Source organism: Paenarthrobacter sp. 10N417, from assembly GCF_056394745.1.
Genome location: NZ_JBFTIL010000013.1, coordinates 1 through 56,461, shown reverse-complemented (window position 1 = coordinate 56,461; position 56,461 = coordinate 1). Strand labels below are relative to the sequence as shown.

54 protein-coding genes (1 of these 54 cut by a window edge) are annotated in these 56,461 nt (G+C 62.2%); 20 read left to right on the top strand and 34 right to left on the bottom strand.

Features of this window, described 5'->3' with window-relative positions; all coding sequences use genetic code 11:
- The 3 genes in view from AC1DCM_RS16390 to AC1DCM_RS16380 are tightly spaced (each overlapping or abutting the next) and all read right to left on the bottom strand, a layout consistent with a single transcriptional unit that may run on beyond the window.
- Window positions 1–1,495: the 5' portion of a molybdopterin-dependent oxidoreductase gene (locus AC1DCM_RS16390; protein ID WP_477519031.1), read on the bottom strand. 92 nt of this gene lie to the left of the window's left edge; 1,495 of the gene's 1,587 nt are visible here — the first part of the coding sequence; its start codon is at window positions 1,493–1,495; its stop codon lies off the left edge, out of view.
- Entirely contained in the window at window positions 1,492–2,706 is a 1,215-nt protein-coding gene (locus tag AC1DCM_RS16385) for a sensor histidine kinase (protein ID WP_477519030.1), read from the bottom strand. The genes AC1DCM_RS16390 and AC1DCM_RS16385 overlap by 4 nt, the downstream gene beginning before the upstream one ends.
- The gene (locus AC1DCM_RS16380; RefSeq protein ID WP_477519029.1) at window positions 2,693–3,424 is read right to left on the bottom strand and encodes a response regulator transcription factor; all 732 of its coding nucleotides are present in this window, start codon (window positions 3,422–3,424) and stop codon (window positions 2,693–2,695) included. Before AC1DCM_RS16380 ends, AC1DCM_RS16385 begins: the two co-directional genes overlap by 14 nt.
- A 204-nt stretch (window positions 3,425–3,628) precedes the next feature.
- Here AC1DCM_RS16380 and moaA point away from each other — a divergent pair, with 204 nt between their 5' ends.
- Both moaA and AC1DCM_RS16370 read left to right on the top strand, forming a co-directional pair.
- Entirely contained in the window at window positions 3,629–4,753 is a 1,125-nt protein-coding gene (gene moaA / locus AC1DCM_RS16375) for a GTP 3',8-cyclase MoaA (RefSeq protein ID WP_477519028.1), read from the top strand.
- 4 nt (window positions 4,754–4,757) lie between these two features.
- The gene (locus AC1DCM_RS16370; RefSeq protein ID WP_442005778.1) at window positions 4,758–5,024 is read left to right on the top strand and encodes a MoaD/ThiS family protein; all 267 of its coding nucleotides are present in this window, start codon (window positions 4,758–4,760) and stop codon (window positions 5,022–5,024) included.
- Here the strand turns inward: AC1DCM_RS16370 and AC1DCM_RS16365 are convergent.
- A complete protein-coding gene (locus tag AC1DCM_RS16365) occupies window positions 5,021–6,136 on the bottom strand; it encodes a helix-turn-helix transcriptional regulator (RefSeq protein WP_477519027.1) in 1,116 nt (371 codons plus the stop codon). The genes AC1DCM_RS16370 and AC1DCM_RS16365 overlap by 4 nt on opposite strands.
- Before the next feature lie 92 nt (window positions 6,137–6,228).
- On the opposite strand from AC1DCM_RS16365, the gene AC1DCM_RS16360 reads away from it, so the two are divergent.
- Window positions 6,229–6,546 (top strand): hypothetical protein, encoded by a 318-nt coding sequence (locus AC1DCM_RS16360; protein WP_477519026.1) that lies wholly within the window; start codon window positions 6,229–6,231, stop codon window positions 6,544–6,546.
- Between the two features lie 48 nt (window positions 6,547–6,594).
- Here AC1DCM_RS16360 and AC1DCM_RS16355 read toward each other — a convergent pair whose 3' ends face one another.
- The 8 genes from AC1DCM_RS16355 to truB all read right to left on the bottom strand — a co-directional run bounded on the left by AC1DCM_RS16355 (window position 6,595) and on the right by truB (window position 14,344).
- Window positions 6,595–7,056: a DUF1579 family protein gene (locus tag AC1DCM_RS16355; RefSeq protein WP_477519025.1), complete on the bottom strand. Its 462-nt coding sequence runs from the start codon at window positions 7,054–7,056 to the stop codon at window positions 6,595–6,597.
- 100 nt (window positions 7,057–7,156) lie between these two features.
- Window positions 7,157–8,500 carry a M16 family metallopeptidase gene (locus tag AC1DCM_RS16350; protein ID WP_477519024.1) on the bottom strand — a complete coding sequence of 448 codons (1,344 nt, stop codon included), beginning with the start codon at window positions 8,498–8,500 and terminating at the stop codon, window positions 7,157–7,159.
- Between the two features lie 88 nt (window positions 8,501–8,588).
- Window positions 8,589–10,838, bottom strand: coding sequence for a polyribonucleotide nucleotidyltransferase (locus tag AC1DCM_RS16345; RefSeq protein ID WP_431119461.1), 2,250 nt, complete (start codon window positions 10,836–10,838; stop codon window positions 8,589–8,591).
- Between the two features lie 244 nt (window positions 10,839–11,082).
- Window positions 11,083–11,352, bottom strand: coding sequence for a 30S ribosomal protein S15 (gene rpsO / locus AC1DCM_RS16340; protein ID WP_442005772.1), 270 nt, complete (start codon window positions 11,350–11,352; stop codon window positions 11,083–11,085).
- Window positions 11,353–11,510: 158 nt separating this feature from the next.
- On the bottom strand, window positions 11,511–12,494 hold the full coding sequence (locus AC1DCM_RS16335) for a bifunctional riboflavin kinase/FAD synthetase (protein ID WP_442017041.1): 984 nt from the start codon (window positions 12,492–12,494) through the stop codon (window positions 11,511–11,513).
- Between the two features lie 67 nt (window positions 12,495–12,561).
- Window positions 12,562–13,017, bottom strand: coding sequence for a hypothetical protein (locus tag AC1DCM_RS16330; RefSeq protein ID WP_477519023.1), 456 nt, complete (start codon window positions 13,015–13,017; stop codon window positions 12,562–12,564).
- Between the two features lie 20 nt (window positions 13,018–13,037).
- Complete coding sequence (locus AC1DCM_RS16325) at window positions 13,038–13,391, bottom strand: hypothetical protein (protein ID WP_442005769.1); 354 nt, start codon at window positions 13,389–13,391, stop codon at window positions 13,038–13,040.
- 2 nt (window positions 13,392–13,393) lie between these two features.
- Window positions 13,394–14,344 carry a tRNA pseudouridine(55) synthase TruB gene (truB, locus tag AC1DCM_RS16320; RefSeq protein WP_477519074.1) on the bottom strand — a complete coding sequence of 317 codons (951 nt, stop codon included), beginning with the start codon at window positions 14,342–14,344 and terminating at the stop codon, window positions 13,394–13,396.
- Between the two features lie 34 nt (window positions 14,345–14,378).
- Here truB and AC1DCM_RS16315 point away from each other — a divergent pair, with 34 nt between their 5' ends.
- A complete protein-coding gene (locus AC1DCM_RS16315; RefSeq protein ID WP_477519022.1) occupies window positions 14,379–15,533 on the top strand; it encodes a pyridoxal phosphate-dependent aminotransferase in 1,155 nt (384 codons plus the stop codon).
- A gap of 6 nt (window positions 15,534–15,539) precedes the next feature.
- Here the strand turns inward: AC1DCM_RS16315 and AC1DCM_RS16310 are convergent, their stop codons facing one another.
- From AC1DCM_RS16310 to AC1DCM_RS16285, 6 genes are all read right to left on the bottom strand, one after another.
- Window positions 15,540–16,037 carry a nucleoside deaminase gene (locus AC1DCM_RS16310; protein ID WP_477519021.1) on the bottom strand — a complete coding sequence of 166 codons (498 nt, stop codon included), beginning with the start codon at window positions 16,035–16,037 and terminating at the stop codon, window positions 15,540–15,542.
- An 88-nt stretch (window positions 16,038–16,125) separates the two neighbouring features.
- The gene (gene rbfA, locus AC1DCM_RS16305) at window positions 16,126–16,638 is read right to left on the bottom strand and encodes a 30S ribosome-binding factor RbfA (RefSeq protein WP_477519020.1); all 513 of its coding nucleotides are present in this window, start codon (window positions 16,636–16,638) and stop codon (window positions 16,126–16,128) included.
- 77 nt (window positions 16,639–16,715) lie between these two features.
- Window positions 16,716–19,604, bottom strand: a complete 2,889-nt coding sequence (gene infB / locus AC1DCM_RS16300) for a translation initiation factor IF-2 (protein WP_477519019.1) — start codon at window positions 19,602–19,604, stop codon at window positions 16,716–16,718.
- 152 nt (window positions 19,605–19,756) lie between these two features.
- Window positions 19,757–20,098 carry a YlxR family protein gene (locus AC1DCM_RS16295; RefSeq protein ID WP_442005763.1) on the bottom strand — a complete coding sequence of 114 codons (342 nt, stop codon included), beginning with the start codon at window positions 20,096–20,098 and terminating at the stop codon, window positions 19,757–19,759.
- A 194-nt stretch (window positions 20,099–20,292) separates the two neighbouring features.
- The gene (gene nusA, locus AC1DCM_RS16290; RefSeq protein WP_442005762.1) at window positions 20,293–21,273 is read right to left on the bottom strand and encodes a transcription termination factor NusA; all 981 of its coding nucleotides are present in this window, start codon (window positions 21,271–21,273) and stop codon (window positions 20,293–20,295) included.
- Window positions 21,273–21,884: a ribosome maturation factor RimP gene (locus tag AC1DCM_RS16285; protein WP_224092279.1), complete on the bottom strand. Its 612-nt coding sequence runs from the start codon at window positions 21,882–21,884 to the stop codon at window positions 21,273–21,275. The genes nusA and AC1DCM_RS16285 overlap by 1 nt, the downstream gene beginning before the upstream one ends.
- A gap of 30 nt (window positions 21,885–21,914) precedes the next feature.
- Between AC1DCM_RS16285 and AC1DCM_RS16280 the strand changes: the two genes are divergently transcribed.
- From AC1DCM_RS16280 to AC1DCM_RS16270, 3 genes are all read left to right on the top strand, one after another.
- Window positions 21,915–23,066, top strand: coding sequence for a ferritin-like domain-containing protein (locus AC1DCM_RS16280; RefSeq protein WP_477519018.1), 1,152 nt, complete (start codon window positions 21,915–21,917; stop codon window positions 23,064–23,066).
- Between the two features lie 120 nt (window positions 23,067–23,186).
- Window positions 23,187–23,915 (top strand): VIT1/CCC1 transporter family protein, encoded by a 729-nt coding sequence (locus tag AC1DCM_RS16275; RefSeq protein WP_477519017.1) that lies wholly within the window; start codon window positions 23,187–23,189, stop codon window positions 23,913–23,915.
- 49 nt (window positions 23,916–23,964) lie between these two features.
- Window positions 23,965–24,963 (top strand): aminoglycoside phosphotransferase family protein, encoded by a 999-nt coding sequence (locus AC1DCM_RS16270; protein ID WP_477519073.1) that lies wholly within the window; start codon window positions 23,965–23,967, stop codon window positions 24,961–24,963.
- Here AC1DCM_RS16270 and AC1DCM_RS16265 read toward each other — a convergent pair.
- Both AC1DCM_RS16265 and AC1DCM_RS16260 read right to left on the bottom strand, forming a co-directional pair.
- A complete protein-coding gene (locus tag AC1DCM_RS16265; protein ID WP_477519016.1) occupies window positions 24,956–25,750 on the bottom strand; it encodes a sulfite exporter TauE/SafE family protein in 795 nt (264 codons plus the stop codon). The genes AC1DCM_RS16270 and AC1DCM_RS16265 overlap by 8 nt on opposite strands.
- Window positions 25,747–27,558 carry a proline--tRNA ligase gene (locus tag AC1DCM_RS16260; RefSeq protein ID WP_477519015.1) on the bottom strand — a complete coding sequence of 604 codons (1,812 nt, stop codon included), beginning with the start codon at window positions 27,556–27,558 and terminating at the stop codon, window positions 25,747–25,749. Before AC1DCM_RS16260 ends, AC1DCM_RS16265 begins: the two co-directional genes overlap by 4 nt.
- A 502-nt stretch (window positions 27,559–28,060) precedes the next feature.
- Between AC1DCM_RS16260 and AC1DCM_RS16255 the strand changes: the two genes are divergently transcribed.
- The 3 genes from AC1DCM_RS16255 to AC1DCM_RS16245 are packed head-to-tail and all read left to right on the top strand — an operon-like array spanning window position 28,061 to window position 30,182.
- Entirely contained in the window at window positions 28,061–28,822 is a 762-nt protein-coding gene (locus AC1DCM_RS16255) for an ABC transporter ATP-binding protein (protein ID WP_477519014.1), read from the top strand.
- An 8-nt stretch (window positions 28,823–28,830) separates the two neighbouring features.
- Window positions 28,831–29,574 carry an ABC transporter permease gene (locus tag AC1DCM_RS16250; protein WP_477519013.1) on the top strand — a complete coding sequence of 248 codons (744 nt, stop codon included), beginning with the start codon at window positions 28,831–28,833 and terminating at the stop codon, window positions 29,572–29,574.
- Window positions 29,571–30,182 (top strand): TetR/AcrR family transcriptional regulator, encoded by a 612-nt coding sequence (locus AC1DCM_RS16245; RefSeq protein WP_477519012.1) that lies wholly within the window; start codon window positions 29,571–29,573, stop codon window positions 30,180–30,182. The genes AC1DCM_RS16250 and AC1DCM_RS16245 overlap by 4 nt, the downstream gene beginning before the upstream one ends.
- A gap of 7 nt (window positions 30,183–30,189) precedes the next feature.
- Here the strand turns inward: AC1DCM_RS16245 and AC1DCM_RS16240 are convergent, their stop codons facing one another.
- From AC1DCM_RS16240 to dxr, 6 genes are all read right to left on the bottom strand, one after another.
- The gene (locus AC1DCM_RS16240) at window positions 30,190–30,930 is read right to left on the bottom strand and encodes a hypothetical protein (protein WP_477519011.1); all 741 of its coding nucleotides are present in this window, start codon (window positions 30,928–30,930) and stop codon (window positions 30,190–30,192) included.
- A 122-nt stretch (window positions 30,931–31,052) separates the two neighbouring features.
- Window positions 31,053–31,931, bottom strand: a complete 879-nt coding sequence (locus AC1DCM_RS16235; protein WP_477519072.1) for a GNAT family N-acetyltransferase — start codon at window positions 31,929–31,931, stop codon at window positions 31,053–31,055.
- Window positions 31,894–33,060: a flavodoxin-dependent (E)-4-hydroxy-3-methylbut-2-enyl-diphosphate synthase gene (gene ispG, locus AC1DCM_RS16230; RefSeq protein WP_216925300.1), complete on the bottom strand. Its 1,167-nt coding sequence runs from the start codon at window positions 33,058–33,060 to the stop codon at window positions 31,894–31,896. The genes AC1DCM_RS16235 and ispG overlap by 38 nt, the downstream gene beginning before the upstream one ends.
- 49 nt (window positions 33,061–33,109) lie before the next feature.
- Window positions 33,110–33,403, bottom strand: a complete 294-nt coding sequence (locus tag AC1DCM_RS16225) for a YciI family protein (protein WP_442005755.1) — start codon at window positions 33,401–33,403, stop codon at window positions 33,110–33,112.
- An 83-nt stretch (window positions 33,404–33,486) separates the two neighbouring features.
- On the bottom strand, window positions 33,487–34,818 hold the full coding sequence (locus tag AC1DCM_RS16220; RefSeq protein ID WP_477519010.1) for a M50 family metallopeptidase: 1,332 nt from the start codon (window positions 34,816–34,818) through the stop codon (window positions 33,487–33,489).
- Window positions 34,819–34,852: 34 nt separating this feature from the next.
- The gene (gene dxr, locus AC1DCM_RS16215; RefSeq protein WP_477519009.1) at window positions 34,853–36,037 is read right to left on the bottom strand and encodes a 1-deoxy-D-xylulose-5-phosphate reductoisomerase; all 1,185 of its coding nucleotides are present in this window, start codon (window positions 36,035–36,037) and stop codon (window positions 34,853–34,855) included.
- 100 nt (window positions 36,038–36,137) lie between these two features.
- On the opposite strand from dxr, the gene AC1DCM_RS16210 reads away from it, so the two are divergent.
- Window positions 36,138–37,616: a lipase maturation factor family protein gene (locus AC1DCM_RS16210; protein WP_477519008.1), complete on the top strand. Its 1,479-nt coding sequence runs from the start codon at window positions 36,138–36,140 to the stop codon at window positions 37,614–37,616.
- A gap of 2 nt (window positions 37,617–37,618) precedes the next feature.
- On the opposite strand, the gene AC1DCM_RS16205 is transcribed toward AC1DCM_RS16210, so the two are convergent.
- Window positions 37,619–38,704, bottom strand: coding sequence for a LacI family DNA-binding transcriptional regulator (locus AC1DCM_RS16205; RefSeq protein ID WP_477519007.1), 1,086 nt, complete (start codon window positions 38,702–38,704; stop codon window positions 37,619–37,621).
- A 250-nt stretch (window positions 38,705–38,954) separates the two neighbouring features.
- Here AC1DCM_RS16205 and AC1DCM_RS16200 point away from each other — a divergent pair, with 250 nt between their 5' ends.
- The 7 genes from AC1DCM_RS16200 to AC1DCM_RS16170 are packed head-to-tail and all read left to right on the top strand — an operon-like array spanning window position 38,955 to window position 46,183.
- The gene (locus tag AC1DCM_RS16200; RefSeq protein WP_477519006.1) at window positions 38,955–40,280 is read left to right on the top strand and encodes an extracellular solute-binding protein; all 1,326 of its coding nucleotides are present in this window, start codon (window positions 38,955–38,957) and stop codon (window positions 40,278–40,280) included.
- Window positions 40,277–41,206, top strand: a complete 930-nt coding sequence (locus AC1DCM_RS16195) for a carbohydrate ABC transporter permease (protein ID WP_477519005.1) — start codon at window positions 40,277–40,279, stop codon at window positions 41,204–41,206. Before AC1DCM_RS16200 ends, AC1DCM_RS16195 begins: the two co-directional genes overlap by 4 nt.
- A 1-nt stretch (window position 41,207) precedes the next feature.
- Window positions 41,208–42,113, top strand: coding sequence for a carbohydrate ABC transporter permease (locus AC1DCM_RS16190; RefSeq protein ID WP_477519004.1), 906 nt, complete (start codon window positions 41,208–41,210; stop codon window positions 42,111–42,113).
- A 13-nt stretch (window positions 42,114–42,126) separates the two neighbouring features.
- Window positions 42,127–43,320: a Gfo/Idh/MocA family protein gene (locus AC1DCM_RS16185; RefSeq protein WP_477519003.1), complete on the top strand. Its 1,194-nt coding sequence runs from the start codon at window positions 42,127–42,129 to the stop codon at window positions 43,318–43,320.
- A gap of 11 nt (window positions 43,321–43,331) precedes the next feature.
- Window positions 43,332–44,336, top strand: a complete 1,005-nt coding sequence (locus AC1DCM_RS16180) for a sugar phosphate isomerase/epimerase family protein (protein ID WP_477519002.1) — start codon at window positions 43,332–43,334, stop codon at window positions 44,334–44,336.
- A gap of 57 nt (window positions 44,337–44,393) precedes the next feature.
- Window positions 44,394–45,095: a ThuA domain-containing protein gene (locus AC1DCM_RS16175; protein ID WP_442005745.1), complete on the top strand. Its 702-nt coding sequence runs from the start codon at window positions 44,394–44,396 to the stop codon at window positions 45,093–45,095.
- Window positions 45,080–46,183, top strand: coding sequence for a Gfo/Idh/MocA family protein (locus AC1DCM_RS16170; protein ID WP_477519001.1), 1,104 nt, complete (start codon window positions 45,080–45,082; stop codon window positions 46,181–46,183). Before AC1DCM_RS16175 ends, AC1DCM_RS16170 begins: the two co-directional genes overlap by 16 nt.
- A 63-nt stretch (window positions 46,184–46,246) precedes the next feature.
- Here the strand turns inward: AC1DCM_RS16170 and AC1DCM_RS16165 are convergent, their stop codons facing one another.
- From AC1DCM_RS16165 to AC1DCM_RS16135, 7 genes are read right to left on the bottom strand one after another with little or no spacing between them, the layout of a single operon-like run.
- Window positions 46,247–47,122, bottom strand: a complete 876-nt coding sequence (locus AC1DCM_RS16165) for an HpcH/HpaI aldolase/citrate lyase family protein (protein WP_477519000.1) — start codon at window positions 47,120–47,122, stop codon at window positions 46,247–46,249.
- Between the two features lie 60 nt (window positions 47,123–47,182).
- On the bottom strand, window positions 47,183–47,668 hold the full coding sequence (locus AC1DCM_RS16160; RefSeq protein WP_477518999.1) for a MaoC family dehydratase: 486 nt from the start codon (window positions 47,666–47,668) through the stop codon (window positions 47,183–47,185).
- Window positions 47,665–48,417: a CoA transferase subunit B gene (locus tag AC1DCM_RS16155; protein ID WP_442005742.1), complete on the bottom strand. Its 753-nt coding sequence runs from the start codon at window positions 48,415–48,417 to the stop codon at window positions 47,665–47,667. Before AC1DCM_RS16155 ends, AC1DCM_RS16160 begins: the two co-directional genes overlap by 4 nt.
- The gene (locus tag AC1DCM_RS16150) at window positions 48,414–49,214 is read right to left on the bottom strand and encodes a CoA transferase subunit A (RefSeq protein ID WP_477518998.1); all 801 of its coding nucleotides are present in this window, start codon (window positions 49,212–49,214) and stop codon (window positions 48,414–48,416) included. Before AC1DCM_RS16150 ends, AC1DCM_RS16155 begins: the two co-directional genes overlap by 4 nt.
- A 20-nt stretch (window positions 49,215–49,234) precedes the next feature.
- On the bottom strand, window positions 49,235–50,398 hold the full coding sequence (locus AC1DCM_RS16145) for an acyl-CoA dehydrogenase family protein (protein WP_477518997.1): 1,164 nt from the start codon (window positions 50,396–50,398) through the stop codon (window positions 49,235–49,237).
- Complete coding sequence (locus tag AC1DCM_RS16140; RefSeq protein WP_477518996.1) at window positions 50,395–52,593, bottom strand: acetyl/propionyl/methylcrotonyl-CoA carboxylase subunit alpha; 2,199 nt, start codon at window positions 52,591–52,593, stop codon at window positions 50,395–50,397. Before AC1DCM_RS16140 ends, AC1DCM_RS16145 begins: the two co-directional genes overlap by 4 nt.
- Window positions 52,594–52,595: 2 nt before the next feature.
- Entirely contained in the window at window positions 52,596–54,206 is a 1,611-nt protein-coding gene (locus tag AC1DCM_RS16135) for a carboxyl transferase domain-containing protein (RefSeq protein ID WP_477518995.1), read from the bottom strand.
- 119 nt (window positions 54,207–54,325) lie between these two features.
- On the opposite strand from AC1DCM_RS16135, the gene AC1DCM_RS16130 reads away from it, so the two are divergent.
- Window positions 54,326–54,958, top strand: coding sequence for an SACE_7040 family transcriptional regulator (locus AC1DCM_RS16130; protein WP_477518994.1), 633 nt, complete (start codon window positions 54,326–54,328; stop codon window positions 54,956–54,958).
- A gap of 78 nt (window positions 54,959–55,036) precedes the next feature.
- On the top strand, window positions 55,037–56,461 hold a 1,425-nt coding region (locus AC1DCM_RS16125; RefSeq protein ID WP_477518993.1), incomplete at its 3' end, for a DUF222 domain-containing protein.

The following is a 56,461-nucleotide window of genomic DNA, read 5'->3' as shown; positions in this document are numbered from 1 at the left end:
CAGTGGCACGCACCTGGACTTCATAGTTGCCGGGCGTGAGATCAAGTCCCAGCTGCCACTGGTACCAGGTATCCGTGGATATCCCCGGTGCAAGCATCGTCTGGCGCCAAGGACCACGGTTGACGCGGAGCTCCACATGGTCAACACCGCGGTGCTGGGCCCAAGCGACACCACCAAACTGCACTTTGCCTGCTTTGACCGTGCGGCCGCTGCGCGGAACGTCGATCCGGGACTGCGTCTTGATGGGGCCGTGATCACTCCAGCCGCGGGGAGTCCAGTAAGCCGTATCGTCGGCAAAACGGGTGACCTTGAGTTCGGTGAGCCATTTGGTTGCCGAGACGAAGCCGTAGAGTCCGGGCACGATCATCCGCACTGGGAATCCATGTTCCAGGGGCAGCGGCTCGCCATTCATGCCAACGGCCAGGAGGGCATCGCGGTCATCCGTGAGCGCTTCCAGCGGCGTACTTGCTGTAAAGCCATCGTTGCTGGTGGACAGCACCATGTCCGCTCCTGGTTTGGGACCCGCCATGGCCAGGAGCTCCCGCACAGGCCAGCCGAGCCACAGGGCGTTGCCGATGAGATCGCCGCCTACTTCATTGGACACGCACGCGATAGTGATGTGCCGTTCCGTCATCGGCTTGGTGAGGAGCGTCGCGAAATCGAGTTCGATCTCGCGATCCACCATTCCGGTCACTTTCAATTTCCACGCTGGAGGGTCGATGGCCGGAACGGTCAATGCAGTGTCGATACGGTAAAAATCAGGGTTCGGTGTCACCAAGGGGCTGATCCCTTCCAGCGGCAGTGAAGCCCCGTTAGGGATCGCCTGCTGGGTTGTCGCCGGAGCTGGCAGCGTTAATGAGCCCCTGAAACCGGAAGCCACGGCCGTCGCGCGCGTGAGGACGCTGGTGACAACGCCGCCAACAGCTGCCGCAATCGATGTGACCGCCAGTGCGTTCAGGAAGCTCCGCCTTGCCAGAGGGGCAGGCTCCGGCGAGGGTGAGGCACTGGCTGTGGACCCTTCAGCAGATGACACCACGCCGGATGACGCTTCACGCGGCGGCACCCAGGTGCCCAGCCGGCGAATCAGCATGCGGAGCAGCAGCATGGTGACGACGGCGGCCACGATGGGCGCGATGGCGGCTTGCGGTGTCGTTTGGGCCCGGGTCAGGACTGCGCTTAGGCCCGCCGCGCCGGCCAAGGCCGCCAAAACGAGTCCGAATCCGGTTCGACGGCGCTCCAGAATCCCGGCCAGGGCAGCCAGAACCACGGCCACAATCAGGATGGAAGCGACCAGCACGATCTTGTCCGCCGTCCCGAAGAGCTGCACGGCGAGGTCCTTCACCCCGGGAGGAACGGAATCGATGACGGCACCGCCCAGGGCCGTCACCGGCGAAACGAGGGGGCTGAGGAAGCCGGCGCTCAACTCGCCTGCAGCAATGCCTGCTGCCCCGGCAGCCACCCCGGCAACCGCTGCCCAGAATCCAGGCTTTCTCATGCTGCGCCTCCTTGGCGATCCACGGCAGATCCTGCCGCAAGGGAGCCCTCCGGAAGGGAGCCAGCCGGAAGCGACAGCGCAAACCGACAACCGCCGTCGACGTTTTCCACGTTCACAGCTCCCCCGTGCGCTTTCACGATGCCGGACACCATGCTTAATCCGATTCCTGCCCCTGTGTAGCTTCCCTGCGCTCCCGACGGGCTCCCCCGAGAAGGGTCCTTTTGCCAGCCGGTTTCGAACAGGTGGGGAAGGTCCTCCTCCGGGATGCCCCCGCAGTGGTCTTCCACGGCGACCACAGCGTTTCCGTTGTCACGCCCAACGCTGATGTGTACCTCGGTGTCCGGCCTGCTGTAAATAATCGCGTTGAGCAGCACGTTCCGGACAGCCCGGGCCATGCTGGGTCCGTCGGCTACGGCCATGCATTCGCGGTCTCCGCCGCCGGTGAGCCTAATGCCGCGTTGGGCGGCCAACGGCGCCAGATCGGACAACGCATCGCTGACAAGGTCATAGAGGTCCAGCGATTCGGCGCGCAAGCGAAGGCTTCCGGCCTGGATCTTGGACAACTCCAGGAGGTCGTTGACCATGGCGGTCATTTGTTCGGTCTGGCCGATGATCTTCCGGTAATACTCCGGGACATCGGCGGCCATGCCGTCCTCGAGGGCTTCGGTCATGGCGCGCATGCTGGCAAGTGGGGTGCGGAGGTCGTGCGAAATCCACGAGACGAGTTCGCGCCGCGCGGTTTCGATGGCGGCTTCCCTTGCCCGCGATTCCGCCAGGTTTCGGCTGCTGGCCTCCAGTTCCTGAGCCAGTTCAGCGAGTTCTGAGGTCATGGCAGGCTCGGCCCGCTTTCCATCCATACTGTTGTGGTCCAGGGTTTCGCCCCGGCCGAGTCTCCTGGCCACGGCTACAAGGCGCGCCGCATTCCGGGATACCCCGGCTCCCAATACGAGCGATAGCGCCACTGCAACTGCTGAAGCCATGGCCAGGATGTACCACATGACCTCAAGATCCCGGGCAGAAATGAACATGGCGTTGAAAGCACTGACCATGCCTGCCACAAGGACAGCCACGGTAGCCACCACAACCAAGCAAATCTGGGCCAGCACCGAGGCACGCCGGAGGACGCGTAACAGCACCAGCGTGATGGCACCGATAACCACTGCCCACAGGAGCACCCAGGCAAGGATGGTGGCAAGCTCAGTACCCTCCATGGCCATCCTCCTTGGCGTCGAATCTGTAGCCAACGCCCCAAACCGTCTTGAGGAGCTCAGGTTTGGTGGGGTTGTCCTCGATCTTCTCGCGGAGGCGCCGTACATGGACGGTCACGGTGGAAAGATCGCCAAAGTCCCAGCCCCAGACTGCCTTGATGAGTTCTTCCCGGCTGAAAACCTGGTTGGGCCTGCGCAGCATGAAGGCCAGGAGATCGAATTCACGCACTGTCAACGTCAGCGGCGTTCCACGGTGAGTGACGGTCCGGGATGCGGGATCCAGTTCAAAGCCTGCCAGTTCGACAGGTGGTTCGGGAGAGAATTCCTTGACGCTGCGGCGAAGCACAGACTTAACGCGCAGGACCAGCTCCCGCGGCGAGAACGGCTTGGTGACGTAATCGTCCGCACCCATCTCCAACCCCAGGATGCGGTCATCTTCGGTTCCCAGCGCCGTCACCATAATGACCGGCACGCTCATGCTTTGGCGGAGCCGGCGACACAATTCCACGCCGTCCAGTCCTGGCAACATACGGTCCAGGATCACCAGATCCGGCTGGCGCGTCGCGGCGAGCCTAAGTGCCGTGAACCCGTCCCCGGCCATGTCCACTTGGAATCCGGCCTGCAGGAGATAGTCGCGGACAACATCGGCAATGGTCTGCTCGTCTTCGACGAGGAGGATGCGGCGATTGCCAGGCTCTGCCGCTGATGATGCCGATTGCATGCTCACGCTTTCAGCATAGGTACGCCGGCGCTGCCCGGCACCGGATACAGGTCACTTCCGCGCGAATGTACGCATTCCGTAAGAACTGAGTACGGCAAGGACATGTCCCGGGGAACCTTCGGGGCACCTCAACGAAGCGTCCGATGAGTGAAACGGAATGTAGCTGGTATCACTCTTCACGCCATGGTGGCGTAGCCTGAATTTATGAGTGTTCAGCTAGGCATGCCTGTGCCTCCTTCGGGCAGCGCTGCAGGCGGCCCGGTTCCGCCGCCGCGTCCGGCTGGCACGCCCACGGGCTTATGGGACCGCTACGGCCGCCGGGCGACTGATATGCGCCTGTCCCTGACGGACAAGTGCAACCTCCGCTGTACATACTGCATGCCCGCCGAAGGGTTGGAATGGCTCTCCAAGCAGGCGGTGATGACCAAAGACGAAATCATTCGGATTGTGCGTGTAGGCGTTAACGCCCTGGGCGTGCGGGAACTGCGCCTCACTGGCGGTGAGCCGTTGGTCCGGGCGGACCTGGTGGACGTCATAGCAGGCATCCGGCACGAGCACCCCGAACTTCCCATTTCGATGACCACCAACGGCGTGGGCCTGGACAAGAAGGCCGCTGCCCTCAAGGCCGCGGGTCTCACCCGGATCAACGTCTCCCTTGATTCGCTTCACGAAGAAACCTTCACCAAGCTCACGCGCCGGCCTTTCCTGGACCGTGTCCTCGCCGGCGTGGACGCCGCCTGGGCTGCCGGTCTTGGTCCGGTCAAGTTGAATGCCGTGCTGATGAGGGGCATCAACGATGCCGAATCTCCGGACCTCCTCGCCTGGGCCTTGGACCGTGGATACGAACTCCGCTTCATCGAGCAGATGCCGCTGGACGCGGACCACGGTTGGACCCGGCGCAACATGATCACTGCGGCTGAAATCCGGGAACTGCTGTCCAAGGACTTTGTCCTCAGCCGGGATCCGCGGGAACGCGACGGTGCCCCTGCCGAACGTTTTGAAGTACGACGCCGGGACCAGGCACCCGATGAAGCCACAGGGCCGGTCCTCGGTACAGTCGGTATCATCGCATCGGTCACCGAACCGTTCTGTTCAGACTGCCGCCGGACCCGCATTACCGCTGAAGGCAAGATCATGAGTTGCCTTTTCTCCCGTGAGGAGTTCGACCTCCTCGGACTGCTTCGCCAGGGCGCAACGGATGACGAGCTTGCCCAACGTTGGCAGGACGCCATGTGGGTCAAACCCAAAGCCCACGGCATGGACCACACCGGCCTCGGCGCACCGGACTTCGTGCAGCCGGACCGCAGTATGAGCGCAATCGGAGGCTGAACCCTTGCTTGTACGTTACTTCGCTGCCGCACGCGCCGCTGCAGGTGTAGAAGAGGAGATCCACCCGCTCCCGGAAGGATCCAGCCTCGAGGCGTTGCTGGAAGCTGCCCTCGCCGTCGAACGTCCTCTGCCTCCGGAGGGGACACCAACGCTTGCGCGCATCGTGGCCCGCAGCAGTTTCCTCAGGAACGAAATTGCGGTTCGAGACCCTTCTGCTCCCCTGGGTGCCGAGGACGTTATCGACGTCCTTCCTCCGTTCGCAGGCGGCTAAACGGCGGAGTCAACAAACGTGGATTCACCGGCTGCGGCGCTTCCGAGTGCCAACGCCAGAACGCCGGCACGGCTGTGCATTCCGGTTTTCGCGAAGATGCTCTTGAAATGATCCTGTGCGGTTAGGGGCGAGATCCGCATCCGGCCGGCGAGGACCTCGTTCTCCATGCCTGCCGCCAACAGGGCCAACGCCTGCCTTTCCCGTGCCGTCAATCCGTAGGCCCGAACGAACACGCCAAGCCGGGCTGCGGGCAGGCACTCCTGGATGGTGACGGCGATGGCCGGACCATGTGGCGAGTGAGTGGGACTGTCCATCCGGGCGGCCCGCAACGAGGCCCACTGCCCTCCACCGACATGGATTCTGGCTGCAGACGCACGATTGTCTATATGTGCTTCCTTGGCCAACAGCTGCGCCACCACGTTATATACCTCTGCCGGGATTCCGGCGTGGGGCCGGGGCGCCCGTTGCAGAAGGGATAACCAGTTGCTGGCGCTGCTTGTCTGCCCGAGGACCTGCATGTCTTCGTCCATGACAAGAACCGCTTGGGCGGGCATGGACCCTTTCGACCCAACAGGAGATGCGGCGAACTGCCGGGCCCGGCTGCGGCGCAGTCCGCGGGTCATTGCCGGCGCGAGCGAAACAAGGAAGTCGAGCTCCTCCTCGCTGAACGCAGGATCTGTGTCCTCCCTCCAGAGATCAAGCCATGACCAGATACCGTGCTGGTCCGCCAATGCCAGTGACGCTATGTCTCCCACTCCGTAGCCGCGCAGGATGGTGTCCCAGAGCGGGTGTCGGGTGGGATCTCCATTTGTGGCCGCAAAGAGTGAGGCAGCCGGCCGTTCGGCTTCGGACAGGACGGTCCAGCGGTTTATTCGGCTGGCATATCTGGCTTTGATGACCAGCGGCACTTCGTTGGGGCACGGCACCGCCGCCATGGGCGCAACACCGGTTGCCGACTCGGGATCAGTAAGCGGCCAGACGAAAGCGCTGAAGCCCACCGCGTGCCGGAGCTCCGCCACGGCAGCCTCCCGAAGGGCATGGTCGTCCCCAGCGGCGAGAAACAAGTCCTCAATCCGTTCCCGTGTCCGGTGGGTTGCCCATGTGCTGGCCATGGAGCCAGTATGCGCCGCTGCCGGCGGTTCCGGACCCCCATGAATCTGGGATATCAGCGCCTGTCATCGGCACCTAAGCTGGCAGCACCAACGTGAACTACACAGGAGCGAATGCCATGTACACCCTGTACATCGAACACGGAATCAAGGACTTTACCCAGTGGAAAGCCGCCTTCGACCGTGACCCCCTGGACCGCGCCGCCTCAGGAGTAAAGCAGTTCCGGGTGGGGACGCCCATGGAGGATCCCCGCTACGTGCTGGTTGAAATGGATTTCGAGCGTGCAGAGCAGGCAACGGACATGGTGGAGCGACTGCACGCATCTGTCTGGAGCTCCCCAGCCAACGCCCCGGCCCTCCAAGGCGCACCAAAGACGCGGATAGCCGAAACGGTGTACACAGGATCCTATTGACGCCAGCTCCTGCCTGGCCGGACGCTGGGCAGTTTCCTCGGGCCGCCGTCAGGTTTTCCGGAACACACTCTTGAGCAAGGGACTGAACTCGGCTGTGCCCTCAAGGCGCAGTTCCGCGGTGTGCACCAGGACGCCATCTTCAACACGAAAGGTGTGCCGGGCTACCCCCTCCGGCGTTCGCCGTTCCACCGTCAGCGTCCCGCCATGCCATGTGCCGCGCACCGGGGCAGTTGGTGGCCGGCCCATGCTGTCCACGTAATACCAGAGTGTGTCCCCATGGACGGGATCCACGGTGAACATCCCGTGCCCTTCAAAGTGCGTTCCATCCGGTTCACGGTGCCGGTAGCTCTGCACGACGGCGTAGCCCCCAGCGGCTTCTGTGAAAACGGCTTCGGCCTCAGCAGTGCGCGCCGCACCCCATGGAGACTGTGCTATTTCCGTGATGCCCCGCCAATGTCCGATGAAGTCCTTCAGCAGTCCTGCGGCGTGTCCTTTGGGGGGCAGATCCATCACGACTCCAATGTGAGCAGGGCAGCATGATCGTATGATCATGCTGCCCTGTTTACCGTGCGTGAGTCCAGAGATGGTAGACCAGCTGAACGCGCTTCTCCTAGAGACCGAAGGTTTCGCTTTCTTCAAACGGCCCGACGACGGTGATCGTGCGGGGAGCTGCGGCAAGTTCCTGGGCGAGTTCCTGGACTTCGTCCACAGTGACCGCTTTGATCCGTGCCAATGTCTCGTCAATATCCTGGAACTCCCCGGAAACGAGTTCAGCCCGGCCGAGTCGGGACATACGCGAGCCCGTGTCCTCGAGGGCGAGGACGATGCCGCCGCTGAGTTGTCCCACGGCCTTCCGGAGTTCCTCCTCAGTGATGCCCTCCTTGGCGAGCTTGTCCAACTCAACGCCAAGAAGATCGAGCACTTGGCGGACTTTCGACGGTGTGCAGCCCGCATACATGCCGAAATAGCCTGCATCTGCATAAGCAGCTGTGAAGGAATACGTGGAGTAGACAAGGCCGCGCTTCTCGCGGATCTCCTGGAAAAGCCTGGAAGACATTCCCCCGCCCAGCACCGCATTCAGCACACTCATGACGAATCGGCGATCATCTGTTGCCACGATGGTGGGGCAACCCATGATGATGTTTGCCTGCTCCACGGGACGCTTGACCACGTGAAGGCCGGATGTGCCGGTGATCACGGCGCGGTTGGTAGCCCTGCGATCTACCGGAGCTGCTTCCGGATCCAACTGCCAGCCTGCAGCTTCCAAAGCTCGCTGTACGAGATCGCAGACGACGTCATGGTCCAATCCGCCGGCCGCGGTGATAACTAGTTCCTCCGGACGGTAATAGCGCTGGTAGTGCTCCCAGACAGAGTCCCTGGCAACCGCTTTGATAGCGTCCGGCGTACCACCGATAGGACGCGCGAGCGGGTGGCTGCCGAGTACAGCTGCAACGAATTTTTCGTGGGCTACGTCTGTTGGGTCATCGCTGTCCATTGCGATTTCTTCAAGAATGACGTCCCGTTCCTGTTCCAGCTCAGCCGGATCCAGGACAGCCCCGGTGATCATGTCCGCGATGACGTCGATGGCCATGGGAAGATCCGAGTCCAACACCCGGGCAAAGTAGCACGTGCTTTCCTTGGCAGTCGCAGCGTTGGACTCGCCACCCACCTCATCAAAGGCTGAAGCGATTTCCAGCGCGGTGCGCCGCTTGGTGCCCTTGAACAGGAGGTGTTCCAGGAAGTGCGTAGAACCATGCTGGCCATCGGCCTCATCGCGGGAACCGACTGCCACCCAGAATCCGATGGTGGCTGAGCGCTGCCCGGGCATTGCCTCGGTGAGGACACGCACGCCGCCCGGCAGGACCGAACGCCGTACGACGGAACCGCCCTCGGCACCATGGATCAGTTCGCCGCCGGGAAGTGTCTGCTCCAACGGCAAGGGTACGACAGTCATTAAGACCTTTCAGGTTTTCGAGTTAAGGCCGGAAGGGCCGGTGGTGCTTTTTCAAGCCCACCGGCCCCGCCGGATACTGCTTTACAGACTACTCGGCGGAAACTTCAGCTTCTTCCGGAGCTTCCTCGGAGGCTGCGCCTTCTTCCTCGGCGACAACCGGGGAGAGGGAAAGCTTTCCGCGGTCGTCGATCTTGGTGATCTCGACCTGGACCTTCTGGCCCACCGAGACGACGTCATCAACGTTGTCCACGCGCTTGCCGTTGGCCAGCTTGCGGAGCTCGGAGATGTGCAGCAGGCCGTCCTTGCCCGGGGTAAGGGAAACGAAAGCGCCGAAGGTGGTGGTCTTGACGACCGTGCCCAAGTAGCGCTCACCGATTTCCGGTACCTGCGGGTTGGCGATGGCGTTGATGGCGGAACGTGCTGCATCAGCAGACGGACCGTTGGTGGCGCCAATGTAGACCGTGCCGTCATCTTCGATGGAGATGTCCGCGCCCGTGTCTTCCTGGATCTGGTTGATCATCTTGCCCTTGGGGCCGATGACCTCGCCGATCTTGTCTACGGGGATCTTGACGGCGATGACGCGGGGGGCGAACTCGGAGAGCTCGTCCGGCGTGTCGATCGCTGCGTTGATGACCTCGAGGATGTGGAGGCGGGCTTCGCGGGCCTGCTTCAGCGCTGCTGCCAGCACAGAAGCGGGGATGCCGTCGAGCTTGGTGTCCAGCTGGATGGCCGTGACGAACTCGGACGTACCGGCAACCTTGAAGTCCATGTCGCCGAATGCGTCTTCGGCGCCGAGGATGTCGGTCAGGGCTGCGTAGCGGGTCTGGCCATCAACTTGGTCGGAAACCAGGCCCATGGCGATACCGGCAACGGCTGCCTTCAGCGGCACACCAGCGTTGAGCATGGAGAGCGTCGAAGCACACACCGAACCCATGGACGTCGAACCGTTGGAACCGAGGGCCTCGGATACCTGGCGGATGGCGTACGGGAACTCTTCACGGGAAGGCAGAACGGGCACAAGTGCGCGTTCCGCGAGGGCGCCGTGACCGATTTCGCGGCGCTTCGGGGAACCGACGCGGCCAGTCTCACCGGTGGAGTACGGCGGGAAGTTGTAGTTGTGCATGTAGCGCTTGCGCGTTACCGGCGACAGCGAGTCGATCTGCTGTTCCATCTTGAGCATGTTCAGCGTGGTGACGCCCATGATCTGGGTCTCGCCACGTTCGAAGATGGCAGAGCCGTGAACGCGGGGCAGAACCTCTACCTCGGCGGTCAGCTGGCGGATGTCCGTCAGGCCACGGCCGTCGATGCGGACCTGGTCCTTGAGGATGCGTTGGCGGACAACGTGCTTGGTGACCGAGCGGAAGGCTGCGGACAGCTCCTTTTCACGGCCTTCGAAGTTTCCGGCGAGTGCGCCCAGGACTTCGTCCTTGAGCTCGTCGGATGCGTTATCGCGCTCCTGCTTGTCGGCGATCTGGAAGACTGCAGCCAGCTTGTCGGCAGCAGCGGCTTCCACAGCTGCGTAGACGTCGTCCTGGTAGTCCAGGAAGACCGGGAACTCGACGGTCGGCTTCGCTGCACGGGCAGCAAGATCGGCCTGGGCTTCGCAAAGAGCCTTGATGAACGGCTTTGCGGCTTCGAGGCCCTCGGAAACAACTTCTTCGGTGGGAGCAGTTGCGCCCTGTTCCTTGATGAGGTTCCAGGAGTTGTCGGTTGCTTCGGCTTCAACCATCATGATGGCGACGTCGTCACCTGCAATGCGGCCGGCAACAACCATGTTGAACACGGCGTTCTCAAGCTGCGAGTGCTTGGGGAAAGCAACCCACTGCGAACCCTGTTCGTCGGCGATGAGGGCAACGCGGACGCCGCCGATCGGGCCGGAGAACGGGAGGCCGGAGAGCTGGGTGGACATGGAGGAGGCGTTGATCGCCACGACGTCATAGAGCTCGTCCGGGTTGATCGCCAGGACGGTCACGACGATCTGGACCTCGTTGCGCAGGCCCTTGACGAAGGCCGGGCGCAGCGGGCGGTCCATGAGGCGGCAAGCCAGGATGGCTTCCGTGGACGGGCGGCCTTCACGGCGGAAGAACGAACCCGGGATACGGCCGGCAGCGTACATACGCTCCTCGACGTCAACCGTCAACGGGAAGAAGTCGAAGCCTTCGCGCGGCTGCTTGCCTGCGGTGGTTGCCGAGAGGAGTGCTGTGTCTTCGTCGATGTAGACCATCGAAGCGCCGGCAGCCTGCTTGGCAAGGCGGCCGGTTTCAAAGCGGATGACACGCTTGCCAAAACGGCCGTTGTCAATAATCGCTTCGGAGAACTGGATTTCGGGACCCTCCATTGAGAGTCACCTCCGTTTCTGATTTAGCGGAAGTCCGCCGCATCAACCCAGGCCTCTTCTTTATTCCTGGCCTGTACGACACCCGGTCATCGATCGAGATCCACGGGCTTCATCGTCACCGATGACCCTCCCGGGAATCACTACCGAGGACCGCGAATGCGCGATGCGGTTGATTTCCTGTTTTTAGTTGTTTTTGAAGAAGGCGGCCCGTTCCGCGAGGGACCGGGCCGCCCCCAAAGGCAGACTAGCGGCGCAGGCCGAGGCGCTCGATGAGCGAACGGTAGCGGGCGATGTCAGTGTTCTTCAGGTAGGTAAGCATGCGCTTGCGACGACCAACCATGGCCAGCAGACCGCGCTGGGTGTGGAAGTCGTGCTTGTGCTCCTTCATGTGCTCAGTCAGATCCTTGATCCGCTGGGTCAGGACTGCAACCTGGACCTCGGGCGAACCGGTGTCGCCTTCAGAGGTTGCGTATTCCTTGATGATGGACTGCTTTACAGCGGCGTCAAGTGCCACGTGAACTCCTAGAGTTGTGCCGTGCCTCCCGGTGCAGCGCCTCGCTGACGGGTTGCTTCCGGTGCGTCTCCGCACACAAAAACAGGTCCAGCCGCCACGGACTGCAGCCGGATCCAGTAACAGTTTACCGGCAGGTCAGCATTGTTGTCGAAATACCGCTAGCGCTGGGTCAGCAGCTCGTGTGCCTGCGCTACATCCAGGCACATCTGCTCCACCAGCGCCTCGGGCCCGCGATACGCCACCATGCCGCGGAGGCGCTGGGTAAATTCGACCGCGACAGTCTGTCCGTAGAGGTCGAAGTCCTCCACGTTCTCCTCCGGACGATCAATAACGTGGGCCTCCACTTGACGGCTCACACCGTCGAAGGTGGGGTTGGAACCGACGGAAATGGCAGCGGGCCACCGCGTTCCGGACTGGTCTATCAACCAGCCTGCATAGATACCGTCCGCCGGTACGTACCCCGTGGAATCATGCGCAAGGTTCGCAGTGGGGAAACCGAGGTTCCTCCCGCGCGCTGCTCCATGAACCACCTCGCCGCGCATGCGGTGGGGGCGTCCCAGAACGGCGGCAGCGGTAACGACGTCGCCTTCGGACAAGGCTTCCCGAACCCAGGTGGAGGAGCAGCGGCGGTCGGCGTCGCCGTCGTCGTGGACCGGGAAGCCTCCTGCCCCATACTCATTGACCACCTGGACGCCAAAGCCCAACTGCTCACCGAGTTCCTGCATGGTGACGACGTCGCCGACATTCCCTGCACCGAAGCGGAGGTCGTGGCCGACCACGACGTGCGCAGCATGAAGGCCCTCAAGGAGGACTTGGCGGACAAACTCGATGGGCGTCATGGAGGCGAGGTCCAGCGTGTACTTCATGACCAGAACGGCATCCACGCCTGTTTCGCCGAGGGCGTCCAGTTTGTCCTGGAGGCCCATGATCAGCTCCGGGGCCGACTCCGGGCGGTGGACCTGGGCGGGGTGGGGATCAAAGGTCACGGCCACTGAAGGGATGTGGTGGCGCTTGGCGGTGTTTGTCAGTTGCGCGAGAACATGCTGGTGGCCCCGATGGACGCCGTCAAAGTTCCCGATGGTAACGACTGTTGGTCCGAAGTCCTCGGGGACTTCGGTGGGATCGTTCCAGATGTGGACCATCAACCTCGCCTTTTACTGCAGATATTCGTTCCGTCCGGCAACCTCCCGGCGCCGGAACATTCTAAGGTTACCCGTTGTGGCTGTTCGCCTTGGACGGCCGCCTCTTGTTCAACCACAGGAGTCCAAGGATGGGCAGCACGAGCGGGACGAAACCATAACCGCGTCCAAACAGCGACCACACAGTGTCATGCGGGAAGGCCACCGGATCGAACAGGCTTATGGCCCCAACTACCAGCACTCCGACGAATTCCACGAGTACCGCGGCCAACGACACTTTGAACCATGTGCGGCCCGGTTTTGCCAGCGAGATGGTCGCTACGACGTAGACGACGGCGGCGAAAGCAGAGAGGATATGCGCCAGCGGAGCTTCGGCAAACTTGGTGGCAATCTGGTAGCCGGCACGGGCCGTGGCCGAGAGTGCGAAGACGGCATACACCGCGATCAGCAAGCGCCCAGGGCCGGTGTTCCGTGTGTCTTTTTGGGGTGTCCGGCCGGCATTTGCCTCAGTCTCGGTTCCAGTCATTTTGCGTTTTTCCTTCAAGGTCAGTACCAGATCTGGTTCATGCGGGCGGCCATGACGAGCGCAGTGACGCCTACCGCTGCCAGGACGAAGTTGCTCCACCTGGTCCGTTCAAGGATTGCCCAGTACACGGCCCCGAGCGGAATCATCAGCGCCGTGATCAGGTATCCCCAGAACTCCCAGGCTTCGCCGGCCATTTGTTCACCCGTGGCAACGCGGACAATCGAGCCAACCAAGTAGACCAGCAGGGCCAGCTCCACAGCCAACACGGAAAAGATTGTGACGTCGTTGGGGGCTTTCTTCATCAAACCTGCCACGACGCACGCGATCGTGGATACCAAACCAACAATAAGGATGGAGTAGAAATAGCCGTCCATGCCTACTTTTCCTCGCCGACTGTGGCGGTGCCGGTTCCGGTTCCGGTGCCGGTTCCGGGGGCAAAGACCAACACAGGCTTCGCGAAGCTCCCCGTATCGGCCAGCAGTGCCACCAGCTCTCCCGACGGCGCGAACGCTGCGGCAGGATTCTCAGCGGTGGCAGCAGCCGGCGTTCCGGCGCCAGGGCCTGCGGCGATGCGTCTGCCAAAGGAGATCTCGGTGGTTTCCTGATCGCTCAATTCCCTGTTGGGCATCAGGGAACGCGCCGCAAGGGACATGTCCAGGACTTCGAGTTCCCCGGCGAGTTCTTCCAGCGTCCGCGCCTGGTCGATCGTGTAAGGGCCCACCTGCGTCCTCCGCAATGCGGTGAGATGTCCGCCGACGCCCAAGGCGACGCCGAGGTCGCGGGCCAAGGCCCGGATGTACGTGCCGGAGGAACATTCCACGGTGACATCGACGTCGACTACCCGGCCGCCGTCGATCCTGGTGATGGAGTGGATGTCGAAGCGGTGGATGATGACGGGCCGGGCCGCAAGCTTGACTTCTTCGCCGGAGCGGACACGGGCATAGGAGCGTTCACCGTTGACCTTGATCGCGCTGACGCTGCTGGGTACCTGCTGGATGGGGCCCGTGAGGGCGGCGACGCCTTGAGCAATCGCTTCGTCGCTGACCTCCACTGCGCTGCGCGCCTGGGTAACTTCGCCTTCGGCGTCATCGGTGATGGTGGTTTCGCCGAGCCTGATAGTGGCCGTATACGTCTTGGACGTTCCCACAATGTAGGTCAGGAGACGTGTGGCCTTGTTGATCCCAAGGACCAGCACGCCTGTAGCCATGGGATCAAGCGTTCCAGCATGCCCCACTTTCCGGGTACCGGCCAGCCGCCGCATCCGGCCAACCACATCATGGCTGGTCCATCCCTGCGGTTTGTCAACGATTACCAGTCCAGAAAGCACGCTTACCAGTATATGGGTGGCTAGGATAGCTCCCATGCCTGAGCTTGCCGCACACGTCCGCGATGTCCCCGTGAACCAGATCCGAGAAATCACTGAGGCCGCCTGGACCACCCCCGGGGCGATCGTGCTCAGCATCGGCGAGCCGGGCTTTGCGCTCCCACGGCACGTCCTCGACGCCGGAATAGCATGCCTTGAACGGGACGAAACCAACTACACCCCAAACGCAGGAATTCCCGCGCTCCGCGAAGCCTTCGCCAAGAGATTCCGTGAGCATCATCACGTGGATATCGGTGCCGAACGCGTCTACGTAGTGGACGGAGCCCAACAAGGCCTGCACTTCGCCATGAGCCTGCTTCTCTCCCCCGGCGATGAAATCCTCCTGCCCAACCCCGGCTACCCCACGTTCGCCATGACCAGTCGGCTCCTCCACGCGGTGCCCGTTCCGTATCCTCTGTATCCGCATAACGACTTCCAGCCGGACATCGAGGACATCGAAGCCCTTATCACTGGGCAGACCCGGGTCCTCATGCTGAACTCGCCCTCCAACCCCCTGGGCGCCGTCATCAGCGAGGACGCGACCCGGCAGCTCGTGGAACTCGCCGTCCGGCACGATCTCTGGATCATCTCTGATGAGTGCTATGAAGCCTTCACCTTTGACGTCCCGCATGTCAGCCCTGTCCGCTTCGATAGCGACATCCCCGGTGAGGCACGCGTCTTCACATCACTGACACTGTCAAAGACCTACGGGCTCACCGGCCTGCGAATCGGAGCCTTGATCTGCCCGCCGGGCATGGAAAAGAGGATGAACAATGTCATGGAAGCAATCGTTTCCTGCGTTGCTTCGCCATCGCAGTATGCGGCCTTGGCCGCGTTGACCGGCCCCCAGGACTACGTGACGGACGCGCGAAACCACTATAGGAGCAACCGTGACGCCGCTTCCGCCATCCTGGAAGGCAAGGGCATCCCCTTCCTCGGCGCACAGGGAGCTTTCTACCTGTGGGCCAATGTCTCCCATGTCAGTGGCGGCGACGTCCGGGCCTGGGTGCACGCGTTCCTGGCGGATTCGGGTGTCGCCTTCGCGCCAGGCACTGCTTTTGGCTCGATCGGCGAGGATTGGATCCGGATTGCGTTGTGCGGCGATCAGCAGGAACTGCTCGACGGCGTCAGCCGGCTTCCTGCCCGGCCGTAAGGGCCGCTAGTAGTCGGTGCGATCGGTGTTGTTCCGCCAGGCCTCAAAGGGTGTCTCGGAGGCAGCTACCGGCGCATGTTCCACAGGAAGCAGCTCAGGCCGCGTACCGGCGAAGTACTCGTAGAACACGGCATCATCGAAACCGGCCCTGGCGGCTCCGTGCCGATCCGCAGCGAAATACACCCGGCCAATCCTGGCCCAGAGTGTGGCCGAGAGGCACAAGGGGCAAGGCTCGCAACTGGCATAGAGAACCGAGCCGCTGAGATCGAAGCTGCCCAGATCCGCTGCGGCACGGCGAATGGCCACCACTTCGGCATGCGCCGTGGGATCGTTGTCTCGCGTTACGCGGTTGACACCCTCATGGACGCTGCCGTCTGGCGTGACGACAACAGCGCCAAACGGCCCACCGCCGTCGGAAACGTTCTGGACGGCAAGCCGTATGGCGCGATTCAGGAATTCATCACGCTTCAGGAACTCATGCTGCTGGGCGTTGTGCGCGGACATGTTCAGATACTAGCGAGTTTGTGTACACACGTAATGCCCCTGGGAACGCGTCCCAAGGGCATTACGTATACACAAACTCAAAAGATTCTTAGCGGTTGGCGTCTTCGTCGAGTTCGTCATCGTCCGCGAGGTCGATTTCTTCTTCGTCGAAGTCGTCTTCGTCGATTTCTTCGGAGCCCTCGGAAGCCTCGCCCTTATAGGGGTCAGCCTCGCCTGCGTGCTTGGCGCCGGCAGCCAAAGCGGCTACCTCGGCGTCGCGACGCTTTGCTTCACGGAGCAGCTCCTCAAGGTTGGATGCATTGACCGGAATCTGGTCAGCAACGAACTCGAGGGTGGGAGTAAGCCGGACAGTGATGTTGCGGCCGACTTCCTGTCGCAGCACACCCTTGGCCTTCTCCAATGCCCTGGCGGCATCCGCGTGGGCAATCTCGTCACCAAAGACGGTGTAGTAAATGGTGGCGTGCTGAAGGTCGTTGGTGACGCGGGCGTCCGTGATCGTGATGGACTCGACGCGTGGGTCCTTGACCCTGCGGCCGAGGGCCTCGGCGACGACGACCTTTATCCGCTGCGCCAACTTGGCAGCGCGTGCCGGATCGGCCATGACTTCCTCCTGGAAAGTAGAAACGTGTACGGAACGGGTCCGCCGGGGCTACCCGACGGACCCGCTCCAAGCGGAACCTAGACGCGCGGCTTTTCGCGCATCTCGAAGGTCTCGATGATGTCGCCTTCGGAGATGTCGTTGAACGAGCCAAGACCGATACCACACTCGAAGTCGGTACGGACTTCGGTTGCGTCATCCTTGAAGCGCTTGAGCGTCTCAACGGTGAGGTTGTCACCGATGACCTTGCCGTCGCGGCTAACACGTGCCTTGGTGTTACGGCGGATGATGCCCGTGCGGACGATCGAACCGGCGATGTTTCCGAACTTGGAGGAACGGAAGACTTCGCGGACCTCGGCAGTACCGAGCTGGACTTCTTCGTACTCCGGCTTGAGCATGCCCTTGAGGGCCATCTCGATGTCATCGATTGCTGCGTAGATGACGGAGTAGAAGCGCATGTCCACGCCTTCACGGTCAGCCAGTTCAGCGACGCGCTCAGCCGGCTTGACGTTGAAGCCGATGATGATGGCGTTGTCCACCGTTGCCAGGTTGACGTCGTTCTGCGTGATGGCACCCACACCGCGGTGGATGACACGGAGCTGAACGTCGTCGTCTCCGACATCGATCTTGAGCAAGGCGTCTTCGAGGGCTTCCACGGCACCGGAAACGTCACCCTTGAGGATGAGGTTGAGGGTGTCGATCTTGCCTTCAGCAACGGCCTGGTCAAAGTCTTCCAGGCTGATGCGCTTGCGACGCTTCGCCAGTGCGGCGTTGCGGTCGGCAGCTTCACGCTTCTCGGCGATCTGGCGGGCCGTACGCTCGTCCGGCGTCACCAGGAAGGTGTCACCTGCACGCGGCACGTTGGACAGGCCGAGGACCTGGACCGGGCGGGACGGCAGTGCGACATCGAGTGCCTCGCCGTTCTCGTCGAACATGGCACGGACGCGGCCGTGAGCCGTACCGGCCACGATCGTGTCACCCACGGCCAAGGTACCGGACTGCACCAGAACGGTGGCCACGGAACCGCGGCCCTTGTCCAGGTTCGCTTCAATGGCAATGCCTCGAGCGTCCTTGTCCGGGTTGGCACGCAGGTCCAGTGCGGCGTCGGCCGTCAGCAGGACGGCGTCGATCAGTTCATCGATGTTGAGGTTCTGGCGGGCAGAAACCTCAACGAACATGGTGTCGCCACCGTATTCTTCGGGAACCAGACCGTACTCGGTGAGCTGCCCCTTGACCTTGTCAGGGTTGGCGCCTTCCTTGTCGATCTTGTTCACTGCGACGACGATCGGCACGTTGGCTGCCTGGGCGTGGTTGAGTGCTTCCACCGTCTGCGGCATAACGCCGTCGTCGGCTGCAACAACCAGGATCGCGATGTCGGTGACCTTGGCACCACGTGCACGCATGGCCGTGAAGGCCTCGTGACCGGGGGTGTCAATGAACGTGATGTCGCGGGCCGTGCCCTCGTGGATGTGGCTGATCTGGTAAGCACCGATGTGCTGGGTGATTCCACCGTGCTCGCCGGCCACAACGTTGGAGTTGCGGATGGCATCAAGCAGGCGGGTCTTACCGTGGTCAACGTGACCCATGACGGTGACAACCGGCGGGCGTGCCTCGAGGACATCGTCACCCTCGGCGTCGAGCTCGTCCTGGATGTTGATGTCGAACTGGTCCAGCAGCTCGCGCTCTTCGTCTTCCGGCGAAACAACCTGGAGCTTGTAGCCAAGTTCGGCACCAAGCAATCCAAAGGTGTCTTCGTCGAGGGACTGCGTAGCCGTTGCCATCTCACCGAGGTGGAACAGAACGGTCACGAGCGACGCGGGGTTCGCATCGATCTTCTCTGCAAAGTCCGTGATGGACGAACCACGGCGCAGACGGATAATGGTCTCGCCATCGCCGCGGGGTACTGATACGCCGCCCAGCGACGGAGCACTCATCTGCTCCAGTTCCTGGCGCTTCGCACGCTTCGACTTGCGCTGCTTGCCACGACCGGCGCCGCCCTTGCCGAAGGCACCCTGGGTACCACCGCGACCGCGGCCACCCTTGCCAAAGCCACCGCCGGCGGGAGCGCCGCCACCGGTACCTGCACCTGGTGCGCCACCGGGACGACCCGGTCCGCCGCCACCCGGACGGCCTGCGCCACCGGGACGACCAGCGCCACCGGGAGCCGGACGCTCAGTGCGGTTGGGCATCATGCCCGGAGTAGGACGGTTTCCACCACCGGGACCGCCGGCCGGACGCGGAGCACCACCGGGACGGGGTGCACCGGGACGCGGAGCACCCGGACGGGGACCACCGCTGCCTGCTGCGGGACGGGGACCACCGGCACCTGCTGCGGGGCGGGGACCACCGGGGCGTTCGCCATCGTTGCGGCCACCTGCACGGGGCATGCCCTGTGAGGTTGCAAACGGGTTGTTGCCCGGACGCGGCGGACGTTCGCCATCGCCACCACGGCCGCGGGGCATGCCCTGGGACGTAGCGAAGGGGTTGTTGCCCGGACGGGGACCGCCGGGACGCGGAGCCTGGCCGCCCTGGCGGGACGGAGCCGGAGTCTCTGCCTTGGGAGCAGGACGGGCACCGGGCTTCGCCGAAAACGGCGTCGTGGATACCGCGGGAGCCGAGGGCGCTGCCGGGGCAGGCGCCGCAGGAGCAGATGCAGCGGGGGCGGCAGGTGCAGCCGCGGCGGGTGCTGCCGGAGCCGGAGCCTTTGGTGCAGCCGGACCCGGAGCCGGAGCGGCCGGACGGGATGTTGCGGGAGCAGCCGGAGCCTTGGGGGCGGCTGCAGGTGCGGGGGCAGCTGCCTTTGCAGCGCCTGCACCGGGGTAAGCGTCGCGAAGCTTCTTCACGACGGGGGCCTCAATGGTGGAAGAGGCGGAGCGAACGAATTCGCCCAATTCCTGCAGTTTTGTTACTGCATCTTTGGAAGTAATACCGAGCTCTTTGGCGAGCTCATGTACGCGGACCTTGGCCACATTTCTCCTGTCTCGGTCCGCACCGAGCCAGGCACGAACCGTCTACTTCTTACTGCGGGCCCCTGCCGCCAGCGCGACTAAAAGGCCCATTGCAGAGCGCAACAAAGTTGTCATCGTTACGCACTCATCGCTGGGAACTCATCGGGTTTCCATCAGTTTTCTGACCCGCTTTCAGGTTTGGACGGTTTTCCTGTGGCAGCCTGAGCCTCCACAAGTGGCGCGCCTGACATGAAGTAGCTTTCGACGGCGCTTGTTTCAGTAGCGCCCGCAAGGGCCCTTCCGAAAGCACGCCGCTTGATTGCCAATGCCAAGCACTTTTCGCTGGGATGCAGCCACGCACCCCTGCCGGCCATCCGGCGTCGAACATCCACAAGGACAGTGGACGAACCACGGCCTTGGGCGACCAGCCGGACAAGCTCGGACCGAGAGCCTTGCTTCCGGCATCCGATGCAGGTACGAACAGGGCCATGGCCGCGTTCAAGCAGTTCAGCCACGACGTGTCCTTACCTGCCTCTGCAAACTTGCGCTGACGGCCGACCCTGCACATGCAGATAAGGCACGTCAAAGCGCGCGGATACCGGACGTAAGCCCGGTTCCATCTATTCTAGCCCCCCGGCCCCGGACAGCCGAAACCGGCCACACCGCCAGCGCGGCGCGGCTCCCGGCGGCCAGGCCGCCGGAACGATCGTTAGTCGGTCTTGGCCGGGGCGGCGTCGGACACGATATCGATCCGCCATCCGGTCAGCTTCGCAGCGAGGCGTGCATTCTGGCCTTCCTTGCCGATCGCCAAGGAGAGCTGGTAGTCGGGCACAACTACACGGGCCGAGCGAGTTGCCTCGTCCGTGATAGTGACCGAATTCACCCGGGACGGTGACAAGGAGTTGGCGATGAAGGTTGCCGGGTCCTCGCTGAAGTCCACGATGTCGATCTTTTCGTCGTTCAGCTCGGTCATGACTGCACGGACGCGGGAGCCCATTTCGCCGATGCAAGCGCCCTTGGCGTTGACACCGGGGATGTTCGCTTTGACGGCGATCTTGGTGCGGTGGCCGGCTTCCCGGGCAAGTGCCACGATCTCGACGGAACGGTCCGCGATTTCCGGAACTTCCATTTCGAACAACTTACGGACCAGGCCCGGGTGCGAACGCGAAAGCGTAATGGACGGGCCCTTCGCCCCACGGTGGACATCCACCACGAAGGCACGAAGCCTGCTGCCGTGAATGTACTTCTCACCAGGAACCTGCTCGGGTGGCGGCAACAGGGCCTCCACGGATCCAAGGTTTACCTGAATCATGTGCGGGTTATTGCCCTGCTGGATCATGCCGGCAACGAGTTCGCCTTCGCGACCCTTGAATTCGCCTAATACGTTATCGTCCTCAACGTCGCGAAGACGCTGCAGGATGATCTGGCGTGCCGTGCTTGCAGCGATACGGCCGAAACCGGCCGGGGTGTCCTCGAACTCCCCGATGGCCTCGCCGTCATCGTCGATTTCCGTTGCCCAGATGGTCACGTGGCCGCTCTTGCGGTCCAGCTCGGCGCGGGCCTTCTCGAAGGCACCGGGCGTCTTGTGATAGGCCACCAGGAGCGCTTGCTCGATGGTGGGAATCAGGAGGTCCAGCGGGATTTCACGCTCACGCTCCAGGAGTCTCAGTGCGCTCATGTCAATATCCATTAGGCCTCCTCGGAAGGTCCATTGTGTTCGTCTGCCAGCCCGGCCTCGTGGAGGTGGCTGAATTCAATCTCGACTTTTCCGTGACGGATCCTGTCGAAAGGAATAGTGATGGGGTCCCCCTGTTTGGGCTTCATGCCCTTTTTGACCTCGTGCTCCGGAATGAGGGTCACACCGGCGTCATCTACTGACGCAATCCGGCCAAGGACGTTCTCACCCTGGATGACGTTGACCCTGACCATGCGGCCGCGGGCCCTGTGCCAGTGGCGCGGTTCCGTCAGCGGACGGCCTACTCCTGGCGAAGAAACTTCGAGGTCGTAAGGACGGCCGTCGTCGTGGGGATCGTTGTCCAGAATATCGGACAACCCACGAGAGACATCTGCGATGGCGTCAAGGCTGACGCCCCCGGTCTCCTCCTGCGGAAGATCCACGACGACGTGGACCGTGCGGTGTGAACCGGCAACGTGGATGGAAACATCCTCGAGGTAGAGCCTGTTGGCAAGGACTGCCGGTTCGAGCAGCGCCTTTAGCCTGCGCTCTTCCGGGTTGTGGATGGTGGCCGTTGAATTCGACTCAGTACGGTCTGTTGAAGTCGTGGCTTCCGAGTCACTCACGTTGCCCGCCGCCTCCCGATAGATGTTGTTGTGACTACTAGCCTAACGATTTTCGGCAGCACATGGTGCACGGAGTTTCCCGTCCACATGACACCATGGTGTGTTGTGGACGAGCAGACAAGTGAAAAACGACAATCACCAGCGTGGGGTCGGCTCCTTCTCATTTCCGTGGTTGCGCTGCTCGTTGCGGGCACGGGAATCGTACTTCTACCGCGGGATTCCGGGACTCCCCCTCCGGTTTCATTCTCCGAGTCTGCCCTCGCCGACGCTTTCGCCGATACTCAGGGGCTGCGGGAATCGGCTGCTGGATTGATGGCAGCTGGAGGATCTGGTTCCCAAACGCCCGCCCTGGACGATGCTGTGACATTGCTGACAACACAGTCCCGGGCCCTCCTTCCACCTTCTGCCGCAGCTGCTGCCACCTCCGCAGCCTCGACGGCAAGCGATAAAGATGACCCTTCTGAGGATGATGCGGCCCAGCAAGCGACGCCCGCTACAGTCGTGGCTGGCCTGACCGCCAGCGGGCGGCAACGACTGGACGACGCCCGCGAGGCCGACGGCGGGATCGCCCGGTTGCTCGCCGCCGTCGGATCCGCCCAACTTCTCCAGGGCGAAAAGCTGGCTGCGGTGTGGCAACTGCCGGTACCGTCGCCGACGTCGAGCGGTAGCGCGCCTGCCACTACACCGGCTGTGCACCAGTGCCCTTCAATCAGCCCCACCCCGGATGCAACCGCTGCCACCACCGATGCGGCTTTGGCCGCCACTGTCCGTACAGAACAAGAAGCCGTCTACATCTATCAGGTGGCGCTGAAGCGATTGGACGCTGGCGCAACTGCCCAAGCCGCCAAGGATCTTGCGGTGCACGAGCGTCTGCTTCAACAAGCGGAGGCCTTGACCCGCCGTAACTGTGGCGACGTCCCTACCCGGGAGGCCGGATACAGGTTGCCTGCACAGTTCGCTGAAGACCCGGCCGCGGGCTTGGGAGCCCTGGAATCGGACTCCCTGCAGGGATTTGGCGATCTCATCGCGCTGTCGACAGGAGAGACCCGGGACTGGGCCACCAGCGGCCTGCTGGCGGCCGTGCGCAGGAGCTTGCACTGGGGTGCCGCGCTGGCCGCTTTGCCGGGGTTGGAGTTCGACGCCGATGACTTGCCTCCCCTGCCGACGCCCGCCCCCAGTTAATCCACGCCCCAGTTAATCCACGCCCCAGTTAGTACCAACCGCAGTTAGTCCAAGCGGCGGATGGGATAGGCGAGCCTAGCCATGCTGGCCAAGGCGGCCCGGCGGTGCTTGGCTTGAACCATGGCTTCCGCAGAAACTGCTACCACGCACGAGAACGAACCGCATCGTGATGACCTTGCCCATAGGCTGAACTGGCTGCGCGCCGGAGTTTTGGGGGCGAATGACGGCATCGTCTCCGTCGCCGCGATCGTCGTCGGCGTGGCCGGTGCCACGACCAACACCGGCAGCATCCTCGCTGCTGGTACGGCTGGCCTGGTGGGTGGCGCCATTTCCATGGCGTTGGGCGAGTATGTATCCGTCAGTAGCCAGAGCGACACGCAGAAGTCGCTCATCGAGAAGGAACGCCGGGAACTCGCCGAACAGCCGGAGGAAGAACTCGAGGAGCTTGCCGCGATCTACCAGGCGAAGGGGCTCACACCGCGGACCGCCCGGACAGTGGCCGAAGAACTCACGAAGCACGATGCCCTTGCGGCGCACTTGTCCGCCGAGCTCAATATCCACGAAGACGACATCGTGAGTCCGTGGAACGCCGCCTTTGCCTCGGCAGTGGCATTTACCCTGGGCGCCGTGCTTCCCATGCTGGCCATCCTGCTCCCTCCCCCCGCAATGCGGGTTCCACTGACGTTCGCTGCCGTCCTGCTGGCTCTCGCGATCACGGGAGCCCTGGGGGCCTGGATTGGTGGGGCACCCAGGTTCCGCGCAGCGGCCCGGGTGGTGCTGGGCGGAGCCTTGGCGCTTGCAGCCACGTTCTCGATCGGAAGCCTCTTGGGCGCCAGCGGCGTTTTCTGAGGGTAGTACCGCCGGGCAGAGCTAGGCTGATGGCGTGACCCTTCACGCCATGATTCCGATTCCGGGCGACCTCCACGCCCGATACAACCGCGATTCTGCGGGGCGGGACTGGCTGGCGAGCCTTCCGGGGCTTATCCGTGAGGCTTTGGACCGTTGGCAGTTGTCCGTGGACCTCRCACCCGGTGAAGAGCCGTGGAACGGACACGGAGCCTTGGTTGTGCCCGTTCTCCAGCACAGCAGGCAGGCTGCGCTGAAGATCGCCTATCCGCATGAGGAAGCTCTCGTGGAGCGCCATGCCTTGGCCCTGTGGGGTGGCCACGGAGCTGTCCGGCTCCTGGCTGCCGACACCGCCAGTTGCTCTATGCTGCTGGAACGCCTCGACGCGTCCTGTTGGCTACAGGATGTCCCCATGGATGAGGCCCGGCAGGTCTGGGGTGAGATCATGCGCGAGCTTTCCATTACCCCTGATGATCGTCCCGAGTGGCGGGGATTCGATCACATCGCTGCCACGGCCGAGCGCTGGAGCGACGAAATGCCTTCTGAGTGGGAGCGGCAGGACCGGCCCTTCCCGCGATGGCTCTTGGAGGCCGCGCTGGAAGTGTGCCAGACCCGCGGTGCTGTGGGCCGCCGATCCGGCAGGGACGTCCTGGTGCACACCGATCTGCATTTCATGAACATCCTCGGCACCTTGGACCCTGATCGCGGCGAATACTTGGCCATCGATCCGCAGCCGCAGATCGGTGAGGCCGAATTTGCGGTGGCGCCTGTTCTGTGGAACCGGATCAAGGATCTGTCACGCCGCGATCCTGCATCTGCCCTGCGGGAGCGATGCCGGGATTTCAGCCTCGCCGCTGGGCTTGATCCGGAGGTCGCGCGACAGTGGAGCATTGCCCGCGAAGTGGACAACGCCCTATGGTACGCGGGAAAACGAGGTCACGAAGGCGATCTGGCCCGTTCCTTGTGGGTGGCAAGCACGCTGGCGGGCAGGACACTGGAAGGACTTCCAGCAGCACATGATTTGCCCGGGCCCGGGGACGCAATCAGCTGAAGTTATCGTTCCAGACGTCCATGCCGAGCTTGATGATCAGCGCCGCCACGACGATCAGGAACACGATCCGTACAAACCCGCTCCCCCTGGCTACGGCTGTCCGGGCACCCAGATATCCGCCCGCCATATTCGCGAACCCCAGCACCAGGCCCACTCCCCACAACAGGGAACCGTGAGGGAGGAAGAAAATCAGGGCACCGGCGTTGGTGGCCATGTTGACGATCTTGGCCTTTGCGCTGGCTTCAAGGAAGGCGTAACCCATGGCCGAGACCAAGGCGATCACCAGGAATGACCCCGTACCGGGACCGATCAGGCCATCGTAAAAACCGATCACGGCACCGATCAGGCAAGCCACCACATAGTGCTTGTGCCCATCGTGCCGCAGAGCCGTCAGCTCGCCCGCGCTGGGGCGAAGTGCCGTGAAAATCGCGACGGCGATCAGCGCCACCACAATGATGGGCTTGAAAACGCTGGCCGGCAGCGATGCAGCAAGGATGGCACCGCCAAAGCTCCCCGCCAGCGCAATCACCGCCATGGGTATTGCCGTCTTGAGGTCCGGTCCCACCCGCCTGTAATAGGTGGTGGCACTGGTGGTAGTGCCGAAGATGGAACCCATCTTGTTCGTGGCCAGTGCCTGGACTGGAGTGATGCCAGGTACCAGCAGAAGTGCGGGGAGCTGGATCAGCCCCCCGCCTCCTACTACCGCGTCAACCCAGCCGGCTGCGAATCCAGCCACCACAATCAGGATGATGGTGGTGAGCTGGATGGTCTCGAAGCCGGAAATCACCGGTTACGGACAGCGTTGACCACGTAATCCACGGCCTTCTCCACCGAGATGTTCTCGGCTTCACCACTGCGACGGTCCTTGATCTCCACTACACCGTCCACAAGTCCACGGCCGACGGCCAGGATAGTGGGCACGCCGACGAGTTCGGCATCGCCAAACTTGACGCCGGGAGAAACCTTGGGCCGGTCATCAAAGATGACGTCGAGGCCTGCAGCCTCGAGTTCCGCCGATAGCTTCTCTGCGGCTTCGAAAATTTCGTCACCGCGGCCCACAGCCACAACGTGTACATCGGCCGGAGCCACCGAGCGTGGCCACACCAGGCCGCGGTCGTCATGGTTGGCTTCGGCAAGGGCTGCGACAGCACGCGTGACACCAACACCATAGGAGCCCATGGTGACGACAACCTGCTTGCCGTTCCGGTCCAGCACCTTCAGGTCCAGCGCCTCGGCGTACTTGCGTCCGAGCTGGAAAATGTGGCCCATTTCGATGCCACGGGCAGTTTCAAGCGGCCCGGAGCCGTCCGGTGCCGGATCCCCTGCCCGGACGTCGGTGCATTCGATGACGCCGTCCCAGGTGAAGTCGCGGCCCGCTACCAGTCCGAAGACATGCTTGCCATCAACGTTGGCGCCCGTCACCCAGGTTGTGCCGGACACGACGCGGGGATCCACGAGGAACAGCAGTGTGGAGGACCCTTCCAGGCCCAGCACTTGTTCGTCCAGGGACAAACCAGGGCCGATGTAGCCCTTGACCAACCACGGCAGCTTCTTGAGGTCTTCCTCGTTGGCTGCTTCCAGGCCGATCTCGCCCGCGATGGGCAGGAACGATCCGATGTTCGCCTCCACCCGCTTGAGATCCACCGCACGGTCACCCGGAACGCCGAGGACGACGATCTGGCGTTCACCAGTGGGGAGAGTCACGGCGAGGACGACGTTCTTCAGCGTGTCAGCGGCAGTCCAGGCGCCGCCGTCGGCCTCGCTGCGGGGTGCGAGCTGGTTGGCTGCGTCAACCAGTGTCTCGATGGTCGGTGTGTTCGGTGTGTCCAGAACCTGGGCAGCCGGCGCGTCCGTGAAATCAATATCCTCAGGGACAACCGTGGTGACTGCCTCGACGTTGGCGTAGTAGCCGCCGGCCGAGCGCACAAAGGTGTCCTCGCCGATCTCGGTGGGGAAGAGGAATTCTTCGCTCTTGGAGCCACCCATGGCACCTGCGGTGGCAGCAACCGGAATGACTTCCAAGCCCAGGCGTTCGAAGATCTTCAGGTATGCGGCGCGGTGGGCGGCGTAGCTTGCGTCCAAGCCGGCGTCGTCAACGTCGAAGGAGTAAGAATCCTTCATGATGAATTCGCGCCCACGGAGGAGACCTGCGCGGGGGCGCGCTTCATCGCGGTACTTGTTCTGGATCTGGTACAGGCTCAACGGCAGGTCCTTGTACGAGGAGTACAGGTCCTTGACCAGGAGCGTGAACATTTCTTCATGCGTCGGAGCCAAGAGGTAGTCGGCACCCTTGCGGTCCTGAAGCCGGAACAGGCCCTCCCCGTACTCGGTCCAGCGGTTGGTGGCCTCGTAAGGTTCGCGCGGCAGCAGTGCCGGGAAGTGGACTTCCTGCGCGCCAATGGCGGACATTTCCTGCCGGATGATCTCCTCCACCTTGCGCAGGACGCTCAGTCCCAGCGGCAGCCACGTGTAAATGCCAGGCGCGGCACGGCGGATGTAACCGGCCCGGACCAGGAGCTTGTGGCTGGCGACCTCGGCGTCGACGGGATCTTCACGCAGGGTGCGCAGGAACAACTGGGAAAGGCGAAGGACCACGGGTACGTATCCGTTTCTATGGCAGATGTGGCAAAAACAACTGTCTACTAATCTACCGGCTGCCGGCGGGCGGCTCAGCACAGAATGGCTCAGCACGGAACAGCTCAGCACAGAGAAGAGCCACGCCGTCGCGTATGGAAGCCCCTGGCCAAAGTTCGGCTGGTCATCCTGCGATGGCGTGGCTCAGCGGCCGGCCGGCCGCAGACTCTGTCCGGGGACTAGTCCCCCGTTCCCTCCAGCGGAACGGGATCGCCTGCGACTGGGAAGCATTGGTGACTGCCGAGCTCACGGATGGTGCGGCTGCCAAAGGCATCCTTCAAGGTTTTTGCCATGATTCCCCCTGTAACCACCCGTGCCCCATCGACACGGCTTGGGAAAAACCTATGTGATAGCGGACACGTTTTCAAGGATTTTGATGCCAAAGGCCTATTGACCGCGCCGTTGGCCAGACTTAGCGTTAATTCATCACTTGGTGAATTACTCGTTGGTGCCGGAGGCAGCCATGTCAGATGCAGCAATAGAAGCCAGTGGCCTGCACATCTCCCGGGGCCGGACAAGAATTCTGCGGGGCCTGGACTTTGCCGTGGACAGCGGGCGGATCACGGGGCTGCTCGGCCCGTCAGGAAGCGGCAAGACGACACTCATGCGCGGCATCGTTGGGGTACAACGCATCACCCGTGGATCCATCAGTGTCCTTGACCGTCCAGCGGGCAGCGCACCATTAAGGCACGACGTCGGGTACGTCACCCAAGGTGCCAGCGTCTACTCGGACCTCAGCGTCGAAGCCAACGTGAAGTACTTCGGCGCCATGCACAAGGCAACGGCGACGGACGTCGCGGAGTCGATTGCCGCCGTCGGGCTCGAATCATTTGCGAAGCAGAAAGCCGGGAACCTCTCGGGCGGGGAGTTCAGCCGCGTGTCCTTGGCATGCGCGCTGGTCGCGCACCCCAAGCTGCTGGTGCTGGACGAACCGACAGTGGGTTTGGATCCGGTACTGCGCGCGGAGTTGTGGGAGCGGTTCGTTGACATGGCCGCTGGCGGAACGACGCTCTTGGTTTCCAGCCATGTGATGGAAGAAGCGTCGCATTGTTCCTCGTTGCTGCTTCTGCGGGACGGCCTGCTGCTGGCGCAGCTCACACCCGCCGAGCTCGCGGAGCGGGGACGCAGCAATGACCTTGAACGCGCGTTCCTGAACATGATCAAAGACGCCGAACGGGGCCCGGACAGCGGCCAGCCGGCAAAGGAAAGCCAGGTGGCATCATGAATCTTCGGATGACCTTTGCCACCACCGCCCGGGTGCTGGGTCAGCTGCGGCACGATCACCGCAGCGTGGCGCTCATTCTGGTGGTTCCGGCGCTGCTGCTCACCGCCGTCTACTATCTTTTCGAGAACGAAACACTGCCTCCGGGCGTTCCGCGCACCTTCGATCGCGTTGGCCTGATGATGCTGGCGATCTTCCCGTTCGTCGTCATGTTTCTGGTCACGTCCATCACCATGCTGCGGGAACGAACTTCCGGGACCCTGGAGCGGCTCCTCACCACCCCCATCCATAAAGCGGACCTCTTGTTCGGCTACGCCATTGCCTTCTCCATCATGGCCGCGCTGCAGTCGCTGGTGGCCACGGCTGTTGCCTACTGGATCTTCAACCTCGACATCAAGGGCAGTCCCGGGTTCGTCGTGCTGATCGCGGTCATCAACGCTGTCCTTGGAGTCGCCCTGGGGCTGCTGTGTTCGGCCTTTGCACGCACCGAGTTCCAGGCTGTCCAGTTCATGCCGGTTGTGGTGGTGCCACAGATCCTGCTCTGCGGGCTCTTCGTGGCGCGGGAGCAGATGAACGACGCCCTCGACGCCATATCCGGAGTCCTTCCCCTGACGTTTTCTGTTGACGCCCTTCAGGAGATCGCAGGGAACATCGACGCAACTGAAACCATGTGGCAGGACACCATGGTGATGGGCGGAATCGTTGTCGGAGTCCTTGTCCTTGCCTCATTGACCCTGAGGCGGCAGACGTCATGAGCCTGGAGCCCCTGCGCCGCGGCCGTCGAAGCGGGAGCGATCATTCGCGCGAAGCCATTCTGGTGGCGGCCCGGAAGTTGTTCGCGGAGCAAGGGTTCGACGGCACCAGTCTTCGACAAGTGGCACGGGAAGCTTCAGTGGACCCGGCCATGGTGCACCACTTCTTCAAAGGCAAAGACGAGTTGTTCGCTTCCAGTGTGGAGTTGCCTGCCGATCCTGAAGAGGTACTGGCCGGGGTTGAAACCCTGGAACCGGAGGCGAGGGCTGAAGCACTGGTCCGTGCGGTAGTGCGGTTGTGGGAGAGCCCGGCGCAGCCCGGCCTGGTGGCATTCGTCCGGGGAACCATCGGATCGAAGGCCAAAACGGCACTGCTTCGGGAGACTGTGAGCCGGACCATCCTGTCCCGGGTCATGGTTGGCGTGGAGGGTCCTGCTGAGGAAGTCCGGCTGCGTGGCAATCTGGTGGCGACACAAGTGGTTGGACTGATGCTGCTCCGCTACGTAATCCGGCTCGAACCGCTGGCGAGTGCTGATCAGGAGGAGGTAGTTAGCCTGGTGGCACCGACCATCCAACGGTATCTCACGGGGAAGCTGGACTCCCCCAAGTAAGTAGCAGCTATTTGATGAGCGCCGCAGCTTGGTCCATAAGAGTGGTGACAGTTGCCAAGGCTTCGTCTTCTGTCTTGCCCCCGACGGCTATCGCTGCGATGACCACACCCTGCTTAGTAGCCTGCGACATCAACATCGACTGTGTCCGACCATCTGGCAATTTGCTGTCCATTCGAGTTGCATAGAGCGAACCGACGGGCTTCCGATTACCCAAGTCAGTCAGCTGCAATGTGGTGGTTCCATTTGGAGTTGTCAGGGTCATGTTTTGACACGTGGCCAGTTCGTCAACGCTCTTCTCTGCCTTCTCGAGGGCCTCCGGAGTCAGACCGGTCCCCAGGGAAATACTGCTCACGGTACCGGCAGCAAGATCCTGGCTAACGCCAACCGCGGCTACTATGCCCGTAGTTGGCTGGGCCATCGAGCCCATGGCCAAATCCTTGCACTCCGCGGGTTCAACCTGCATCTGTGCCCACAGAGCTTTCATCTGGTCCTGGGAGCCACTGATATCTGCACTGGAAGTAACGCTGAGCTTGGTTCCGTGCTTGTCCTGGATCTGACCAACAATGGAGGTCAGCTCCTCCACCGTGTAATTTTTCACCTCTGTAGGCGTCGGTGTGGAGGTCTGAGTCGTCGTCCCGCTTGCGGGTGCGGAAGCAGCCTCCGTGCTGGTTCCGGCGCCGCCACAGGCTGTAAGGCCCATGACCAACAGTCCTGACACGAACAATCCGCGCAGCGCATTCTTATTCATTTGTTCCCCGAAAAAAGGTTGAGTGAAGAGCTGACTGGCGTCAGTCGAGTACAGACTACAAGTAAGTAGCAGCTGATGCCGTTTAGAGCCCCCAAAACGGCGTTAACTGCTACTTACTTGGGCTAGAAGAGGACAGTTGCGAACGTCCCGACTTGCTCGAAGCCGACTCTTTCGTAGGTGGCCCGGGCCTTGGCGTTGTAGTCATTGACGTACAGGCTCGTTACGGGCGCAAAGGTACGTGAGAGATTTACGACGGCGGCCATGTAGCCAGCGCTTTGGTGGTGCCCACGCATCTCCGGATTCATCCATACGCCTTGGACCTGCGTGACGTCCTGGGTAACTGCACCCAACTCTGCCTTGAAAACAACGGTCCCGGCAGCGTCGATGTGGACCAGCGAATGCCCTTGGCGAATGAGCCCCGCAACGCGCCTGCTGTAGAAGTCCTGGCCGCCCAGAAACGGCGAGTAGCCCACTTCTTCCTCGAACATGGCGGCGCAGGCGGGCAGGATGCGTTCGAAGTCCGCCATGGTGCCGAACGTCAGGGATGGATTGGCTTCGATGGCCGGCCCACCGGAAATGGTCAAAAGGGGCTGCCTGGAGCGGACTTCGTGTGCGAAGTGGCCCAACTGCTCAAAGCGGGAGTAGAGCGCCAGCACCGTTTCTGCTGGCCCAAAGATGGAGGCGTATCGCCTGCCGGATTGGTGGGCCGCCGTAGCTACATATCCGGTTAGCCCGGGATCGAGTTGCACCGGTACCAGGTTGGCTCCCGCCCAACAAGCTCCAAGGAGGGTGTCGTCGTCGAACACGCCAAAGACGCTGGCGCCGCCGCTGGTGGGCGCGGCCGACCCTACGCTGTCCAGGTGCGCCAGGATGAAGACGTTGGCAACGGGATCTTCGCTCGCAAGCGCGCGAAGGGCCAAGGTGTCGGCACTGCCGAGCACCCTGACCCCCAGGCCTGTCTCGTTACGAGACGCTAACCACGGGGCTACCCTTGACAGCATCTTCGCCATCGGCCTCCCCCATCTCTTCAGCGATACGCATGGCCTCTTCGATCAGTGTCTCAACAATTTCGCTTTCAGGCACTGTCTTGATGACTTCGCCCTTCACGAAAATCTGGCCTTTGCCGTTTCCGGAGGCTACACCGAGGTCCGCTTCGCGGGCTTCACCCGGGCCGTTGACTACACAGCCCATGACGGCCACGCGGAGGGGGATTTCCATCCCCTCAAGGCCGGCGGTTACCTGCTCAGCCAACGTGTACACGTCCACCTGGGCGCGGCCACAGGAAGGGCAAGACACAATCTCAAGCTTCCGCGGGCGCAGGTTCAACGACTGCAGGATCTGGTTGCCAACCTTGATTTCCTCAACGGGCGGCGCCGAGAGGGAAACGCGGATGGTGTCACCGATGCCGCGGGACAGCAGGGCCCCGAAGGCAGTCGCGGACTTGATGGTTCCCTGGAAGGCCGGACCGGCTTCGGTCACGCCAAGGTGCAGGGGCCAGTCACCCTTTTCGGCGAGCATCTCGTAGGCAGCAACCATGATGACGGGGTCGTTGTGCTTCACGGAGATCTTGAAGTCGTGGAAACCGTGCTCTTCGAAGAGCGAGGCCTCCCAGACAGCGGACTCCACCAGAGCTTCAGGGGTGGCCTTGCCGTACTTCTTCATGATGCCCGGCTCCAGGGAACCAGCGTTGACGCCAATGCGGATGGACGTCCCATGGTCCTTCGCGGCCGCGGCAATTTCCTTGACCTGGTCATCGAACTTCCGGATATTGCCGGGGTTCACACGGACCGCTGCGCATCCTGCTTCAATGGCCGCGAAAACGTACTTCGGCTGGAAGTGGATATCGGCGATCACGGGGATCTGGGATTTCCGGGCGATGATCGGCAACGCCTCGGCGTCGTCCGCTGACGGGCAGGCAACGCGGACGATGTCGCAGCCGGAGGCAGTCAGTTCAGCGATCTGTTGAAGCGTGGCGTTGATATCCGTGGTGGGCGTCGTAGTCATGGACTGCACGCTGATGGGTGAATCGGAGCCAACGCCAACGGATCCAACCTTGATCTGCCGCGTCTTACGGCGCGGGGCAAGGACGGGGGGTGGGGCTGCTGGCATTCCCAGGCTGACCGAGGTCACGTGGACTCCTTGGGTTTGGGGTGGATCGTTGTGGTGGAGGACGCCGGAGCTAGGATGCGTGGGCAGCCAGGACGCCGATAATGGGGTCCCATTCCGTGGTGCGGATGCCGGCTATGACGCCGGCTTCGGCGAACGGATCCTGCTTCAGGAGGTCATTGAGTTCGGCTTCATCTGCTGATTTGAAGATGAGCAGTGCGCCGGCACCATCACCGTAGGGTCCGCTCGCAAGCAGCGTGCCGTCCTCTGCGAGGTTGCCCAGCCAGGCGCGGTGCGACGGGCGGGCTTCGTCGCGGAGGGCGCCGGATTCGGCGACGTATACATACTCAACAGCGAAAACAGTCATGAAGCTAGCCTATCCCGACGCGTAGCGATGATCCGCCATCCATTGCAGCTCACTCTGCAGGCCCCGGGTCCCGGTCAGGGGTTTCAGCCAAAGATATTCACCGGCTTGACGATGTCCGCGTAAATCAGGAGCGCGCCCATGGCCATCAGCAGCGCTGCCACCACATATGTAGCGGGAAGCAGCTTTGCGATATCGAAAGCACCTGGATCCGGCTTTCCCCTCAGCCTTGCCACCTGGCGCCGGGCCCCCTCATACAGGGCGCCGGCCACATGGCCGCCGTCGAGGGGCAGCAGGGGTACAAGGTTGAAGATGGCCAGCGCGAAGTTCAGGCCGGCAAGCAGCCCTACCAACGTTCCAATGCGTGCCTGGAGCGGTACCTCTTCCATGGCAGCAACTTCCCCGGCCACCCGACCGACGCCAACCACACTGATGGGGCCGTTGGGATCACGGGGTTCCTCGCTGAAGGCGGCCTTCGCCACCCCAACCACACGGGCAGGCAGGTTAAGTATTACTCCGGAAATCTGCTTGATATTCTCCCCTGCCATGGGAAGGACGGACGACGCCGGCTGGGGAACCAAGGCGCTCTGCGCGCCGATTCCCAGGAAGCCAACCTCCTGGTACTTCAGCACGCCGTTGGCATCCTGCTCCTGGCGTCCATCGGCACCCACAACCGGCCGCGAGGACAAGACTGGAGTAACGGTGGTGGAAACTTCCGAGCCGTTGCGTTCTACGGTGATGGGTACTTCCCGGCCCGCCGAGGCCCGGATCCAGCCGGTGAGTTCATCCCAGCTGGTGACGGCTTTGCCGTCGAAAGTCTTGACGGTGTCGTTCGGCTGCAGCCCGGCGGCCGCCGCGGGTGTTGGCTTGCAGTCCGCCGAATCCGGGTCCACCGTTTTGCCGGCAGCCACCTGGCATTTTGAGACGTCCGCGATGGTGGTGGTGGCCGTGGCAACGCCAAAACCCATGAGCAGGACGGCCAGGAGGACCAAACCGATGAGCATATTCATGGCCGGTCCGCCGAGCATGATGATGATTTTCTTCCAGACCGGCAGCTTGTAAAAGACCCTGCCTTCATCCCCCGGGCCCACTTCTTCATGCGCGACCGAACGGGCCTCACTGGCAAGAGTCTGGAACATGCCCGTGCTGGACGGACGCACCCCGCCATCTTCTTTGTTGGGCGGATACATGCCAATCATGGCCACGTAGCCACCCAAGGGAAGCGCCTTGAAGCCGTATTCCGTTTCGCCCTTCTTCTTGGACCACAAGGTGGGCCCGAAGCCAATCATGTACTTGGTCACGCGCACTTTAAAGAGCTTCGCGGGGACCAGGTGGCCAACCTCGTGCAAAGCGATGGACACTGCGACGCCAAGGGCGACGAAGACGACTCCGAGGATGAAAAGAAGGACGGGACTCATGCCGATGGGACTGCTTCCATAGGGGGTTCTTTGTTTATACGGCGCTGTTGGCTAAACGATCATGGGTGCGCGTGCGTGCCCAACTCTCAGCATCCAGCACGGACTCCACCGTAAGCTCCGAAGAACCTGAATGTTCGCTGAGGACGGACTCCACCGTGTCCACGATGTCCGTAAAGCGGATGCGGCCGGCGTGGAAAGCCTCCACGGCTTCCTCGTTGGCCGCGTTGAAGACGGCAGGGTAGGTGCTGCCCTGCTTCGCGGCCTCCTTGGCGAGCTCCACTGCCGGAAACGCAACCGAGTCCAGTGGTTCGAATGTCCAACTTGTGGCTTGGGTCCAGTCACATGGTTGGGCAGCCCTTGGAACCCTCCCAGGCCAGCCAAGCCCCAAGGCGATGGGAAGCCGCATGTCAGGGGGCGACGCCTGGGCGATGATGGACCCATCCACGAACTGGACCATGGAGTGGACCACCGACTGTGGATGGACCACGACGTCGATCCTGTCCAGGGGTACATCGAACAGCAGATGTGCCTCGATCACTTCCAGGCCCTTGTTAACGAGGCTCGCCGAGTTGGTGGTGACCATGAGGCCCATATCCCAGGTGGGATGCGCCAGAGCTTCTGCGGGGGTGACATCGTGAAGCTGCTCACGGCTGCGGCCGCGGAAAGGTCCGCCGGACGCTGTGAGAATCAGCTTCTCCACCTCCTGCTCGGTACCTGAACGCAGGCACTGTGCGATGGCTGAGTGCTCGGAATCGACAGGCACAATCTGGCCGGGGCGGGCAGCCGCTTTCACCAGGGCACCACCGACAATCAGCGACTCCTTGTTGGCGAGCGCCAAGGTGGCACCGGATGCGAGCGCGGCCAGGGTGGGCGCCAGGCCAATGGAGCCGGTGATGCCGTTGAGAACGACGTCGCATTCGACTTCCGCGATACGGGTGGACGCGTCCGGACCAACGAAAATTTCCGGAACGAAGTTGCGCAAGCCGCTTCGGGCTGCCGCGGCGTCAATCAGGTTCTGCAGTTCTTCCGCATCGCCGTAGGCAATGCCTACAGCCTGCGCCCGCGTGTGGACAGCCTGCTGGGCGAGCAGTTCGAGGTTTCCGCCGCCGGCGCTCAGTGCCACCACTTCGAAAAGGTGCGGGGCGCCGTCGACGACGTCAATCGCCTGTGTGCCGATGGAACCCGTGGACCCGAGGATGACGATCTTGCGCGGCTGCATTGCTTAAGTATCCCAGCAGCCGCAGAAGCGTGCGAACGCAGCACCCTGGTAAGTGGAAAACCCTGCTTGACCACTTCTTTCCCGCGCGTAACGTGGAATTGTGGAGTGGCTGGCCTGGTTTGATGCGCAGGATTGGTTTGACGCGCGGAACTACGAATTCGCGCGGCAGGTATTGCAACGCGGTACGGCCACCCTTTATCTGGTTGCGTTCCTCTCCACCATGAACCAGTTTCCGGCCCTTCTTGGCGAGCGTGGCTTGCTTCCCGTACCTTCGTTTCTTGAGATGGCGCGGCGTCTGGCCCGGCCCACTCTCTTTCAGTGGCGTTACTCGGATGCCTTGCTGCGTGCAGTCTGTTGGGTGGGCATCGCGGTGTCCGCCTTGCTGGTGTTGGGCCTGCCCCAGCTTGGACCACCGTGGCTGCCTATGCTGGCGTTCCTCACCCTCTGGTTCCTGTACATGTCGATCGTGAATGTGGGCCAGACGTTCTACGGCTTTGGCTGGGAGATCCTGCTGCTGGAGGCCGGTTTCACCGTAGCGTTCCTTGGCTCGGACCAGGTTCCGCCGCCCACCACCATCCTGATCCTGATTGTGTGGCTGGTGTTCCGGCTTGAGTTCGGCGCGGGAATGATCAAAATCAGGGGCGGGCGTGAGTGGCGCGACCTTTCGGCGATGTTCTACCACCACGAGACGCAGCCGATGCCCGGACCACTGAGCCGGCAGTTCCATCTCCTCCCCCGTCCTCTGCACAAGGTGGAAGTGGTGGGAAACCACTTCGCCCAGTTGGTGGTTCCGTTCTTCCTGTTCGCGCCCCAACCGCTGGCCAGTATCGCGGCAGGAATTATCATCGTGACGCAGCTTTGGTTGGTGGGCAGCGGTAATTTTGCCTGGCTGAACTGGATGGCAATCGTTCTCGCCTTCGCTGCAGTGAGTGATCCGGTGGCGCATGCGGTTCTTCCCGTCATTCCGCTCGAGTGGCACCCGGGTGCCGAAACACCGCTGTGGTGGCTCGTCGTCGTACTTGCCGTGACGGTCCTGCTGCTGGTCCTCAGTTACCGGCCGCTCCTGAACCTCTTCTCGCGCCAGCAACTCATGAATGCGAGCTTCAACCGCTGGCGCCTGGTCAATGCCTATGGTGCGTTCGGTACGGTGACCAAGCAGCGGATCGAGATCGTCGTCGAAGGCACCATGGCTGAAGAGCCCGATGCAGCTGACGACCAATGGCTGGAGTACGGCTTCAAAGGCAAACCCGGCGACGTCCGCCGTCTGCCACGGCAATGGGCGCCGTATCACCTCAGGCTGGATTGGCTCATGTGGTTCCTGCCGCTGCGGACCGTCCACGAGGGTTGGTTCTATGCCTTCCTGGAGAAGCTGTTGGAGGCAGACAAGCCCACGCTTGGGCTGCTTCGCCATGACCCGTTCGACGGCGAACGCCCGCGTTGGGTGCGTGCGCGCAGCTATCTTTACCGTTTCGCCAGCCGTGCGGAGTTCCGTGAGTCGGGTGATCGTTGGGTGCGGGTGCTGCTGTATGACGCCATTCCGCCGGTCTCCCTTACGCCTCGACGGCGGCGGCTTCTTTAGCGTTATCCGACTTTGCCGCGGGAGGGCTTGGCCTTGGACGCAGGTTTGGCCGTGGACGCGGGCGGCGGCGCCGTGGACTCACGGACCACCAAGTGCGTAGCCAGCTCCACCCTTCGGGAATCGATATCTTCGCCATGGACCTGGCGCAGGATGAACCGCAGGGCCGAACGGCCCATTTCCTGTAGTGGCTGTGAGACGGAGGTCAGGGGTGGAACGGATTCTTCCGCCTGATGGGTGCCGTCGAAACCGACCAGGCTCATGTCCTTCGGAATCCGGATGTCCTGCCTTCGCGCTTCTGCCAGGACACCCAACGCGATGCTGTCGCTTCCAGCGAATATTGCCGTGGGCGGATCTTCAAGTGCCAGCAGGGCCTTCATGCCCCTCACACCATTCTCGGGCCGAAAGGGGCCCGCGGAGACATAGTCGTCGTCCACAGCGATGCCCTCCGCCATGAGTGCGGCCATATAGCCGTGGAGCCGCGCCTGGCTGCATTCCGCCGTGGCAGGACCGCCTATGTAGGCAATCTTGCGGTGTCCCAACTCGAGCAGGTGAGTAGCTGCGGCCTTGCCGCCGGCCCAGTTGCTGGCACCCACGCTGAAGACCTCTGCCGGAGGCGGGTTGAGAGGGTCCACCACCACGATGGGGATCCGGCGGCGTTGGAAGGCTTCCAACTGTGCCGAGCCAAAGGCGGAAGTGACCACGATCATTCCGCTGCGTCCTTCGTCGATGATGCGTTGAGCCCGCTCCTCCGGTCCCAAAGGTGACGCTGTTTGCCTGCTGGTGACCGAGAGGATGACCTCCATGTCCGAGACCGCCGCATGCTCCATGACGCCGTTGAGGACTTCCACGGAGTAGGCCGAGTTCAGGGAGTCGAAAACCACCTCAACTGACTGCCGGGCGGGAAGGCTCTTACGTTGGAGCGGCGATTTGTATCCGGTTCGCTGCAAGGCCGCCAGCACGCGCGCCCGGGTTGCCTCGGCCACGTCCTCCCTGCCGTTCACCACCTTGGAAACCGTAGGCGCTGAGACACCCACCTCTTTGGCCACGGCAGCCAGTGTGAGCTTGAGCGGACGTAGCTCGCGTTCCATAATCCCCCTGCTTTCGAAATATTTCGGCTTGTTTTGAGTATGCGGGATGCCGAGGGAAAGCTCAAGAAGGCGGCCACAGCAGCTCAAGCAGCGAAAAAGTAAACCTTGACGTGTGATGGAATGCACTTTAGTTTAGACCGTGACCTAAACCGCATTCGCGAAATATTTCGGTATTTTTCGGGAGATGGTCACTCCTTTGGGAGATGGGCACCGCAACGTGCCCAACGAGGCGACTACACATGGAGAAGCAATGAAGCAGTTCCAATCATCACGGCGTTCTTTTCTGGCTCTAGCGGCTGTTACGCCATTCGCAGTCATGGCAACCAGTGCCTGCGGTACGTCCGGACCGGGCAGCGCGAGCGGAGGAGGCGCCAGCATGTGGTTCCTCTCCGGCGAGCCGAACCAGACCACCATCCAGAAAGCCGTCGATGCTTTTGGTTCGTCGAACCCCGATAACAAGATCGCTGTGACGTACTTCCAGAACGATGCTTACAAGACGAAGATCAAAACCGCGATCGGCGCCGGCCAGGCCCCCACCATTGTCTATGGATGGGGTGGCGGGACGTTGAAGACCTACGCCGAGGCCAATCAGGTGGAGGACCTGACCAGCTGGTTCGAGGCCAACCCGGATCTGAAAAACAAGTTCTTCCCCGCTTCCTTCGGTGCGGCTACCGTCAACGGCAAGATCTATGCCCTCCCCAATCAGTACGTGGCCCCGGTGGTGCTGTTCTACAACAAGGAGCTCTTTGAGAAGGCGGGGGTGCAGCCACCCAAGACCTGGGACGACGTCATGTCGCTGGTAAAGATCTTCAACGACATGGGCGTAGCCCCGTTCTCCTTGGGCGGTCAATCCCGCTGGACCTCCATGATGTGGTTGGAGTACCTGCTGGACCGCATCGGAGGCGCCGAGGTATTCAAGGCGATCTTCGAAGGCAAACCCAATGCTTGGATGGATCCTGCAGTGATTGAAACGGGTACCAAGATCCAGGAACTGGTGTCCGCCGATGGCTTCATCAAGGGCTTCTCCTCCATCACGGCAGATTCGAAGGCGGATCAGGCGCTGTTGTTCACGGGCAAAGCAGCAATGTTGCTTCAAGGTTCCTGGACATACGGACCCATGAAGAAGGAAGGCCAGAACTTCGTCCAGGACGGAAAACTGGGCTTCGTCGCCTTCCCGACAGTCGCGGGAGGCAAGGGAGATCCGAAGAACGGCGTAGGCAACCCCGCCCAGTACATGTCGATTTCGGCCAAAGCCACCGACAAGGAAAAGGAAACGGCGAAGAAGTTCTTCAAGGACGGCATCTTGACGGACACGGTCATCGACGCCTACATCAACTCCGGCTCGGTCCCCATCGTCAATGGCATTGAAGGCAAGCTCGCAACGTCCCCGGACAAGGACTTCCTGAACTTCGTGTACGACCTGGCCAAAAATGCCCCGAACTTCCAGCAGTCATGGGATCAAGCCCTGAGTCCGACCGCGGCCGAGGCCCTGCTTAACAACATCGACCAACTCTTCCTCAAGTCGATCACGCCACAGCAGTTCGCCGAGAACATGAATGCCACCCTGGGCAAATGAGCTCAACAACCACTCACAGGGCTGCCACTGCACCGCGGAAAATCGAGCAGATCGGGCAGCAAAAATCTGCGCTTGCGTGGCTGACGGTCCCGGCTTTGATCTTCTTCGTGGTGTTCGCACTTGCGCCGCTGGTAGGTGTCCTGGTTCTGAGCTTCGCCAACTGGGACGGCATCGGTGCCATCGGAGCAGCCGGCCTGGAGAACTGGTCCTCGGTACTCACCGATCCCGGACTGTACAACGCACTGGGCCTGACTTTCCTGATCATGATCGTCTCCTGGCTGGTTCAGACTCCTATAAGTCTTCTGCTGGGAGTCTTCACGGCCGGCACACAGCGTTACAGGGCTGCCTTGGCGGTGTTGTACTTCTTGCCGCTTCTGCTCTCCTCCGCGGCAGTTGCCATCGCGTACAAAGCACTGTTGGACCCTAACTTTGGGCTGGCCATGGGACTGGGTTTGCCTTTCCTGGCCCAGGACTGGCTGGGCGTCCCGCAGTTGGCATTGGGCTTGGTCATCTTTGTGATCGCCTGGCAGTTCGTGCCCTTCCACACACTCATCTACCAAGGTGGTGTCCGGCAAATCCCCAAGTCCCTGTACGAGGCAGCACAGATCGATGGTGCGGGAATCATTAAGCAGTTCTTCCACATCACGCTTCCCCAGCTGAAATACACCATCATCACCTCATCCACCCTGATGGTCGTAGGATCGCTGACGTACTTCGACCTCATCTTCGTCCTGACTGGTGGCGGGCCGGGTAACTCCACCCGCATCCTGGCGCTGGACATGTACTTGCGCGGCTTCCGGGCCAACCTGATGGGCCCGGCAAGTGTCATCGCAGTCATCCTCGTCGTCATCGGCCTTGTCCTTGCCTTGTTCCTCCAGCGCCTTGGAGGCAAGGACAAGCAGGGCAGCCAATTGGAAGGTTTGTAAGGTGAGCACTGCCCTTCGCAGCGATTCGAAAACCGCTCCAGCCGCTCCCCCGGGCCATTCCATCAAGGCCAAACAGAGCCTCGGTTCACGGGTCAGGCGGCTGAACATTCCCGGAGGCCTTGGCGGTTGGATATGGCTGGCCATCATCATTGTGCCGATCTACTACATCGTCATCACCAGCCTGAAGACCTCCGAAGGGTACTTTGGGCAGAATCCATTGGCCCTCCCGGCGGCGCCTACTTTGGAGAACTACCAGCTGGTTCTCGAGGCCAACTTCACCACGTATTTCATGAACAGCGTGATCGTCACACTTGGCTCGGTGATCCCCACGGTTCTGATCTCCTTCATGGCTGCCTTCGCGATCGTTCGTGGTCGCGGCCGATACCTGAAGTTCGTCAACGGCATGTTCCTCATGGGCTTGGCGATTCCGCTCCAGGCAACCATCATTCCGATCTACCTGATGATCATCCGGCTGAACCTGTATGACAGCCTCCTTGCCATCATGCTTCCCTCCATAGCGTTTGCCATTCCGTTGACGGTGTTGATCCTGTCCAACTTCATCCGCGATGTGCCGAACGAATTGTTCGAGTCAATGCGCCTGGATGGCTGCAGTGATTGGCAAACGATGTGGAGGCTGGCGCTGCCCTTGACCCGCCCGGCGATTGTAACCGTGGCAATTTACAACGGCTTGCATGTCTGGAACGGATTCCTGCTGCCGCTGGTACTCACCCAAAGCCCTGGACTCCGTGTCCTCCCCTTGGGACTGTGGACTTTCCAAGGCGAGTTCAGCGTCAACATCCCCGCTGTGCTTGCCTCCGTCGTCCTGAGCACCCTGCCAATCCTGGTGATTTACGTCCTCGGACGCCGCCAGCTGGTCAGTGGTCTTACCGCAGGCTTCAGCAAGTAGAAAGGACCTTCACATGTCAGAACCCCAACGCCTCCGCGTGGGCATGGTGGGCTATGCCTTCATGGGCGCTGCCCACTCGCACGCTTGGCGGACAGCGCCGCGATTCTTCGACCTCCCCTTGGTACCTGAACTGACTGCCGTCGCCGGCCGCAACCCGGACGGCGTCCGTGCGGCCGCCGCCAAGTACGGTTGGGATTCCGTGGAAACCGACTGGCGCCGCCTGATTGAGCGCGATGACATTGACCTCATCGATATCTGCGCCCCGGGAAACACGCACGCCGAGATCGCCATCGCCGCCTTGGAAGCGGGCAAGCACGTGCTCTGCGAAAAGCCACTGGCCAATTCTGTGGAAGAGGCGGAGAAAATGACAGCGGTTGCCCAGGCGGCAGCCGAGCGCGGCGTACTGTCCATGTGCGGCTTCAGTTACCGGCGCACTCCGGCTTTGGCTTTGGCAAAGCGGATGGTCGAGGAAGGGCGCCTGGGCGACATCCGCCACGTCCGGGCGCAATACCTGCAGGACTGGCTCAGTGACGTGGATGCGCCGCTGACGTGGCGCCTGGACAAGTCCAAATCCGGCTCCGGTTCACTCGGCGATATCGGCGCCCACAGCATCGACGCCGCACAGTGGATCACAGGCTCCACCATCACCGGCGTTTCGGCGCTGCTGGAAACCTTCGTGAAGGAACGCCCTGTGGGTGGAGATTACGTGGGCCTCGGAGGCCGCGGCGGGACGGACGCCCCCAAGGGGCCGGTCACGGTGGACGACGCCGCGCTGTTCACCGCCCGGTTTGCCGGAAAGCACGACGACGGTGCTGGCGCCACCATCGGCATCTTCGAAGCCACTCGTTTTGCCCTGGGCCGCAAGAACGCCATGCGCCTGGAGCTCAACGGGACCAAGGGCTCGCTGGCTTTCGACTTCGAGGACATGAACTCGCTTCAGTTCTACGACTCCGCGCTGGAACCTGACGCCGGATTCCGCAAGATCATTGTCACCGAACCGTCCCATCCGTACACAGGCAATTGGTGGCCCACCGGGCACGGACTTGGTTACGAGCACGGATTCACCCACCAGGTGGTGGACCTGGTGAATGCCATCGGCGCTGGAGAGCAGCCCACGCCGTCGTTCTCTGATGCCTTGCAGGTTCAAAAGGTGCTGGCCGCGGTTGAGGCGAGCGCGGGCAACGCGAGCCGCTGGCAGAACGTCTGAGAGGAATGAACATGACCCGACCCATCACCCTTTTTACCGGCCAATGGGCCGACCTGCCGTTTGAGGAAGTAGCCCGGCTGGCTGGCGAGTGGGGCTTTGACGGCCTGGAGATTGCCTGCTGGGGCGATCATCTGGACCCCCGGCGCATCGTCGAGGACGACTCGTATCTTCAAAGCAAGCTGGACATCCTGGAGAAGCACCACCTCTCGGTCCATGCGATCGCCAACCACCTGACTGGACAGGCAGTGTGCGATGACCCCATCGATGAACGTCACCGGGACATCCTGGCACCAGATGTGTGGGGCGACGGCGATCCTGAGGGCGTTCGTCAGCGGGCCGCCGAAGCAATGAAGACCACGGCACGTGCGGCGGCAAGGCTTGGCGTCAAGACCGTCACGGGGTTCACGGGCTCGTCCATCTGGAAGTGCGTTGCGATGTTCCCGCCGGCTTCAGAAGGCATGATCGAGCGCGGCTACCAGGACTTCGCAGACCGTTGGAACCCCATTCTGGATGTCTTTGACGAGGTAGGAGTCCGTTTTGCCTTGGAAGTCCATCCGTCGGAAATCGCCTACGACTACTGGACTGCCAAACGCACACTGGAAGCGATCGGGCATAGGGACAGTTTTGGCCTGAACTTTGACCCCTCCCACTTCATCTGGCAGGACCTTGACCCTGTGATGTTCCTCCAGGACTTTGCGGACAAAATATTCCATGTCCATGTGAAGGAATCCGTGCGCCAACTCAATGGACGCAACGGTCGCCTTGGATCCCACCTACCGTGGGCGGATCCCCGCCGTGGCTGGGACTTCGTCACCGCGGGCCATGGAGACGTGAACTGGGAACCCATTTTCCGGATGCTCAACTCGATCGGATATGCCGGGCCCACCAGCATCGAATGGGAAGACGCGGGCATGGATCGGCTGATCGGGGCTCCGGAAGCGTTGGACATGGTCCGCCGGCTGGCTGCCATCCGTCCCCCAGCTGCGGCTTTCGATGCCGCCTTCGCCGCCCGCTGAACCCACTTTCGAACAGCCAACAGACTCACCCGGACGTTTACGAATATGAAGGAAAACATGACAAGCAAGAGCAAGACCGCACTGGTGGTTCGAGGCGGCTGGGACGGACACCAGCCGGTGGAAGCCACCGAACTGTTCCTCCCCTTCCTCAAGGCCAACGGCTATGAGGTCAGGGTGGAGGAATCCCCCAAAATCTACGCGGACACTGAATACATGGCCGGAGTGGACCTCATCGTGCAGTGCATGACGATGTCCACCATCGAAAAGGACGAGTTCGAGGGGCTCCGCACCGCCGTCGAAAATGGCACTGGACTTGCCGGATGGCACGGCGGGATCGCGGATTCCTACCGCAACACTTCGGACTACCTGCACTTGATCGGGGGCCAGTTCGCCTGCCACCCGGGCAAGCATGAGGACGAACGGATCGGCGAGCAGTCAGATAACTATGTTCCCTACACGGTGAACATGCTCCCCGCTGCGGCAGAGCACCCCATAACCCAGGGAATCGGAGACTTTGACCTCGTCACCGAGCAGTATTGGGTTCTGGCAGATGACTACATCGACGTCCTGGCGACCACTACGCAAAAAGTCCGAGAATGGGATCCGTGGAACCGTGAGGTCACCTCCCCCGCCATTTGGACCCGGCAATGGGGCAAGGGAAGAATCTTCGTCTCCACTCCCGGCCACCGCGTGGAAATCCTCCAGGACAGCAACGTCCGCACGATCATCGAAAGGGGCATGCTGTGGGCATCCCGCTGAATGTTGGAATCATTGGCTGCGGCGCCATCATCGCCCAATACCTGACAAACTTCCGCCGGCTGGATTCCATCAACCTCATAGCCGTCGCGGACCTTGATCCAGCCCGCGCCCAGGCGGTTGCCGACTCCTACGATGGCGTCCGTGCCTTGTCCGTGGATGAGCTGCTCGGGGCCGACGACGTCGAACTTGTCCTCAACCTGACCATCCCGGCAGCGCATGCTGAGATCGCCCTCAAGGCCATCGCGGCGGGCAAGTCCGTTTATGGCGAGAAGCCGTTGGCGGCAACCACGGCCGAGGCCCGGCAGGTCCTCGAGGCGGCCACCGCGGCGGGAGTGATTGTGGGGTGCGCTCCGGATACAGTCCTCGGCACCGGTATCCAGACTGCCCGAAAAGCGATCGACGACGGCCTGATTGGCGCTCCGGTTTCGGCGACAGCCACCATGGCTACGGCAGGGCATGAGCGCTGGCATCCGAATCCCGATTTCTACTACCAGCCCGGCGGCGGTCCGCTGCTGGACATGGGCCCCTACTACGTGTCCGCACTGGTCACGTTACTTGGCCCCGTAGTGTCGGTGGTGGGCGCAGCCAGCCACACCCGCAGCGAACGCACCATCGGTTCCGGGCCCCGCCAGGGGCAAAAAATACCGGTGGAGATCGACTCCCACGTCACGGGTGTCCTCGTCCACGCTTCCGGCGCCCTGTCCACGCTCTTTATGAGCTTCGACGCCGTCAAGACCAAGAGCCCCAACATCGAAATCCATGGTGAGAAGGGTTCGCTCGTCGTTCCGGATCCCAACCACTTCGACGGCGATGTACAGCTGTTCGAGTTGGGAGCCGAGGAGTGGAAAACGCTGCCTGTCTCCGCCGGTTACGTTGACGCCGGCCGTGGCTTTGGCATCGCCGATTTGTCAGCCACTCCGGCGGGACAAGAACCCCGCGCCGGTGGCCAACTCGCTTTCCACGCCCTTGAGGTCATGGAGTCCGTGCTGGAATCCGCCAAGACAGGACAGGCGGTAGCCATCCAGAGCACCGTCAAGCGTCCGGACTTGGTGGAACTGGCAGAACTCTCGACGCCGGTACGCGCCTAGCGCTGAGGGCACGCCGAGGTGACAGTTGACCCCCATGTTCTTCCACAACATGGGGGTCAACTGTTATCTCGCGTGGCGGGCCCGGCGCAGTGTTGCCTCCGCGTGTTTGAGGATGGGGCCATCAATCATCTTGCCTTTGAACTGGAAGACACCCGTTCCGGCCGCAGATGCTGCATCGAGAAGCTCGGCGGCCTCGGTCACGGCTTCAGGCGTTGGTGCGTAGGCCTCGCGGACTGTTGCCACCTGGCTCGGGTGGATACAGGCCTTGGCACCGAAACCGCTGGCTACGGCGTCAAGGGATTCCACAGCCAGGCCCTGAAGATCGGGGATGTTCACATACACGGAGTCGATGGCTTCCTTGCCAGCGGCTTTGGCGGCAAGCAGCACAGCGGACCGTGCGTGCAGGGCCACTGCCCGGTAACCGCCGTCGTCGTTCCTGCTGGAGAGACCGCCCAGGGAAGCCAGCAGGTCCTCGGCGCCCCACATCAAGGCTACGACGTTCGGCTCCGCGGCGATTGCTGAAGCATTGACGATGCCCGCGGCTGTTTCGCAGAGCGCGATCACGCGGTAGCCCTCAAGCGCCCTGAGCTGTTCGGCACTCTCCGCCTTGGCGAGCATGACAGTGCGGTAGGGAGTGTGCGCCAGGCTGTGCAGGTCCTTCTCGAATTCCGCGGAGCCCACCGGGTTGACGCGGACAATCGTCCGGCTCGGGTCCAGCTCAGCAGTGTCTCCTTCGGATCCGAGCTGCGCGAGGATCGCGCCCCGGGCCCTCTGCTTGTCCCCCGGAGCCACGGCATCTTCAAGGTCCAGGATCACGGCGTCCGAACGATCCGCCGCCTTGCCGAAACGCTCCGGCCGGTCAGCGGGGCAAAAGAGGAGTGCCGGCCCCATGGTGAACGGTGTAACCGCGCCATGAAGGGACGAATCGGGAGAAGGCATGAAGGGTTCCTTGCTGCTGGAATGCTGGGCTGCTGGAATGCTGACAAATGCGGAAACGGCCTAGGACTGCGCGGCGTGTGCTTCCTGGGTCCACATCAAGCAGGTCCGCGTGGCAAGCGCCACCACCACTCCTTCCTGGTTCCTGCCAGTATGTTGCATGGTCACCACACCCTGGCCCGGACGCGAGGACGACAACCGTTTGGCGGTGATCACCGTTTCCGTGTACAGGGTATCTCCGTGATAGAGCGGGTGGGGAAACGTGACATCCGTCAGCCCCAGCTGGGCGATGATGGTGCCCTGCGTCAACTGGGTCACCGACTGCCCCACCATTGTGGACAAGGTGAACATGGAATTCATCAGCCGCTGCCCGAATGGCTGCGTTGAACTCCATGCTGCGTCCAGATGCAGCGCCTGGGTGTTCATGGTCAAGGTAGTGAACAGGACGTTGTCCGTCTCCGTGACGGTTCGTCCGGGTTTGTGGGCGTAGATCACGCCCTCTTCAAGCTCATCGAAGTACAGTCCACGCTGCTCAACAACCCGCGTCATACGGTGAGTTCCTGGTCCTCTTCGAAGAGTTCAGCTCCGGTGGCAGCCACGACCTCGTCCAAAGTGACGTTGGGGGCCAGCTCGCGAAGGACCAGCCGCGGCTCCCCCTCGTCCTTGACGACGTCGATCACGGCAAGATCGGTGATGATCCGGTCCACGCAGCCCTTGCCCGTCAGGGGCAGGGAGCAGTCCTTGACGATCTTGGGCCTGCCGTTGCGGTCCACATGCTCCATCATGACGATCACCTTCTTGGCGCCGAACACGAGGTCCATGGCCCCACCCATGCCCTTGACCATCTTTCCGGGGATCATCCAGTTAGCAAGATCGCCGTTGGCCGCCACTTCCATGGCGCCCAGAACGGCGACATCCACGTGGCCGCCACGGATCATGCCAAAGGACGAGGCCGAATCGAAGAACGCAGCGCCTGGTTTGGTGGTGACAGTTTCCTTGCCGGCGTTGATGAGGTCCGGATCAACCTGGTCCTCGGCAGGATAAGGTCCGACCCCCAGAATGCCGTTCTCGGAATGGAGGATCACTTCCACGCCTGCGGGAATGTAGTTGGGAATCAGGGTGGGCATCCCAATCCCCAGGTTCACGTACTGGCCGTTGGTGAGTTCCTGGGCCACGCGTGCGGCAAGTTCGTTGCGGCTCCAGCCTTTGGCTTCGTGATGTTCGACGTCGGCACGGCGGTACTCGTGCCGCACGGCTTCGGGACGGGGCGGGATGTCATGGTACGAGTTGTCATTCACTGTGCTGCCCCTGTCTGCCCGGTTGCCTGGCTGCTTGCTTGGCTGATGGTCAGAGCCACCGTCCGCTTCTCAATCCGTTTCTCCATGGTGGGGGCCACCACCACTCGTTGCACGAAAATGCCAGGCGTATGGATGTGTTCCGGGTCCAGCTCGCCGGTTTCCACGAGCTCTTCAACTTCGGCAATGGTTGTCTTGGCGGCCATGGCACAGAGGGGGTTGAAGTTCATGGCTGTTGCGTGGAAAACGAGGTTTCCGTGGCGGTCGCCCTTCCATGCATGGACCAGCCCGAAGTCCGGCGTCAGCGATTCTTCCAGTACGTAGTCGGCGTCCTTGAAGCTGCGCACCTCCTTGGGCGCGGAGGCGATCGCAACGTTCCCTTCGGCGTCGTACTTTTGCGGCAAGCCGCCCTCGGAGACCTGGGTTCCCACGCCGGCCTTCGTGTAAAAGGCGGGAATACCGGCGCCGCCTGCGCGCAATTTCTCGGCGAGGGTTCCCTGCGGCGTGAGGACTACTTCCAGTTCGCCCGCGAGGTACTGCCTGGCAAACTCCTTGTTCTCACCCACGTAGGAGCTGATGGTGCGTCGGATGCGTCCATCCTTGAGAAGGATTCCCAGGCCCCAATCATCCACGCCACAGTTGTTGCTGACGGTTTCCAGGTCCGTGGTGCCTTGGCTGTGGAGCGCATCGATCAGCGATACGGGGATGCCGCATAAGCCAAAACCGCCGACGGCGAGCGAGGCGCCGTCCGGGATGTCCTTCACCGCTTCCGCGGCGCTGGCAACAACCTTGTCAATCATCCTTGATCCTTCCCCTACGGTTACAGACCCAGCTCGCGGGCGATGAGCATCAACTGGACCTCAGTGGTTCCCTCCCCGACTTCCAGAATCTTGGAGTCGCGGTAATGGCGTGCCACTGTGAATTCGTTGATGAAGCCATAGCCACCGAACACCTGGGTGGCGTCCCGTGCGTTGTCCATGGCAGCCTCGCCTGCGACCATCTTAGCGATGGCCGCTTCAGTCTTGAACGGCTTGCCGGCCAGCATCCTCGCTGCCGCATCGTAATAGGCCAAACGAGCAGTATGGGCCCTCGCGTGCATCCTTGCGATCTTGAATTGGATGGCCTGGTACTTGCCGATGTTCTGGCCAAAGGCGCTGCGTTCCTTGGCATACTTCACCGAAAGATCCACGCAACCCTGGGCCGCGCCCGTGCCCAAGGCGGCAATGGCAATCCGCCCCTCGTCGAGGATGGACAGGAAGTTGGCATATCCCCTGCCCCGCTGGCCCAGGAGGTTCGCTTCAGGAACCCGGACGTTGTCCAAAGTCAGTGGATGCGTGTCCGACGCGTTCCAGCCCACCTTGTTGTAGGCCCTCTCTGCCTTGAAGCCCGGGGTTTCGGTGGGCACCAGGATGGTGGATATTTCTTTTTTGGTGCTGCCGTCGGGGTTTTCCGTCTTACCGGTGACGGCAGTGACGGTCACCAAAGTGGTGATGTCCGTGCCCGAGTTCGTGATGAACTCCTTATTGCCGTTAATAACCCATTCCCCGTTGTCCACGTGGGCGTGGGTCTTGGTACCACCTGCATCGGAACCGGCCTCACGCTCGGTCAGCCCGAATCCGGCCAAGGACCGTCCGGATGCCAACTCGGGGAGCCAACGCTCCTTCTGTTCCTGCGTGCCGAAACGGTATACGGGCATGGCGCCCAGGGACACACCAGCCTCAAGCGTGATCGCCACGGACTGGTCAACGCGGCCCAACTGCTCCAAAGCCAGCGCCAAGGCAAAGTAGTCCCCGCCCATGCCACCGAACTCCTCCGGGAAAGGCAGGCCAAACAGCCCCATCTCCCCCATCTGCTTGACCACTTCATAGGGGAAGCTGTGTTCTTCATCGTGCTTGGCGGATACGGGTGCCACCACTTCGTCGGCGAATTCGCGGACGGAATCACTGAGGTCCTGGTATTCCTCGTTCAGGTCAAAACTGCTCATGGCTGGAGATCCTTGTCTGTGTCTGCGGGCCCTTCGAGAGGGTCTGCTTCGTGAATGGTGGCGAGCACTTGGTCGGCTTTGACCAGGTCGCCCGGTTTGCTGGTGAGGTGGACGGTTCCGGAGACCGACGCCACCAGTTGGTGCTCCATTTTCATGGCTTCCACCGCCAGGAGCGGCTGTCCCTCTTGGACCATGTCTCCGTTGGCCACTGCCACCGAAACCACTGTTCCGGGCATCGGCGAGCGCACCTCCGGATCTGCAGCCCCCTCTTCGCGCTGGATGCCTGCCAGCATCCGCCGGAGACGTTCGGCGCGGTCCAGGACTTCCAGGCGGCAGGACCAACCGTCGTTGCCAAGGTAGATCGCCCGGATCCCGTGCGTCTCTGCTGGTGGTAGCCCCACCGCATAGGTGACCAAACCGCCGTCGATCTCCAGGACGATGCCGTCCCCGGTCCGTTCCACGGCGTTGACTTTGGCAGAACGGCCCGCGTCAGAGCCGCCGTCGATGACTGCCGAGAAGGTGCCGGAGTCCTCAGTCAACGCAACGGTGGAGGTGCCGCCGCCGGGCAGCCCGAACGTGGCACTCCAGGCACCGCGGGCGCCAACGCGCCAGGAATCAAGCGAACTCCAGGCGCTGCCGGGATGGGTAGAAGCACCAGAGTTTGCCTTCAGCCACAGCGCGTTGCTTTCGAGCCACAGCGTCAGGGCGGCAGCGATCAACTCGTTGGCGCCTGCGTGCCTGAACTCCATGGACGGCAGCCTGCGTTCGATCAGGCCCGTGTCCAGGTGGCCCGCGCGGACGTCAGGATCATTGATCAGCAGCCGGAGATATTCCACGTTCGTGTCCAGGCCCAGCAGGGTGTACCTGCCCAGGGCAGCGTCCAAGGTGTCCAGCGCAGCAGCGCGGTTTTCGCCCCACGCGATGACCTTGGCCAGCATGGGATCGTAGTCGCCGGTAATCTCAAGATCCTCGCGCATGGCGGAGTCGATCCGGACGTTCCTGTGGGAGCGTTGCTCGCCGAGCACTTTGGGATCCGTCCCGCCATTCTCGGCGAGCGCGACGACGCGCCCCATCGAGGGCATGAAGTTCCGCTCCGGTACTTCGGCATACACGCGTGCCTCTACGGCGTGGCCGTCAAGCACGACGTCGGACTGCGCGACCGTGAGTACCTCACCGGCGGCGATCCGCACCTGCCATTCAACGAGGTCTATCCCTGTGGCCATTTCGGTGACAGGGTGCTCCACCTGCAGACGCGTGTTCATCTCCATGAAGAAGAACTCATCGGGATGTTCGTCGGACACCAGGAATTCCACCGTGCCGGCACCGCTGTATTTGACCGAACGTGCTGCGTTGCAGGCTGCTTCACCAATGCGGGCCCGTTCGGCCGGGCCGTCCGCCAGCGATTCAAAGAGTGCTGAAGGAGCTTCCTCAATAACTTTCTGATGGCGGCGTTGGAGGGAACATTCGCGCTCGCCCAGGTGGATGACGTTGCCGTGGTTGTCAGCGAGGACCTGGACCTCGATGTGGCGGGGTGCCTTGATAAGCCGTTCCAGGAAAAGGGTGTCATCCCCGAACGCCGAAGCTGCCACACGCCGTGCGGTCTGCAGTGTGGCAGCCATGTCTTCGGGCCGCTGAACGATGTGCATCCCCTTGCCGCCGCCACCTGCCGAGGGCTTGATGAGCAAAGGAAAACCTACCGAGGGCGCAGCGTCGATCAGTTCCTGATCGGTGAGGCCGGGGACCGCAATTCCGGGTACGCAGGGGACGTCGTAGGCCATGACGTGATTCTTGGAACGAATCTTGTCACCCATGACCTCGATCGCGTCGACGCCCGGTCCGATGAACGTTATCCCCGCCACGTCAAGGGCTTTGGCGAACTCCACATTCTCGGACAGGAAGCCGTAGCCAGGATGGACCGCCTCCGCACCGCTGCGACGGCAGGCATCGATGATGGCGTCGATTTTCAAGTAGCTCTCAGAGGGCGCTGTCCCTCCGATGGCCACTGCGGTATCGGCAAGCGCCACATGCTTGGCGTACTTGTCCGCGGCCGAATAGACGGCAATGGAGCGGATGCCCATGTCCCGCAGGGTTCGAATCACGCGGCAAGCGATCTCACCACGGTTGGCAACGAGGACAGCGCTGAATGGACGGGACGCCGCTGTGGCGGCTGATGTTGTAGTGGTTGGCAGAGTCATGGTCACATCCTGAAGAGGCCGAAGGAGGTCTCGGGCAGTTGCTGGCGGGAGACGACGTCCAAAGCCATGCCCAGGACCCGTCGGGTGTCTGCGGGATCGATGATGCCGTCATCCCAAAGCCGGGCGGTGGAGTAATAGGGGCTGCCTTGTTCCTCGTACTGCTGCTTAATGGGAGCTTTGAAGGCCTCCTCTTCCTCGGCAGACCATTCCTGACCGGCGGCCTCATACTGGTCTCGTTTGACCGTTGCAAGGACACTGGATGCCTGGTTTCCGCCCATCACGGAAATACGGGCAGCGGGCCACATCCACAGGAAACGCGGAGAGTAGGCCCGCCCGCACATGGAGTAGTTTCCGGCGCCGAAGGAGCCGCCGATGACAACGGTCAGCTTGGGGACCCTGGCTGTTGCGACTGCGGTGACCATCTTTGCGCCGTTCTTGGCGATGCCGCCTTGCTCGTAGTCTTTGCCCACCATGAACCCTGAGAGGTTCTGCAGGAAGATCAGCGGGATTCCGCGTTGATCGCAGAGTTCGATGAAGTGGGCGCCCTTAAGAGAGGATTCGCTGAACAGGACCCCGTTGTTGGCCACGATACCCACGGGATGTCCATGGAGATGAGCGAATCCAGTCACCAGCGTGGTGCCGTAGTTCTTCTTGAACTCATGGAATTGGGATCCGTCCACGAGCCGGGCGATTACTTCGCGGACATCGTACTGGGCGTTGACGTCTGTGGGGACCACGCCATAAAGCCCGGAGGGGTCGACGACGGGCGGCAGGACGACGTCGAGAACGTCCCACGCCGGCGGGGCTGGTTTGGGCAAGGTGCCGACGATATCCCGGACGATCTCCAGCGCATGCTGGTCGTTCTCAGCCAGGTGGTCCGTAACTCCGGAAATCCTGGAGTGCACGTCCCCACCGCCCAATTCCTCGGCTGTGACAATCTCGCCAATCGCTGCTTTCACCAGCGGGGGGCCGCCGAGGAAGATAGTGCCCTGGTTGCGGACGATCACTGTCTCGTCACTCATGGCCGGCACATATGCTCCGCCGGCCGTGCATGAACCCATCACCGAGGCGATTTGAGGGATCTTCGCTGCGGACATGCGCGCCTGGTTGTAGAAGATCCGGCCAAAGTGCTCTTTGTCGGGGAACACCTCATCCTGCTTGGGCAGGAACGCTCCCCCGGAATCCACGAGGTAGATGCATGGAAGCTTGTTTTCCAGGGCGATTTCCTGGGCCCTCAGGTGCTTCTTGACCGTCATGGGGTAGTACGTGCCGCCCTTGACCGTGGCATCGTTGGAAATCACCAGGACGTGCCGGCCGTGGACCAACCCAATACCGGCAATCACTCCTGCGCCCGGTGAATCATCGTTGTACATGCCATTGGCGGCCAAGGGTGCTATCTCAAGGAACGGGCTGCCCTCGTCCAGGAGGTAGTCAATGCGCTGGCGGGGCAACAGTTTGCCACGGGCGACGTGCCGCTCCCTGGATTTCGCGGGCCCCCCAAGGGCTGCTGTGGCAAGCCTTTCCTTCAGTTCCCCTACGAGGGCCAGCTGCGCTTCCTGATTGGCTTCAAAGGTGCCGCTGTTGGGTCCTGCCAAGCTGGCGATTGTCTCCATTGACCACTGTTCCATTCCCGACCCCAGGCCATTTCGGTTAGTGCCACGTAACTGAAATTTAGGTTAGTCTTTATTAACTGTGATGTCCAGCACAGTGGGACGCCTAGGAGGAGGAGAACGTGACCGGAGGCCCGGAAACAGGCACTGTCCGCAGCCCAGCCGCAGCAACCCAGCGGGGCCAGGCCAAGGAACTCCGCAGGCTGGCATTGCTTTCAGCGGCGGCGGGACTCTTCGCAGAGAATGGCTTCAACAGGGTTTCGCTTGAGGATCTTGGTGCGGCCGCAGGCGTCAGCGGTCCCGCCGTGTACCGTCACTTCCCCGGCAAACAAGCTGTCCTCGGCGAGCTCCTCCTCAGCGTCAGCCGCGACCTGCTCGACGGCGGCCTCCGCGTGGTCACGGAAGCGGAGAATCCCATGGAGGCGCTGAAGGGCTTGATCCAGTTCCAGGTGGACTTTGCGCTGAGCAACCCGGACGTCATCCGCGTCCAGGATCGCGACTTCGGGAGCCTCAGCAGCGCCGACCAAGCCGAAGTCCGATCCTTGCAACGCACCTACGTTGAAACGTGGGTAGACGTCCTGGCTCGCATCCACCACGGCGCAGATGTCGCCGGCCTCCGCGTCCGGGCACATGCAGCCTTTGGCCTGATCAATTCCACGCCTCACTCCGTCCGCCATCACGGACGGAAGATCGCCGTGAAATCGGCCAGGCCCATTCTGGAGCAGATGGCTTTGGCCGCTCTGACCTCAGCCTGATTGTTGCTTTTGCCGGGAGGTTCGAGCTGTCTTCCAGGTTCCTCTTAAAATGTCGGACCCCGATGAAATGATTTGATCATGGAAGATATGGGGCAGCTAACGGCACTTCGGACGGAATCGTCCCCTGTTGTTGCTGCCCTGGCCGCTGCCCGGTCACAGCGCTTCTTGAGCATGCCGGACTTGGTCAGGGCCGGGTTCAAGGATTCGACGGCGCCCATCATCTCGATCGGCCATTTCCACGGGCTGGGCAACAGAGCCGGGCTGGGCAACAGAGCCGGCCTGGGCAACAGAGCCGGCCTGGCTCAGCCGAGCCCCCATTTCGAAAATAGGTATCCCAAACCTGCGGCTACCGGACGGGACGTGGCGGCTCTTCTTGAGGACGGCGCGGCTCTTCTGGACCCCTTGCGGTTGACTGCAGCAGCCGATGCGGCGCGGCTGTTTGGGTTTGTTGAGGCCGCTGACTTTGCCGGCAGGATCGAGGAGATCTCCCGGTCGTTGGAGTACTTGCAGGTTGTCGCGGCGCAAGCGGTGGAAAGGACCCGGAAGGAAGCACAGCAAGCGTCGCCGGGGTCCTCGGCTGGCGCGCCGGAGTGGCGGACCGGTTGGACTGAACCAGCCACGCGGGCGACGGTTACGGGCACGGCCAGCTTCCTGGATGACGGGTACCGGAATGCCGCTGAGTTCCTTCGGGCCCGGTTGCGGATCAGCATCGGGGAAGCCCGGCGCAGGCTCGCCCTCGCACCCGACGTCCTTCCGCAGACCGGAATGGCCGGGCAGGAGATCCCGGCCCGGCGCGAAGTGCTGGCCGAAGCCCTCTCCTCAGCACTGGTGCCTTCCCGGTCCGCGACGATCATCAGCAGCGCTCTGGAAAAAGTCCGGCTGCTCACCGACGACGACACCCTCACCCGGATGGAACACGCCCTCACCGCCACAGCCATTGAATCCGACCCGGACTTCGTCACCAAAATGGCCAAACGCTGGGTCGATTCGATCGACCAAGACGGCTCCGAACCGTCCGAAGAAGTTCTCCGCCAACTCCAAGGCGCGTTCTTCCGCCGCCGACGCCGCCACGGGCTCCACCACATCGAAATCTTCGCCACTGCCGAACAATACGAAACCCTGGCCACCGCCATGAACGTCGCCACCAACCCCCGACTCACCACGGATAGTAATCCCACCGGACCGGATCTGGACCGGCGTTCCCGCCCCATGAAACTCCTCGACGGACTCGTCGGAGCCTGTGCCGTCGCGATGACCACCGGGAAACTGCCAGCCAACGGCGGACTCCGACCCCAACTCACCCTCACCATCGACGAACGCGACCTCTTCGAACGACGCACCGACCATCAACGACTCAGCACCGGGACCGCGACCTTCGTCGGCCCGATGCACCCCAACACCATCCGCAAAATCGCCTGCGACGCGGACATCCTCCCCGTCCTGCTCGGAACCGACTCCCGCGTCCTGGACATCGGCCGCACCAGCAGGATCTTCCCACCGCAC

What these genes read in the sequence shown, in the direction of transcription:
- AC1DCM_RS16150 (WP_477518998.1), bottom strand. Translation starts at nt 49,214, where the DNA reads ATGATTGACAAGGTTGTTGCCAGCGCCGCGGAAGCGGTGAAGGACATC.
- AC1DCM_RS16380 (WP_477519029.1), bottom strand. Translation starts at nt 3,424, where the DNA reads ATGCAATCGGCATCATCAGCGGCAGAGCCTGGCAATCGCCGCATCCTC.
- AC1DCM_RS16185 (WP_477519003.1), top strand. Translation starts at nt 42,127, where the DNA reads ATGTCAGAACCCCAACGCCTCCGCGTGGGCATGGTGGGCTATGCCTTC.
- AC1DCM_RS16335 (WP_442017041.1), bottom strand. Translation starts at nt 12,494, where the DNA reads ATGGTCCACATCTGGAACGATCCCACCGAAGTCCCCGAGGACTTCGGA.
- AC1DCM_RS16385 (WP_477519030.1), bottom strand. Translation starts at nt 2,706, where the DNA reads ATGGAGGGTACTGAGCTTGCCACCATCCTTGCCTGGGTGCTCCTGTGG.
- AC1DCM_RS16140 (WP_477518996.1), bottom strand. Translation starts at nt 52,593, where the DNA reads ATGACTCTGCCAACCACTACAACATCAGCCGCCACAGCGGCGTCCCGT.
- AC1DCM_RS16160 (WP_477518999.1), bottom strand. Translation starts at nt 47,668, where the DNA reads ATGACGCGGGTTGTTGAGCAGCGTGGACTGTACTTCGATGAGCTTGAA.
- AC1DCM_RS16165 (WP_477519000.1), bottom strand. Translation starts at nt 47,122, where the DNA reads ATGCCTTCTCCCGATTCGTCCCTTCATGGCGCGGTTACACCGTTCACC.
- AC1DCM_RS16175 (WP_442005745.1), top strand. Translation starts at nt 44,394, where the DNA reads ATGACAAGCAAGAGCAAGACCGCACTGGTGGTTCGAGGCGGCTGGGAC.
- AC1DCM_RS16330 (WP_477519023.1), bottom strand. Translation starts at nt 13,017, where the DNA reads ATGACTGGAACCGAGACTGAGGCAAATGCCGGCCGGACACCCCAAAAA.
- AC1DCM_RS16275 (WP_477519017.1), top strand. Translation starts at nt 23,187, where the DNA reads ATGGCTTCCGCAGAAACTGCTACCACGCACGAGAACGAACCGCATCGT.
- AC1DCM_RS16195 (WP_477519005.1), top strand. Translation starts at nt 40,277, where the DNA reads ATGAGCTCAACAACCACTCACAGGGCTGCCACTGCACCGCGGAAAATC.
- AC1DCM_RS16365 (WP_477519027.1), bottom strand. Translation starts at nt 6,136, where the DNA reads ATGGCCAGCACATGGGCAACCCACCGGACACGGGAACGGATTGAGGAC.
- AC1DCM_RS16250 (WP_477519013.1), top strand. Translation starts at nt 28,831, where the DNA reads ATGACCTTTGCCACCACCGCCCGGGTGCTGGGTCAGCTGCGGCACGAT.
- moaA (WP_477519028.1), top strand. Translation starts at nt 3,629, where the DNA reads ATGAGTGTTCAGCTAGGCATGCCTGTGCCTCCTTCGGGCAGCGCTGCA.
- AC1DCM_RS16310 (WP_477519021.1), bottom strand. Translation starts at nt 16,037, where the DNA reads ATGTCCGCGCACAACGCCCAGCAGCATGAGTTCCTGAAGCGTGATGAA.
- rbfA (WP_477519020.1), bottom strand. Translation starts at nt 16,638, where the DNA reads ATGGCCGATCCGGCACGCGCTGCCAAGTTGGCGCAGCGGATAAAGGTC.
- AC1DCM_RS16315 (WP_477519022.1), top strand. Translation starts at nt 14,379, where the DNA reads ATGCCTGAGCTTGCCGCACACGTCCGCGATGTCCCCGTGAACCAGATC.
- AC1DCM_RS16180 (WP_477519002.1), top strand. Translation starts at nt 43,332, where the DNA reads ATGACCCGACCCATCACCCTTTTTACCGGCCAATGGGCCGACCTGCCG.
- AC1DCM_RS16135 (WP_477518995.1), bottom strand. Translation starts at nt 54,206, where the DNA reads ATGGAGACAATCGCCAGCTTGGCAGGACCCAACAGCGGCACCTTTGAA.
- AC1DCM_RS16245 (WP_477519012.1), top strand. Translation starts at nt 29,571, where the DNA reads ATGAGCCTGGAGCCCCTGCGCCGCGGCCGTCGAAGCGGGAGCGATCAT.
- AC1DCM_RS16145 (WP_477518997.1), bottom strand. Translation starts at nt 50,398, where the DNA reads ATGAGCAGTTTTGACCTGAACGAGGAATACCAGGACCTCAGTGATTCC.
- AC1DCM_RS16355 (WP_477519025.1), bottom strand. Translation starts at nt 7,056, where the DNA reads ATGGATCTGCCCCCCAAAGGACACGCCGCAGGACTGCTGAAGGACTTC.
- AC1DCM_RS16350 (WP_477519024.1), bottom strand. Translation starts at nt 8,500, where the DNA reads ATGACTGTCGTACCCTTGCCGTTGGAGCAGACACTTCCCGGCGGCGAA.
- dxr (WP_477519009.1), bottom strand. Translation starts at nt 36,037, where the DNA reads ATGCAGCCGCGCAAGATCGTCATCCTCGGGTCCACGGGTTCCATCGGC.
- AC1DCM_RS16255 (WP_477519014.1), top strand. Translation starts at nt 28,061, where the DNA reads ATGTCAGATGCAGCAATAGAAGCCAGTGGCCTGCACATCTCCCGGGGC.
- AC1DCM_RS16205 (WP_477519007.1), bottom strand. Translation starts at nt 38,704, where the DNA reads ATGGAACGCGAGCTACGTCCGCTCAAGCTCACACTGGCTGCCGTGGCC.
- AC1DCM_RS16325 (WP_442005769.1), bottom strand. Translation starts at nt 13,391, where the DNA reads ATGGACGGCTATTTCTACTCCATCCTTATTGTTGGTTTGGTATCCACG.
- AC1DCM_RS16240 (WP_477519011.1), bottom strand. Translation starts at nt 30,930, where the DNA reads ATGAATAAGAATGCGCTGCGCGGATTGTTCGTGTCAGGACTGTTGGTC.
- AC1DCM_RS16225 (WP_442005755.1), bottom strand. Translation starts at nt 33,403, where the DNA reads ATGACTGTTTTCGCTGTTGAGTATGTATACGTCGCCGAATCCGGCGCC.
- nusA (WP_442005762.1), bottom strand. Translation starts at nt 21,273, where the DNA reads ATGGATATTGACATGAGCGCACTGAGACTCCTGGAGCGTGAGCGTGAA.
- AC1DCM_RS16235 (WP_477519072.1), bottom strand. Translation starts at nt 31,931, where the DNA reads ATGCTGTCAAGGGTAGCCCCGTGGTTAGCGTCTCGTAACGAGACAGGC.
- AC1DCM_RS16200 (WP_477519006.1), top strand. Translation starts at nt 38,955, where the DNA reads ATGAAGCAGTTCCAATCATCACGGCGTTCTTTTCTGGCTCTAGCGGCT.
- AC1DCM_RS16220 (WP_477519010.1), bottom strand. Translation starts at nt 34,818, where the DNA reads ATGAGTCCCGTCCTTCTTTTCATCCTCGGAGTCGTCTTCGTCGCCCTT.
- AC1DCM_RS16345 (WP_431119461.1), bottom strand. Translation starts at nt 10,838, where the DNA reads ATGGAGGGTCCCGAAATCCAGTTCTCCGAAGCGATTATTGACAACGGC.